Origin of the sequence: Streptomyces olivoverticillatus (assembly GCF_014203555.1) — a bacterium.
GTDB classification, from domain to species: Bacteria; Actinomycetota; Actinomycetes; order Streptomycetales; family Streptomycetaceae; genus Streptomyces; species Streptomyces olivoverticillatus.
Genome location: NZ_JACHJH010000007.1, coordinates 115,344 through 170,543, shown reverse-complemented (window position 1 = coordinate 170,543; position 55,200 = coordinate 115,344). Strand labels below are relative to the sequence as shown.

The following is a 55,200-nucleotide window of genomic DNA, read 5'->3' as shown; positions in this document are numbered from 1 at the left end:
GGAGTAGATGCTCTCGGTAGGTCGGGGCGGTGCAAGAATTCGAACAACTGTGGGCATCGTGGCGCGGGATGGCTGAGGTCGGAGTTGCCCGTACGCGACCTGTTGTGGATGCGAATTATGCAGCGAGGCGGTGGTCGATGACCAATGCGGAGCTATCCGGGAGGCGGCTGATGATCGCACGGGTGTCCGTACTAGCCTTGCCGTTCGTTTGGACGCGTTCCTGTGTCTGGGGCCGGTTGAGGTCTGTTGGTTTTGTTGTTGAGGCTGCTTCCGGTGGCGCGGGGCAAGCGGTAAGGATGAGTGCGTACAGCCCTGCTGGGGAGAGCGTCGGTCTAGGACGAGAGCAGGTTGGTCGATGGCAATCGTGGCACGAGAGCCTTTGGGTGTGGTTGCGGGGGCGCTGGCTCCCGGCGATCTCGTACCCCGCGATGCGAGCCTGGCGGTTGTTGAAGCCGAGCGGGTGAAGGTCGTCGCGGCTTACCGATTCGAGGCGCGAGAGCGGGAGCGGCGGGCGGCTTCGGGCATGGTTCCGCTGACGCGACCGGATGCCCTGAACCTCTTGATGGCGCTGCCGCTCGGCGAGCCGGTGCCTGCCGGATCACTGAACGGCAGGGAACGCCGAGCGTTGAAGGCTCTGCCGAAGGGGGCGGTGGTTCGACGCGACGGATTGATTACTCGTCTGGCGACCCGGCCGGTCCATGTCGACATGGTGTTGGTGCCTGGACGCAGCTGGGAGTCGGCGATGGAGCAGGCCGAGCGGTTCACACCGTTCACTGCTCGTTCCGTATTGATGGATGGCGTGTTGCGGCGCAAGGACGAGGCGGTGATGCGCGCTGACTTCTACGGCATCGGATTGCTCCACATCCAGGGGGATGCGGTCGAGGTTGTTGTGCCACCCAGCCCCTTCGTGCGCAAGCGCCATACGGTTGCTGGCTGGAAGTTCCTGGAAGACGTCAACCGTCAGCTCCCCTGAGGGGGTGCATCCGGCTACTGAGTGACGGGCAGTGTCGCCCATGCTTTGAGCGGCGCGGGTGCTTGGAACCCGGACTTGGGACTCGCGCCCACTCCGATGCGCTGGTTTTCCAGTGCGTAGCGGTCGACGGCTGCAGCGCATTTATTGCGCCACCACGTCTTACGCTCGGAGCCGGCTCGGTAGCTGGCCATGTCGCTGACCCATGCGCCCCAGGTGTGGACGTTGTGGTTCTCCGCCTCACGCCGCGTTTCACCGTCGGAAAGATAAAAGCTGTCGAGGCTGCGCCCGTCGCACTCCTCGCAGTCGCAGGTTGCCGGATCCGCATTGCCGTAGACCTTGGACAAGAACTCGGCGCCCTTGAAGCACATCAACTGCGGCATCAGGATGTGCGGGTACGTGGGTCCGCCGCCGCGCTTGCCTATCTGGGCCTTCTCTTCGGGCGGTATCGCGTGACGGAGCGAGCTCTGGATGCCGATTCCCGCGCATAGGGCACCGTGCGCTATCACGTCGAGAGCTGCGAGGTCTGTGCGCAATAGCGACATGTGCTCGACCTCGGTGACCAGCCGCCGCAGGTTGGCCGGAATGTCCTTCGCCTGTTCCAGCGGGTCGAACTGGCGGAAGAGGATGACTGCCTTCGGGTGACGGATCTTGGCGCAGACCGCAATCAGTTGGCCGATGTTCTCCCGGTTCAGCCAGGTGACATCGATCGGAAGGGAGACCAGCGTGTCGGCTCGCTCGATCCGGTTGGCTTCCCGCATTACCGCTTTGAGGGCACGGGAGTCCGCCGGCGGTATGTAGCCGGTGGGTGTCAGCGCTGCGGTTGCCCCTCGCGCCTTCTGGAAGTTCAGCGAGGTGTCCACGGCGGCGAACAGTTCGTCGGGAGGTGCCATGAACGGCTCCTCCGCCGTTGCCGTGTACGTGGTGTACACGGCGCTGTCGATCAGTAATGTGCCCTGGTAGCCGACGTCGGCGCGGAGCTGGAAGGCGCGTGCGTCGGCGTTGGCGCCGGTCATGACCACGCCGCTCAGGCCGTCATCGAGGGCCCGGCGAGGTCGGGGAGTGTACTGGGCGTGTTCGTGGAGCAGTACGCGTCCCTGCAGGAGCGGCACCGCTGCCACGGTGTGGTCGAGCGTCTTCACGGCGGGCGGTCGCCGCCTGGGACCGGGGGCGTTGCTCATGAATCACCTCGCAGAAGGGTCCGGCACGTCCTTGTGTCCGGACGGAGAAGAAGCGCACAAGTAGACCTCGTGGAACTCCTCACGACCCAGGCCCGCCAGGTGAGCGGTCTCGGTCGCGCTGAGGTGGTGCTGTCCCTCAAGCCGGGTGACGGCCTGAGCGATATGACGCGGAGTCTCGCGCCGGATGACGACTGGTTCATTGGTGCGGTAGCCGAGCGCGGACAACTCGACCATGAGAGTGCGGTATTGCCATTCGCTGATCACGCCCAGGTCCACGGCCCGCCGGACGAGGGCGGCCATGGAGACCCCCCAGCGGGTTTTGAGATCCATGAGGCGGGCGACGTCGATGCCGGGCTTCAACTCGCCCAGCATGCCCTCGTGCGGCATGAGGAACTCGGCGGCGAACCGGTCGGCTTGGGTCTCCTGAGCGCGTCCCTCGCCCGGTTCGCGGTGCATGATCAGATGGCCCAGCTCGTGAGCGAGGCTGAAGCGCGAACGGTCACCAGGGGCAGTGGAGTTGAGGAGCACCAGCGGCGCCCGGCCGTGCGGCCACTGGCTCACGGCGTCGAGTTCGCTGGTCCCCAGATCGCGGACTACAACCAGGGCGCCGGCGTCTTCGAGCAGCGCGACAAGGTCGTCGATGGGGCCGGCGGGAACGTTCCACTCTTCGCGTACCGTCTCCGCGGCGTCCGCGGGAGTGTCGAAGTCGTTGACCTCAATGGGCCTGAACCGGTGAGGGCGACGGAGGGCTGCCGCCTGGGTCACCGCTTCGACCTGGAGGCGGGTGAGCGCCAGCGTCGCATGGATTCGGCGCAGCGCGGGGGCCCCCAGCGAGGCCCGCTTGCGGTGGTGTATCAGCCCGATGCCCACCCCGGCCGTATCGGCAGCCTGGCACAGCATCTCGGGGGTGAAGTGAAGCGCGGCGGCGAACAGGAGCACCCGATCGGCCCGGACCGGGATCCGTCCGGCTTCGGCCCGGCTTACGTACCCCTGTGTGATGCGGCTGCCCTCCACGTGCGACATCCGCTCGGCAAGCTCGGACTGGGTCCACCCCCGGGAGTCGCGCGCCAGGGTGAGCATGGTGGGATCCGCCAGCAACTCCTTCTGATCACTCACGGTCCACCCCCATCCCTGGCTGGTCTCAACTCCAGTAACGATACACGCTTTTATGCCTCAAAATATTCCGTGCATGATCCGCAGAGTGTCACGCCCTCAGGGATATCACGCGCCACTGACACCCCAACTGCAAGCCTGTTGACCGTTGTTGGGCCGGGGTGAAGGACTCGCCTACACGAGCAGCCCGAGACGGTGGATCGCTGCACAGATCAGGAGGTCGCTCTGTCTAGGAAGGCGGAGCTGCCGCGTTGCATTCGTCGCTGCTGTGCCTCTCGGACGTTCGTCGTCATCAACGAACATCAGTTGCCGCATAGGTGCGGTCGGCGGTCGAGTTTGAGCACGCCGGGTGCGGATGCTGTGGGGGCGGGAGGATCGGTGGGTCCTGTCCCAGATCCAGGGTCCGACTCCTGAGAGTGCGGTACGTGACCTTATGTCTGACTTGTCATCGCTCGATGGGGTGACGTTGAGGCATCATTGCCGGTCAAGCGTTCGTGGTTCGCTGGGTGGTGGGATGAGTGATCGCAAGCCGTACTCGAGTGACGTCTCCGACGAGCAGTAGGCCCTGGTCGAGCCCGTGATCACAGCGTGGAAGTCCGGGCACCGCTCGGTCAGTGGTCACCAGGGCAAGTACGCGATGCGGGAGATCGTGAACGCGGTCCTGTACCAGAACCGCAGCGGCTGCCAGTGGGACCTGCTGCCCCACGACCTGCCTGCCGCCGGTGCGGTGAAGTACTACTTCTACAAGTGGCGCGACGACGGCACCGACCAGACCATTCGTGATCTGCTGCGATGGCAACTGCGGGAGAAGAAGCGGCGATTAGCCGACCCGAGCCTCGTCGTTCTGGACACGCAGAGTATCCATGCCTCCGTCGGCGTGCCGGCCGCCACGACGGGCCGGGATGCCGGGAAGAGGGTGCCGGGCCGCAAGAGATGCCTGGCTGTGGACACGTTGGGCCTGGTCATCGCGGTCGTCGTCCTGGCGGCCTCCGCGCACGAGAACGCCGCGGCGTCAGCCTCGCCGGGACGACCGCGGCCTCAGGCCCGGGCAGCCACCCCGACCTGGTCGGACACATCGGCGCCCATGTCTTGCACGCACTGCTTCCCGAGCGCCGGATGCGGCTGTCCGCCCGCATCGTCAAGTGCGGGACCTCCCGCTACGCCATCTGGAACCGCGACGGACGCCCACGCGACAGCACCCGGATCACCGCCATCGAGATCACCGTGCACCCACCAACCCTGCCAAGCGCGCAGGACTCGAGCCCGACCCTCTCCGGATGCTGGGGCCAGGTCTGCCAGATCCTGGCCGCGAACTCCAACCAAGCCATGCACACCCGGGACGTCGCCCGCCATCTCGGACTCCCCACCGCGGGGCGCCCCCTGAGCAGCCTCACCGCACAGATCTGCTACTGGGCCCGCAACGGCCGACTCATCCGCAACCGCGCCGAGCACCTACAAGATTCCCCTCCCTGACACTTTGACGCCATCACCGAATCCATAACTTCGTGGCATTGGTCGATCATCTGCCGGTGGCAGTAGCCCTCCGGCTGCCCGCCGCGCCCCTCCAGTCAGCCCGGAACCGGCATTGCGTCGCGCACCACCGTCCACTCCGCGTCCGGCATGTCCGTGGGGTACACCGGCCGCCGGTCCGAATGGTCGGCCGCGTTCCCGAACCGGTGGGCGAGACAATCACACGACAGAGAAGGCCAGTTGGACGCGGCCGGCAACGAGACGAAAGACTGCGGCATCAGGGCCTCCGGGGCGGGCCTTGCATCAACAACTCCGCACTGCCTCGGGGGCCCTGTCTTCATGTGCGCGCACGCCGCCGATCATTCGACCGTGTCATCCCAGTCGAACTGACGCCCACCATGATCGACAGAGCAACGGCTTCAGAGATCATGACCCTGCCCTAGTCATTCGTCTGCTGAGGCTGGCTCCTACATACGGATGCTTCGGTGCGGAGGATTGCGGATCGAACTATCCGCTCATCGATCCGGCGCTGTATCGGGACCGGGCCTTCGCCGGCGCGAGTCTGCTCACGGTGTTGCACCACCTGGCCTTCAACGGCACCGTGTTCATCAACTCTCTGCAACTGCAGCAGGTGCGCGGATTGTCCCCGATGCAGGCCGGCCTGAGGCTGCTGCTCGCTCCCGCCGCGCTGGCCTTGGGCCGCATTGCCGCCGGGCGCCTGGCGCCACGCCTCGGGTGCGGCCCGTCCTGCTGACCGCCGCGACCACCTTGACCGCGCCTCGGCATTGCTGGTCCTGCCGACGGCCACGCCGACCAGGTGTTCGCCGAACCCGTCTATCCGCTGCTCGGCGCGAGCCTGGCCAACACGCTGCTCACCGGCATCGCGATGACCGCCATGCTCCGCTCCCGCACGGGCCTGGCCTCCGCAACCGTCGGCACCTCCCGGCAAACCGTCCTCGGCTTCGCCGTGATGGGATCGCTCGCCACCACGCGCGGTGCACGAAGCGGTCAGACCGGGCCGTGTTCGACCCGAAACCGGCATACCCCGCAGCCGGGGTTGCGACGGGTGCCCTGTTACCGGTCACCATCTGGCTCACGCCCCGGCGACCGGCCTCGACCGCACCGGCGAAGTCCTCGGGGCCCGCATAGGGTCGCCGCCTGCCGGCGTCCAAGCAGGAGGGGTCCCGCGTCCCAGTCCCGGCCAAATGGAGAGTACCCTCTATATTAATTGGATCGATCTCTCTAATACCTTCGGAAGGGGTGGGCCATGACCGTGCTGTACTCCGGTGACCGTCGGATTCCGCCAAGGCGTGGGCGGGCGCTGGCGGGGACCGACGCCACCATCGTCGCCGCGGGACGCGCAGCCGCGTGGACGGCGGTCACCGGCTCAGTCGGAGCCCTCCCGTATGTCGCGATGAAGGTCTACTGGGCCTGGGGCGGCACCGCGGGGAAGCCCGCCGGGATGGACCTTGCCGACGAGTTCACCAAGAACGGAGCCCCTCGCTTCCTGGTGTGGATGGAGCGACACGGCCTCGACTTCACCGCGATCGGCATCCTGCTGGCCATCACCTTGCTCGCCGCGCTCGTCCGGCCGTGGGGTCAGGTCTTCCCGCGCTGGGTGCCGGGGCTCCGGGGCCGACGGGTCCCGCGGTGGCTGTTGCTGGCTCCCGGCTGGGCGGTCGCAGCGACCCTCACGCCATATGGAGGTCTCGGCCTTGTCGTCATGGCCACCGGCGGTCTGTCCACGGCGCACCTGGCCGGTCTGTCTCCCACGGTGTTCGTCATCGGGTTCGTCAACTTCTTCGCGATCGGCCTTTCCCTCGGCGTCTGTTCGCTGTCCTACCAGCGTCGGACCCTGACATACGGAGGCCGTACCGCCGACCGGCGCGGACGGCGGACGTGGCTTGCCGTCGGCGAGCCCACTGGTTCGACGACGGTCCCTCCGGCCGATCCCGGCGCCGGACACGACGGAGATCACGAGCGCAAGGCCGCCTTCCGGAGCACTCCGCTCCCGGCTCCCCGATGGGCCGTCCGTGCCGCCCACGCGGCCGCCCTCACCGCCGTGCCCTCGGGCCTGTGGCGGATAGCTCTCGGGTTCGGCCTGCCTGTCGGCTACAGCGATGCCGAACTTCACCGGTCGTTCCAGATCCCGGGCTGGGGCAGTGTCGCCGTCATCGGCCTCAGCGTGGTCTCCGAGGCCCTGGCCCTGCTCACCCTTGGACTGGTCCGGCCGTGGGGCGAGGTCGTACCACGCTGGATACCGTTCATCGGAGGACGACGTGTTCACCCGCTGGCGGCCGTCATTCCCGCCGCGCTCGGCTCACTGGCTCTCATGGCCATCTGGAGCGGCTTCGCGTTGTGGTGGTCCCATGAGCACCACCCGGCGTTCCAGGGACCCTGGGGCGACATCGTCGGAGTCTGCTATCAGCCCCTGGTGCTCTGGGGCCCGCTGCTCGCGGCCGTCACCTTCTCCTATTACCGGCGCCATCGCGCCTGAGTCCTCAAGGCGTGGCCGACGATCGCAGCATTCCTCGTCGGCCTGCACAAATCGCCCATCCGAAACTCCACAACCAACGATGAACCCTGCGAAAGGAGCGTTACTCGCGTGATCAAATGGGCCGGCCGGCTTCTGGCGTTCATCGGCGCCGTACACCTTCTCGTCGGACTGCTGCTCAGCCGGACTTACTTCGGGGATTGGCTGTTCTTTCGGCTTTGGGGCCACTGGTGGGAGGACACCCGCGCGGCCAATGCCTTCTGGGGCAGCCCGGCTGGCTTCGGTCTGCCGTTGTTCGTCATCGGCCTCTTGGTGACGTGGATGGATCGACGCGGCATAACGCCGCCGGTCTTCCTCCCCTGGGTGGTGCTCCCGTGGACTGTCGTCTGTACGGTCAGCGTGGAGCCGTCCCCCGCGCCGCTGGCGACAGCCGCATCCGTTCTGCTCTTGGTGGGAGTCCGTCGATCCGCGCGCCCCGCCGGGTCATGATGCGATGCCGGCGACCATGGTGCGGGCCAGTGCGGTGCACATAGCACCGTCGACTTCGCCGGCCTGGCCGGTGATCAGATTGAACAGTGCACCGCCGAACAGGGTGATCAGGGTTTCCACGTCAGCCCCGCGATGTGGTCAGCCCAAGGGCTTGGTGCTGCTCGTGGGTGAAGTCGACCGCCGAGCTCTTCATGGCGTCGAAGGTCTGCTGCAGGGCGGGGCGGCGGGTGGCTTCCAATGAGAGTTCGTACACCGCCAGGTACCGGTTGCGGTGCTGCTTCGCCGAGATCTCCACCGACATCGCCAGCAGCCCGATCAGGCCCTCGCGGCCGATCGGGCCGGTGATCAGGCCGTGGGCGGCGGCCATGTCCTGCTCGTGCAGTTCCAGTACACGTTCAGCGGCAGCGCCCAGAGAGAGATCTCTCTCTGGGGTCACACGCTGTCCCTCAACGCCCTGATCCCAGCGGTGATCGCGCCTGGCATCCTGTTCACCGGCCTGGCACTGTGGCCGTTCTTCGAGCAGTGGGTCACCGGCGACAAGCGGGAGCACCACCTGCTGGACCGTCCACGCAGCCGCCCGGCCCGCACCGCGATCGGCGTGGCCGGCATCACTTCTACGGCGTCCTGTGGCTCGCCGGCGGCAACGACCTGATCGCGACCCGCTTCCACCTCTCAGTGGAGACCCTGAGCTGGACGCTGCGTGTCCTGGCCTTCGTCGGCCCGGTCATCGCGTTCTGGTGCACCAAGCGCATCGCCCTCGGCCTGCAACATCGCGACCAGGAAAAGGTCCTCCACGGTCGTGAGACCGGCATCATCAAGGTCTCGGTGGGAGGCAAGTTCACTGAGGTCCATGAGCCGCTATCCGCAGGCGAACGGTACCGGCTGACCGCGCATGAGGTGCAGAAGCCGCTGGAACTCCAGCCGGACACCGATGAGAACGGCGCGCCACGGCCCAGGAGTCGGTCGCTGAAGATCCGGGCCAAGCTATCGAGGTGGATGTTCTCGGATCATGTCGACCGCATGGATTCCCAACTCATGCATCCGACCCGGGATCCCGACAGCAGTGAGCACTGAGCGTTCGAAGTCTACGGCTCAGCCCGAAGCCGTCGGGAGTCGTGTCGCCTTTCCCGGACGATCCGGCAGAAGCCGTTCCAGCAGAGAAAGGCAGAACAGGTGATGAGTTCCCACACGCGTCGTGGCAAGGACTCCGAAGTGCATGGGATCTTCCAGAAGATCGCCGGGTACTACGACCGGATGAACTTCGTCATGACGCTCGGCCGTCATGAGAAATGGTGCCGGGAGGTGGCCGTTCTCGTCGCGCCGCCCGGAGGCGGGAAGCTGTTGGATCTGGCGACGGGGACGGGCGCGATCGCTCTGGAGGCCGCTCGCAGGTACCCCGCCGCCACGGTGACCGGCCTTGACTTCTCGGAGGAGATGCTGCGCCGGGCGAAAGCCAAACCCGGGGCCGCCGCGGTGCGCTGGCAGCATGCCGACGCGGCCTGTCTGCCCTTCGAAGACGAGTCCTTCGACGGGATCACCGAGGGCTACCTCCTCAGGAACGTCGAGGACTTGGACCGAGCGCTCAGCGAACAGCGCCGGGTCCTCAAATCCGGCGGCCGCCTCGTGATCCTCGAAACGTGCCCCCCGAGCGGCCCGGTGAAGCCGGTCGTGCAGTGGGGGATGCGTGTCATCGTTCCGCTGCTGGGACAGGTCGTGGCGCGCGACCGCACGTCCTATGCCTATCTCGAATCCAGCACGCGGGACTTCATGTCGCCGCAGCGCATCGCCGAGGTGCTGCACGGGCTCGGTTTCGAGGACATCGGGTGGCGTAAGACGTTCTTCGGCACCAACGTCATCATGTGGGCCACCAAGACGGCGTGACGAACGGCGGCGACAGCGCTCGCATGCGACCGACGCCGCAAGGCCGCACGCCCTACGAAGGGGCGTGCGGCCCGACGGAGGCGCCCTGCTACGACGACTCGGCGGTAGCCATCTCAGTCCTCGAAGTCTGTGCACGTTTCGCGAGCGCCGTGGCCACGGTTTGCGCCAGCCCCGACGCCAGCACCGCTCCGGCCAGCGTCATCATCCCGCCGACCAGGCCCAGGCCGCGCATGTCCTTGCCCTCCGACAACGGCACCTTCAAGGAGGCGCAGACCATCCACCAGAAGCCCCATGAGAAGAGCGCGCCGGTGCCCAGCCAGGCTGCGGCGAGCGTCGTGCGCGCCGGCCGTGCGTCTCGGCTGCCGGCCAGGATCAGCATGGCGACGGTCCCGGTCAGTGGCAGCAGCGCGAACACGTCTTCCATGACCAGCCGTACCTGCCATGTCTGGTCCAGGTCCGGCCGCAGTCTCGTGCCGCCGGCCGCCCAGTACAGGTGGATCCCGGCGGGGAGCAGGCTGAAGGCCGCGACGCCGGTGATCGTGATCTTCTGCACGGCGAACGTCGGGCCCGTGGGCAGATCCCAAAGCTGCAGCCGGAATGCCGGGGCCCAGCGGGAGCGCGCGTAGAGGAAGAACCCGATCGCGAGGCCGATCCCCTGCAGAATGAAGCCGGTGTAGACGATCCCGAACACCCAGCCGGCGATGTCGTCTGCCGGGTCGTGCCGCGGCTCGCCGCCCGCGGTCCCGGTCATCGCCGCCACCAGGCCGGACAGCGGGGCGCCGATGAGGATCGGCCCGATGAATCCGGTGGCGACCCACAGTGGGAACACCAGCAGCCAGGCCGGGATCCGGCGGCCCCAGGGCCTGATGAGCGCGAGCGCCAGCGTCGCGGCGGCGGCGTCCATGCCCAGTGTCGCGAGATTCGCCCCGACCATCGTCGGGTTCTCCATCGCGTCGCCCTTGACGCCGATGTGACTGCCGGCGGCCCAGGCGAGTTTGAGGGCGAGGTAGGGGAACGTTGCCGCGATGGTGCCGTAGCAGGCGATGACGCGCAGGCGACTGATCGGAGGGGCCTGCTCCGTCACGAAGTCCGCATCGGGTCCTGCCGAAGGCTTCATGGGGTGTGAATTCAATTCCTTTGTCATGCTTCTACCATCAGGATCCTTGTGGTCCGGTAGCGTGGTGGAACGGGTCCGTCCGGGGCGCCTGCTTGGCGCGGTGGGCGGCGACGAGCAGGAGGATCTCCGCGGCCAAGTCGAGCGGGGGTGCGAACCCGGCGAGCGCCGTGCCGCCAACCGTCCAGGTCAGCAGGGCCCAGGCGATGAACGGCGGCGGGGCGATGCCGCGGCGGTTCAGCCACATGATTGTCAAGCCGATGATGACGATCGGCGGGCCAAAGCTGTTGTAGGTCAGCCAATATGCGCTTCCGGCCGGGCTCATCGCGGCCAGGTCGGAGCCCCACAGCTTCCCGCTGAACCAGTCGCCGGCGTGGCTCGCGGCGTGCTCGATGGTCAGCGCGAGCACTGTGTGCGCTGTTCCGAATGTCACCAGGAGCCATCCGGCCCAGGTGATCAGCTGCCGGTTCCGGGACGGCCCTGGATCAGCTTTCGCGGTCATGGTGCACCTTCTTGTCCAGGTCGCGGTCGAGCCAGGCTCTCTCCCAGCGCCGGGTCAGGGCTGGGTAGATGACCAGGTAGCGGAAGGGTTTGATGAAGGCCAGATAGAACCGGCCGAGCCGGCCGCCGGGTTTGGTCAGGGCGGCCATCCGGAGTTCGTAGCCGCCGTCGTCGGTCGCGACCCAGCCCAGGTGGCACACGATGTGGGCGGTGGTGTTGGCCATCTCCTCCACGCACTCGTCATGGGTCTGGTACACCGGCGTGAACGGGATGTTCGGATCCTTGTGTCCAGGGCAGCGGCGCAGGTCCTCCGGAAGGCGATCCCGCAGGGACGTCACGGCGGCGTCCAGGCCGGCCTGCGGCTTGTCCCAGCCGAACACCGCGCCGAGTTTCCAGCGCACCGCGAACAGGAACCGGGTCGGCCAGGTCGTCTTCCCGGGCCGGTTGCTGGCCTCCAGCGCGGCCAGCATCACGGGGAAGTCGTCCGGTCCGGCGCCGGGAGTGCGGAACGACCAGACGTCCTCGATCCGGAAATCCGGTGCGATCTCGTGGATGAGCCAGGGACGCGAGGTGTGGGCCTCGATGGGCATTCTCATATCGCATCACCCCTGCGGCGAGATGGAGAGTCGGATGGGTGGACCACCATGTTTGAGACCTCCTTGGTCAAGGCTGAACGGCCGCCGGGGCGTCGTGCTGTCCGGTCGGCGCCGGGCGGGTGTCGCGCTCCCACTGGCGCTGCCAGCGGCGCTCCCAGGAGCGCATGAGGGCGGGGCAGACGACCTGGTGCCTGAAAGGCCTGATGGCGGCCATGTAGGCGGTCCCGAGACGGCCGTTCGGTTTCACCAGGACGGCCATCTGGCCGCGCCAGCCGCCCTGCTCGTCGGGGACCCAGCCCAGGTGCACCACTCCGTGCATGGTCCGGTTGGCGATCTCTGCGGCACGTTCATTGCCCGACTGGTAGAGGAAGGTGAACGGCGACCGACCGTCGCCGGGGTGGATGGCGGCCGCTTCAGGCAGCGTCGGAGGCAGGCGGTGGCGCAGGGACCGCACCCGGGTGTCGAGTCCGCCCCGGTCCCGGTCCAGGCCCAAAGCGGCGCCGAGCTTCCAGCGCAGCTGCCACAGCATGCGCGCGACCGGCGGGGCGTCCTGCTGGAAGTCGCCGTCCTGAAGGACCGACACCAGAGTCGTGAAGCCGTCCGGGCCGCCGGGGGTCGGCAGGGCCCAGACATCCTCCAACCGGAAGTCGGGAGCGATCTGGTGGATCAGCCAGGGCTGTGTCTCGTGGGCCGTGTTCGGCAGGCGCATGGATGCACTCCGATCGACATGCATGGTGCTGCTCATCGGGGTTCTCGTGAGGGTGGACCCGCTGTGGCCGCGCTCCGCACGCTCCGCCACTCGGTCACGTCGAAGCGCGGTCCGGTCACGGCGCGGGTGCCGCCGGCGCCGTCATGTCACCCGCGGCCGGGGCCGGATGAGATTCCGGCTCCACCACCGGCGGCTTCGCCCCGGGCGGCCGTCTGCGAGGTCAGGCGACGCAGCATCCGGACATGTGCCGTCATCTTGCGGTGATCGCCGTCGTCCGGCCGGAAGGCGTGAAGCGCCCGGTTCAGGCAATCCTCGATCAGAGTGTCGTGCAACCAGCGGAAGACCAGCGGCCAGGCGAACCGGGCGGTTCCGTGCAATCGCATCGCGATGACGTGGCGGAGCACGGTGCTGCCCGGTTCGTCGGACTCGACGGTGAACTCGTGGAACCCCTCGAAGCCGCGCGGGGCACTGAAGCGGAACCTCACCCACTGACCGGGCACGTATGCCGCGACGGTGTAGCCGATGGGGCCGTGACCGCCCCGCGAACCGACGCGCAGCCCTTGGTCGAACCTCATCCTCGGCCAGGCCGGATACGGCCACAGCGGGTCGTCGTCGCCGGCCAAGGCATCGATCAAGGCACCGACCTGCTCGGGTGTCGCCGGAATCCAGCGCTCGTGGACGTTCAGCACTGCCATGGTGCAGCCCTCCCCGGATATTAGAGAAACCTCTCCACTTGAAATGGAGAATACTCTCTATTTCAGAGCTGGGCCATCCGGCTGTGAGGACCCTGCCGGATGGCGAGGCAGAGAAGCCGATGCCGCCGACGCGGTTCCGGCCCGGCCGAGCCCCTGTCCTGCCTGGTCAGTCCTGGGCGAACAGGGTCGCTGCGACGTGGTGGGTGTCGGCGTACTCCGTCACCGAGGTGATCTTCCCGTCCCGGACGGTGAAGACTCCGGCGCACTTGTTGTCATAAACCGCGCCGTTGGCAGCGGTGGCCGAGATCCACTCCGCGAGCACCTGTTCGCCGTCCGCGAAGGCGTTGATGAGTTCGATGACGACCGGCGCGGTGGGGTCCAGGTGGCGGCCCATGCTGCCGAGGAAGTCGTTGACGATGGCCTCGCGGCCTTCCCACAACCGGGAGATCGGCAGGCTGCCCGGGTACAGCCAGGTGGCGTCCTCGGCGAAGCTGTCGATGACGACCTGCGCGTCGCGGTCGCGGACGGCCTCGGCGTAGCGGACGACGACTGCCTTGGGGTCCAAGATGGTGCTCATTCCCTGCTCCTTCGTGATGATCGTCTCAGCTGGGCGAATCGTTCGACGGGGATTCGGCCGAGCTTGTCGTCAGGACTGGGCGGCCTGCGCCACCGTGAGGACCGCGTTGCCCCGGATGCCCCGGCCGGGGCCAGTCTGGTGGGTATGCAGGGCGAGTGGGCCGGGGAGCCGGTCGGACCCGATGTGTGGGAGACCTGCCGGGAGTTGATCCCGCCGGGCAGCGTCTTCGCGTTCCTGGCCGAGCACCGTGAAGTGCTGTTCCCGCCGGGGATGTTCGCCGATATGTATCCCTCGTCCAACGGGCGGCCGTCCATGCCGCCGCAGGTGCTGGCCGCTGCCGTGGTGCTGCAGAGCCTGCACGGGCTGTCGGACTTCGAGACGGTCCTGGAACTGCGCTGTGACCTGCGGTGGAAGGCCGCGTGCGGGCTGGGTCTGCTCGATACGGCTTTCGATCCGTCGCTGCTGACCTACTTCCGGCGCCGCCTGCAGCGTTCGCCGGCCCCGGACCGGCTGTTCGGCAAGGTCAGGGAGGTCGTGGCGGCCACCGGTGTACTCAAGGGGAAGCGCCGGCGGGCGCTGGACTCGACGGTCTTCGAGGATGCGGTGGCCACCCAGGACACCGTCACCCAGCTGGTCTCTGCCATCCGGGCCGTGGCCCGCGAGGTCCCCGGCGCGCGTGAGGTCGTCGCCAAGTACTGCACCGCCCACGACTACACCACTCCGGGCAAGCCGAAGATCGCCTGGAACGACGAGGCGGCCCGCGCCGCTCTGGTCGACGCGCTGGTCACCGATGCCTTCAAGGTGCTCGGGCAGCTGCCCGAGCAGCCCCTGGGCGAGCAGGCCGCGAACGCGGTTGTCCCCGTACTCGTCTGATCCACTTGTACGCGGACAGCGGTCGGCATCCTGGCGCTGGTCGCGGGTCAAGACATCGAGCCCGCCGACGATTCCGACGGCAGCGACGGACGGTGGCGGATCGCCCGCCGCACCGCCCACGATCGGATCATCTCCACCGTCGACCCTGAATCCCGGCACATCCACAAGAACCGCACCCACCACCAGGACGGCTTCAAAGGGCACGTCTCCTTCGAGCCGGAGGCGGGCCTGTTCACAGCTGTCGCCCTGACCTGCGGATACGGCGCGGACAACCATGAGGCCACGGTCGCACAGGAGTTACTGGCCGCCGAGGAGACCGGGCTGACGGTTCTGGGCGACGCCGCCTACGGCACCGGCGACCTCCGTGTCCTGCTGGCCGGGCAGGGCGACACCGCGGTCATCAAACCCGCCGCGAAACGCCAGGCCATCACCGACGGCTTCACCATCGACGACTTCCACATCGACCCCGCCGCCGGCACGGCCACCTGCCCGGCCGGACACACCGTCAACCTCGGCCGGCCACAGCCAGGCGGCGTCCGCACCGCCCAGTTCAAGAAGGGCTGCCCCACCTGCCCGCTGCGGGAACGCTGCACCACTTCCAAGACCAAACGGCTCCTCAACATCCACCCCCACTACGCCGAACTGGCGGCCGCCCGCCAGGCTGCCACCCATCCCGTCTGGCAGGCCGGGTACCGCCGCTGGCGGCCCCCGGTCGAGCGCGCCATCGCCTGGCTGGTCGCACACGGCAACCGCAGACTCCGCTACCGGGGCGTCATCAAGAACGAGCTTTGGCTCCACCACCGGGCCGCCGCTCTCAACCTCCGCCGACTGATCAACCTCGGGCTCACCCGCACCGCAAACAGCTGGACGATCAACGCCGCCACCGCCTGAAGCCAGGGTGCACCCACCTCGAAAACCACCACTGACCAGGCAAGGTTTTCAGTGATCTTCTAGGCCAGCAGGTCCACTGCGCAGCGCTCGGCGAGTTCTTCGGCGTGCGGGGGCAGCGGCCGACCCGCGCGCAGATATCGTCGGACCACTGCCAGCGGCAGTTCGATGACTGCCAGCATGACCCGGTCGACTTCGAGCTCGGCGGTGGCCCCCCCGCGCTCGGCGAGTTCTGCCACCGCCTCCAGCACCCGCTTGTTGCCGTCGTCGGCGCGCCGTGCGTACTCCTCCGGCCATTCGTCGCGGCCGAAGGATTGCGGCCCGTGCAAGAGCACCGCGGCCTCCCGTGGGTTCTGCCGACTCCAGGCGACGACGTGTCGGGCCGCGGCGGCCCCGGCCCGCAGCGGATCCCCGTCGGATTGCAGCGCGGCGAAGTATCCGGTTTGGAAGTGTTCGACGGTCCGCAGCCACAACTCGGCCAGCAGGGCGAGCCGCTGCGGGAACCGGTGGTAGATGGAGCCGTTGGGCACGCCGCTGGCGCGGGCGATCGCCGACATCGTCACCGCCGCCGGGCCCGCGTCGGCCGCGATCCGCACGGCGGTGTCCAGCAGCTGGGTCTCGTCGTAGCGAGGTGGTCGGGCCATGAAATAGAGAGTACGCTCCACATTGCGGTGGAGCGAGCCGTGGTCGACTCGTTTCGTGGCCCGATCCTCACGATGGGTTGAAACGCCGGTCCGGTCGAGGTGGTCGCCGCGGCCGACGGCAAGGTGTGCCCGCGTCGGGCGGCTGCGTGAGTTGCTGGACGAGAACATCGGCGCCGAGGTCGGGCAGTTGCGGGACCCACCCTCATTCCCGGGGCGTAGTGTCGGAGAGTGCTGATCATCATCCTGCCTGCGGCGGTGGCGGCTCTCGCGGTCGTCACGTATCTCGTAACCGCCCTATCCGTTCCGGCCGTCTTCCGCGCGAAGGTCCGCAAGGTGTTCGATCTGGTGACCATTGCCGTGGCCGTGGTCTCGCTCGGCGCGACGAGCCTGCTGGTAGGCGGCGTGGTAAGCGGCGTGCAGGGGACGGCTGGCGGCAGCTACGGAACCCTCGAGGTCTTACTCCTCCTGTCTCTTGCAGTGCCGACGGTCCGGACCGCGTCCGTCCCCGTCGCCATCCTGGGCGGGGCGCTGGCGCATCTGGCCATCACCACTTGGGTGCTGCGAGACTGGTCGCACGACACGGTGCGGGGCATCGTCGGCGGCTGTCTGTTCTGGTCGATCGTGGCGACCTGCGGCGTGGTCGGCTCGGTGTATCTCAGGGCCCTGGACATGCGGCGCCGCACCTCGGTCGAGAGCGCGCGACGGCAGCAGCGGCTGGAGCTGGCCGGCGACCTCCACGACTTCGTCGCGCATGACGTGAGCGAGATCGTGGCGCTTGCGCAGGCCGCGCGGTTTGTCGCCAGGCAGAATCCGCAGGCGGCGCTGGACACGCTGGCGCGGATCGAGGAGGCTGGGCAGCGCGCGCTGCGCTCGATGGATCAGACCGTGCACATGCTGCGTACCGACGAAGACGACGACGGCGGGCGTCACGCCGTGCAGGGTCTGGGCGAGTTGCCCGAGCTGGTGGAAAGGTTCGCCGGCTCGTCCTCGGCCCGGGTGCATCTGGAGATCGCCGCGGGGGCCGACGCCGCGCGGCGGGAGGTGGTGGCGACGGTGTGCCGCGTGGTGGTGGAGGCGCTGACCAACGTGCGGCGGCACGCTCCCGACGCAAGTGAGGTCCGGGTGAAGGTAGCGAGGACGGCGGACGCACTGACCGTCGAAGTCGTCGACGACGGCACCGAGCGGCGGGCGTTGAGCGGGCGTGCCGAGCGACGCGGCGGCCTCGGTCTGCCGGGGCTGGCCGAGCGGGTCGAATCGCTCGGCGGGACGCTGCGGGCCGGGGCCCGGGACGGGGGTGGCTGGCGGCTCACGGCCGAGCTGCCGGTCGGTGACGCGGATGGCGAGTGGGCAGCGGCATGACGGAGGCGACGGGTACAGCTGGAATGCCGGTCTCCGGGGGAGCGGTGCCGATCCGCATTCTGGTGGCCGACGACCAGGAGAACATCCGGGCCGCCTTCCGCATGGTCCTCGACGCACAGCCGGACATGTGCGTGGTCGGTGAGGCCGCTGACGGCCCGGCCGCGGTGGAGCTGGCCCGTCGCCTCAAGCCGGACGTCGTACTGGCCGACATCCGCATGCCCCGCCTCGACGGCCTCGAAGTCACCCGCCTGCTCGCCGGCCCGGACGTCGCAGAACCGGCGCGCGTGATCGTGGTGACGACGTTCGACCTCGACGAGTACGTTCACGTGGCCCTGCGCCACGGCGCGTCCGGATTCCTCCTCAAGCGCTCCGGCCCGACGCTGCTGATCGAAGCCGTTCGCGCCGCCATGGCCGGCGACACGTTGATCAGCCCCCAGGTCACGATGCGGCTGCTGCAGCATTTCGCGCAGACCGATCAGGGTGGGCGGCGAGGAGCTGTGGTGTCGCTGACCGAAAGGGAGCGGGAGATCGTCCGGCTTCTGGCCGAGGGCGGCACGAACGCGGAGATCGGCGCGGAGTTGTTCATCTCGGCGGGCACGGTGAAGAACCACGTGGCGACGATCCAGCAGAAAGTCGGGGCGCGGAATCGGGTCGGGATCGCGGGTTGGGCGTTCCGGAACGGGGTGTGCGGCGCGGGCCCTGTCGAGTGATCCGCAGTCATCGGGCAGCTCGTGACGGAAACTGCCAGTGCCGAACGGAACCTCCCGGAACCGGATCCCACCGCCAGCCGGTGCCGAACGGCATATACCGTGGTCAAGGCTGTCGCCCCGAAGCTTGAAGCATGACAACGACCCGGCCTGTGACACCCTCGCGGAACCGCACGACGGCCCCGATCCCGCAGCTGGAGCGCCCGAAGCACAGTTACGTCCCCGGGACTCCCCGCTGGGCACGACTCGCCGCTCACGCGGTGGCCCTGGTGGTGCTGCCGTCGAGCCTGTGGCGGCTGCTGATGACCGCCGGCATGGCCGGCGTGGGACATTCAGAGAATCCGAGCTACCACTCGCAGCCGTCCGACTACATCTACGTCCTGCTGCTCTCGATCGTCAGCGAGGGAATCGCGCTTCTGACCCTCGGCCTGGTCAAGCCATGGGGCGAAGTCGTCCCCCGATGGCTCCCCGTCATCGGTGGACGGCGCGTCCCGGTCAAGGCCGCGGTCATCCCCGCCCTGGCCGGATCGGCGCTGCTCGCGCTGCTCGCCGCCTGGTTCTTCCTCAACCCGATCTTCTTCCACGTCCACTTCACCCCGGCCATCGGCGACAAGGGCACCCCGCACTCACACCTTGAGGTCAGTGGATGGTCGAAGGTGCTGTTCGCGGTCTGCTACCTCCCGTTGCTGGCTTGGCCCGTGCTCGTCACGGCATGTGCTCTGGCGTATCGGCGGCGCCGCAGCGCGACCCGGTAGGACGTGGCGCCAAGGTGACGGCTCGCTGACCACGTCGCCCCGACATGACCGTCCGACTTACAGTGGAGCCCATGACCCCAGTCGTGGCGGATCCGGACACCGGCAAGAAGGTCAGCACCAAGGCCGAGTCCGCCTGGCCCTGGTGCGCCGCGCCCGGAAGGTCTACCGGGAGCTCGGCGGGGTCTACCCGTACGCGAAGCGCGAACTGGATTTCGAGACCCCGTTCCAGCTTCTGATCGCGGTCATCTTCTCGGCCCAGGCCACCGACGTCGGCGTGAACAAGGTGTCCCCGGCACTGTTCGCCAAGATGACCTCAACGACCACGACCGGTACACGCTGACACAACTTTCTCTGCCCGACGCCCGATGCTGATGGACGATGGGGTGGCCGGACGGTGGTGAACCGCAACGTGGCCAACGGGCGCGAGGCGGTGGGCGTGATCAGTGATCCGTCGGTGGGCATGCCGGTAGCGCTTGAGGCCGCCTATGGTGGGGCTCCAGGACCGGGAAGTTGAAGAACAACAGGGCAGACGCGGCCCCTGGCCCACACTGCCCCGGAAGTTGCAGACGACTGACACCGTGCCCGGGACGGAGGAACGCCGCACCGATCAGGAGGGCGCTCCGCAGAGGAACGGGCCCGCTGTAATACACGTCATTGCCGCGTCTCTCTTGCACACATTCCCTGCCATCAACGAACGCCAGTTATCGCGTAGTTTCGGTTAGCGGTCGAGTTTGAGTACACAGGGTTCGTGTGTCGGGAGGGGCGGGAGGATGGGTGGGTGCTGTCCTGGGTCTGGGGTCTGACTCATGATTTTTCTGACCAAGGTGTCTCTGTCACACAGTGTCGGCCGTTGGCTGGGGATGGTGCGTTGCTGGTACCGGGCTGGCGGGGCGTGTCCCGATAGGGGCCTGCCGATTGTTGTGGCGTCCTCACGATTCTGACCGTCTGACGCGGCCCGGTACCGGCAACGCGACGCGTCATAGGACTGGGAAGGGATCGGGTATGGCGACTTCGACCGTGTCCAGTACGTTGCCTGCTTCGAAGTCCCGCCGTCATCGTCCGGCGGGGGAGGTGGTGCTGGGAGTGGACACGCACCGCGATGCGCATGTGGCTGCGGTGCTCTCCTTGACGGGGGCGGTGTTGGCTACCAGCGAGTTCCCGGCCAGCGCGGTTGGATACCGGGATCTGCTGAAGTGGGCCAGGACGTCGGGAGCCGTACGGCGGGCCGGGGTGGAGGGAACCGGCTCCTATGGGGCGTCCCTGACCCGCTATCTGCTGGCCCAGGGTGTGGATGTGTTTGACGTGAACTGGATGGACCGGGCTGATCGCCGTCGGCGGGGCAAATCGGATCCGCTCGATGCCCAGAACGCGGCGCGAGCCGTATTGAGCGGGCGGGCCTGTGCTCGTGCCAAATCTGGCGACGGGCCGGTGCAGATCGCCAGGATGTACAAGCTCACGAAGGTGTCGGCCGTCAAAGCCCGTACCCAGGCCATCAACCAGCTCAAGTCCGTCCTCGTCACGGCTGACCCTGCCTTGCGGGAAGCACTGGCCGGACTGGGTAATGCCGAACTCTTCCGTACCTGCGCGCGGTTCGCCGGCGCGAGCGGTCACGAGGAAGGCGGAGAGGAGTCGGTGCTGCAGGCGACTCGGATCACGCTGGGTCTGCTGGCTCACCGGATCGGCCAGCTCTCCGAGCAGATCCGCGATGTGGACGCTCGCCTGGCCCGCCTAGTGGAACGCCATGCCCCGCAGCTGCTCGACGTGATGGGCATTGGTCCGGACACCGCGGTCACGTTGCTGATCACGGTGGGGGACAACCCGGAACGCCTGGACAGTGAGGCGTCGTTCGCCGCACTGTGCGGGGTCAGTCCTGTGGAGCGTTCCTCGGGACGTCGGCAGGTCCGTCGCCTCAACCGTGGTGGTGACCGTCAGGCCAACGCCGCGCTCCATCGCATCGTGTTCACCCGACTGCGGGTCGACCCACGTACCCAGGACTACTACGAGCGCCGGATCAAGGAGGGCAAGACCCGTCGCGAAATCATCCGCTGCCTCAAACGCTACGCGGCCCGAGAGGTCTTCCACCTGGTCAGATAGCTACAGCCGGGACCCCGCTCATAGGGGCTGTCATGACAGATGAGAGGGTCTGGCGGGTGAGTGAGACACCGGCGAACACCCTCCAATACCGCTCTGACGGGCCAGAAGACGCCCCAGTCCTGGTCCTGGGGCCCGCGCTGGGTACCACATGGCACATGTGGGACCGCCAGATACCGGAGCTGACCCGCCACTGGCGCGTCGTCCGCTTCGACCTGCCCGGCCACGGGGGCGCGCCCGCACAGCCCGCCGTCGGCGTCGCCGAACTCACCGACCGGCTGCTGGCCACCCTGGACCGCCTGGGCGTCGACCGCTTCGGCTACGCCGGGTGCTCAGTCAGCGGTGCGATCGGCATCGACATCGCCCTACGGCATCCGCAGCGGCTGGCCTCGCTGGCCCTGGTCGGCTCCGCCGCCCACCACGAGGGGCGGGGGCCGGGCGCCGCCGAGATCCGCACCGGCGGCCTGGAGCCCGTGGCCCGCTCCGCGCCCGAGCGCTGGTTCACCCCCGTCTTCGCCGGCGCCCAGCCCGCCATCGTGGACTGGGCCGTCCAGATGGTCCGCACCACGGACCTGCACTGCTACGCCGCCGCCTGCGAGGCGCTGGCCGCGTTCGACGTTCGGGAGGAGCTGGAGCGCGCAGCCGTGCCCACTCTGGTCGTGGTCGGTGCCGACGACGAGGTGGCGCCGCCCGCCGATGCCCGGGTGCTGGTCGCAGGCATTCCGGACGCCCGGCTCGCCGTCGTGCCGGCCGCCCGCCACCTCACTCCGGTCGAGCAGCCCGTCGCCGTCACGGACCTGCTCGTACGCCACTTCACCAGCGCCTGGCAGCGCACGCCCCAGCCCGTCGCCGCCGCCCCGATCCCGCCGATCGCCCCCGCGGGCGTCTTCGGCCCGGCCCCCGAGCCCATCCCCCCGGCCGCGGAGCCCACCACCCCCGCCACCGGAACCCCCGCCGCCGGCACCCCGGCCCCGGCGCCCGCGGCCCCCAGCCCATTCATCCCGGCCCAGACGCCGACGCCCGCCGCCCCGGCCACCCCCGCCGCCGGCACGCCCGCACCCGCGGCCCCCAACCCGTTCACCCCGGCCGCCCCCGCGCCCGACGCGTACGAGCAAGGTGCCCGCATCCGCCAGGAGGTGCTCGGCGACGCGGAAACCGGCACCGACGCCGGCCCGGCGGACGCGGCCCGCAAGGACGGCTTCACCGCCGGCTTCGACGACTTCGTCACCCGCATCGCCTGGGGCGAGACCTGGAGCCGCCCCGGGCTCGACCGGCGTACCCGCGCCCTGGTCACGCTGACCGCCCTCACCGTCGGCGGTCACCTGGACGACCTGGCGACGCACACCCGCGGCGCCCTGCGCAACGGCGTCACCCCCGAGGAGATCGGGGAAGTGCTGATGCACTCCGCCCTCTACTGCGGGCTGCCGGCCGCGGGCGCGGCCTTCGCGGTGGCGCGGCGCGTCGTCGAGGAGGAGCGCGGCACCCAGGGGTAGCGGCCGGGCCGGGGCCGAAGGGCCGTAGCAAGATGGGCCCATGAAGCTGACCAAGCACAGCCACGCCTGCGTCCGGCTCGAAAAGGACGGCCGGACCCTCGTCATCGACCCGGGGGTCTTCAGCGAGGAGGACTCCGCGGTCGGCGCGGACGCCGTCCTCGTCACCCACGAGCACCCCGACCACTTCGACGTGGGGCGGCTGCGGGCCGCCCTGGAGGCGAATCCGGCCGCCGAGCTGTGGACCCTGCGCAGCGTCGCCCAGCAGGTCTCGGCGGCCTTCCCGGGCCGGGTGCACACCGTCGGCGAAGGCGACGCCTTCACCGCCGCGGGCTTCGACATCCAGGTGCACGGCCAGCTGCACGCCGTGATCCACCCGGACATCGAACGGATCACCAACGTCGGCTACCTCGTGGACGGCTCCGTCTTCCATCCCGGCGACGCGCTGACGCTGCCCGGCCGGCCGGTCGACACCCTGATGGTTCCGGTGATGGCCCCCTGGAACAAGGTCTCCGAGGTCATCGACTACGTACGGGAGGTGGGGCCACGGCGTGCGATCGACATCCACGACGCGCTCCTCACCGACCTGGCCCGGCCCGTCTACGACCGGATGCTCGGCCCCGGCGGCCCGGGCGTGGGCGGCGCGGACCACTCCCGGCTGGCGGCGGGCCAGAGCATCGATCTCTGACGGAGTCCGGCTGTCGGACCCGGCCGTTAGGGTGGCTTCATGCGCATCGCCACCTGGAACGTGAACTCGATCACCGCCCGCCTGCCCAGGCTGCTCGCCTGGCTGGAGAGCAGCGGCACCGACGTCCTGTGCCTCCAGGAGGCCAAGTGCGCCGAGGACGCGTTCCCGTTCGAGGAGCTGCGCGCGCTCGGCTACGAGGCCGCGGTCAACGCCACCGGCCGGTGGAACGGCGTGGCGGTGCTCTCGCGCGTCGGCCTGGAGAACGTGGTCGTGGGCCTGCCCGGCGGCCCGGACTACGACGGCGGGCAGGAGCCCCGTGCGATCTCCGCGACCTGCGGCGGCGTCCGCGTCTGGTCGGTCTACGTGCCCAACGGCCGCGAGGTCGGCCACGACCACTACGCCTACAAGCTGCACTGGCTGGAGGCGCTGCGCGACGCGGTCACCGCCGACGCCACGGGCGAGCTGCCCTTCGCCGTCCTGGGGGACTACAACGTGGCCCCCACCGACGAGGACGTCTACGACCCGGCCGTCTTCGAGGGCTCCACCCACGTCACCCCCGCCGAGCGCGCCGCCCTGGCCGCGCTGCGCGACGCGGGCCTGTCCGACATCGTGCCGCGCCCGCTCAAGTACGACCACCCGTACACCTACTGGGACTACCGCCAGCTGTGCTTCCCGAAGAACCGGGGCATGCGCATCGACCTGGTCTACGGCAACGAGTCTTTTGCCAAGGCCAAGCGGGACGCCTACGTCGACCGCGACGAGCGCAAGGGCAAGGGCGCCTCGGACCACGCGCCGGTCGTCGTCGACCTGGACGTGTGAGACCGGGGCGCCCCCGGGGCCCCGTGGTCAGACCAGCTTGCGCAGGTCGACGGTGTCGCTGAACACCTTCATTCCGGCGTCGTTGGGGTGCAGGTGGTCGCCGCCGTCGAAGCGCGGCAGCATCCGCTCGGGGTGCTGGGGGTCGCGGATGGCGGCGTCGAAGTCGAACACGGCATCGTAGAGGCCGCCGTTGGCCCTGATGTGCCGGTTGACGGCCATGCGCTGGGCGTCGGCCTCGGCGGTGCAGTCGTGGAAGCCGCCGCACGGCGCGATGGTCGCCGCGATGACGCGCAGCCCCCGCTCGTGCGCCCGGACCGCGATCGACCGCATGACCGCGATGATCTGTGTGGCCTTGGTGCCCGCGCGCACGTCGTTGACGCCCTCGAAGACGATGAGCGTACGGACCGACGTCTGGGCCAGCACATCGCGCTCCAGCCGGTGGCCCGCGCTGACCCCGCTCATCACGGAGCTGGTGCCGGCGCCCGGGTAGCGGTCGGCCGCCACCTGGTTCCCGGAGATGCCGTGGTTGAGCACGCCGAGCTCCGGCACGGTGTGCTGGGCGCGCAGCCTCCGGGCCAGCAGGTCCGGCCAGCGGCCGTTGGCCCCGGGCGTCGACCGTTCGCCGTCGGTGATCGAGTCGCCGAGGGTCACCACGGATCCGGGCCCGCCGCCGACGTCCACCCCGGTCAGCAGCGGCCAGCCGTCGAGCCGCTGCCCGTAGACGGTGCCGTCCACGTCGCCCGTGCGGTCCCCGCGGCCGTCGGCGGTCAGGTACGAGACCTGGTTGCTGTAGCTGTGCACGGGCACCGCCCGCACGGTCCCCGGCAGGTGGATGCTCACCAGCAGATTGGTGTCCGGCGGCACCCGGAAGCCCAGCGGGTCGCTCGACTCCTGGGCGCCGGCGGGGATTTCGGTGTCCTCCCGGCCGCCGAAGGACAGCGGCACGGGCCGTGCGGCCGCCGCCGCGCCCTTGCCCTGGAGCGCCACGGTCACGCGCCCGATCCGCACCGGCCGCTGCGCGAAGGTGTTCTCCAGCCGCAGCCGGGTGCGCGGACCGCCCGCGCTGCTGTGCACGATCAGCCGCAGCGTCCGGTCGGTCCACGCCACGGGGGAGTACCCGGACGTGGACGCGGCCCAGCTGCCGGTCCACCCGTTCGTGGGAGCGCGCAGGGCCATGGAGAAGACGTGAAGGCGGGCGCCCGCGGCCGGCGTCCTCGGCAGCACGACGGAGGTGATCTCCCGGCCGCGCGCGACCGGCACGGTCACGGCGTAGAGGCGGGTGGTCTCGTCCAGGGTGCCGTCGGGGGTGTTGCGGTGCGGCAGGCCGACGGCCTTGGTGGTGAGCGGTCCGCGCCGCCAGTCGGGGGCGGTGAGGGCGTACGTGCTGCTGGAGCCGTCTCGGTAGCGGACGGTGCCGCTGCCGCTCGCCTCGCCGCCCGTACCGGCCACCAGGAAGGTGAGCGCGTCGCCGCGCCCGGTGAGCTCCACCTGCTGGCCGGCGGCCCGTACGTTGTCGGGCCTGCCGGGCGCGGAGCGGGGCCAGCGCAGCCGGGAGGCGTCGATCACCAGGCGCTGCCCCGGCTCCCAGCCCGCGTCCGCGAGGTCCTGGGCGGAGAGCGAGCCGCCCGCCCCGTCGAAGTCCGCGGCTTCCGGGTCCGCCTCGTCGCTGACCGCCGCATTGTCGAAGAGCCGCTCCAAGGGGAGCGGCTCTTTGCGTGCGCCGGCGTCGGCGAGGGCGGGCGCGCCGGAGAAGACGACGGCGCACGCGGCGGCGAAGGCGACGGGCCCCGCCCCGGTCCACCGTCTGTGACGTCCGGCGACGAGCGCCTTGGGTTTCGATGTGCCGAGCATGCGCGTCATGCCTCCCAGCGTTCCCCGCTCCGAGTATGGCGGCATGAAGCTAAGGAGACATTCGGGGAACGTCAAGGAGGCCGACCGGCCACGTCGGGTGCAGCGCGCCTGTGGTGGGGCCATCCGTGCGAGTGAGATCCTGGCCGGTATGAACATTCCCTTCTTGGACAGCTGGCGCAAGCGGCACGGTCAGGCGCCCGGGGCGGCGGCGCTGCCGGAGGCGGCGGAGCGGGACCCGGAGGGCCTGGCCGAGCTGCTGGCGGAGTGCGAACTGCTGCGTGCGCACGCGCAGTCGGCCGGTGTCGCGCTCGATGACTCGCCGTCGTCCCTGGAGGCGCTCGACCAACTGCAGCCGCGCTGGCGGGAGGACCCGGAGCTGGTGCCCTGGCTCGGTAACGACGCGGGGCTGTACCTGGGCACGGTCATCGTCCGCACGGTGGCGGGCGCGGGCTGGTGGATCTGGCCCGACGGCCAGCCCGTCGTCCGGCTCGTCAACGGCCGGGAGATCGACGTGGTGGAGGCGGGCCGGGAGTGGGCGGCCGACGGCGCCCCGGAGCTGTCCCAGCTGTACGGGGAGATCGCCGAGAACTGAGTGAGCCGCCGGCGCCCGGCGACTCAGCTGGTGAAGGGGATGGTGTATTCGAGCCGCCAGCGGTCGGCGCGGACGACGATGTCGGAGGTCTCCACGGCCCGGTCGTCGCCGTCGAAGTGGGTGCGCTCGACGACGGTGACGCACTGGCCGGCCGCACAGCCCAGCGCCTCGGCCTCGGGGGTGGTGGCGGGCCGGGACCCGACGAGCTCCTGTGCCCGTACGACGCGGATGCCGATGGCGGCCAGCCGGCCGCGCACCCCGCGGCGGGCATAGGGCCCGCGCTCGGGGAGGGCGACGTCGGTGCCCTCGGTGATCGTCAGCGGCTCCCAGCTGGTGGCCAGCTGCACGGGGTGCCGGTTGGCCAGGTACTCGTACTGGGTGCACAGCACGGGCTCGCCGGGGCCGATGCCCAGCCGCCGGGCGACGGGCGCGCTGGCGGGCAGCTCGCTGGAGGACGCCTCCCAGGTCAGGGCGGTCTCGCGGGCGCCGCTCCCGTCGGGCGGGCCGTGCTCGCCGTGCCGGACGTGCCGCGGCCCGTACGCCCGGCCGAACTCCTGCCCCTGGCGCGCCCCGTATCCCCGGATCTCCGCGGCGAAGGGCGAGTCCACGGCACCGGTCGAGCGCAGCAGCGTGCCCAGCGGCGCCCGGTCGGTCACGAACACCCCCCGCCCGAACTGCCCCTGCGCATAACCGGCGGCCTTCAGGACGCGGACCGCGCGGTCGACGGTCTGGTCGCTGGCCTCGTAGGTGCGTTTGAGCTCGGAGCGGGAGGGGATGCGCTCGCCCACGGCGAGCGCGCCCTCGTCGATGCGCCGCCGAAGGTCGTCGGCGATGCGCAGATACACGGGCCTGCTGTCGCCCACACCGGTCTCCCTTCCCCCGGGCGTCCCCGGGTTCCCCCATCCGGACCCCACAGGCTAGGTACCCAGGCTCGGTCTGTGTACCTAGGGCAAATGGCGGGCAAAGCGGTGTGGATTTGGCCTAATCCTCCTATCTGCGCGTGTCAGCAGGGAAGTCCCGTATGGATGCGGATAGTTTGCGGCGACTGCGAGACAGCTGAGAGTGGGTAGGGCTGGCATGGCCGTCGATCCTCTGATCGAACTGCGGGACGTCAACAAGCACTACGGGCAACTGCACGTGCTGCAGGACATCAACCTCACCGTCGACCGGGGCGAGGTGGTGGTGGTCATCGGCCCCTCCGGCTCCGGCAAGTCCACGCTCTGCCGGGCCATCAACCGCCTCGAACCCATCGGGTCCGGCACCATCTTCCTCGACGGGCAGCCGCTGCCCGAGGAGGGCCGGGCGCTCGCCCGGCTGCGCGCCGACGTCGGCATGGTCTTCCAGTCCTTCAACCTCTTCGCGCACAAGACGGTGCTCGAGAACGTCTCGCTGGCCCCGCTCAAGGTCCGGGGGCGCGGCAAGGAGGAGGCCGAGCGGCGCTCGCGCGAGCTGCTGGAGCGGGTCGGCCTGCTCGGCCACGCCGACAAGTACCCCGCCCAGCTCTCCGGCGGCCAGCAGCAGCGCGTCGCCATCGCCCGCGCCCTGGCCATGGACCCCAAGGCGCTGCTGTTCGACGAGCCCACCTCCGCCCTGGACCCGGAGATGATCAACGAGGTGCTGGAGGTCATGCGGCAGCTCGCCCGGGACGGGATGACGATGCTCGTCGTCACCCACGAGATGGGCTTCGCCCGCTCCGCCGCCAACCGCGTCGTCTTCATGGCGGACGGCCGCATCGTGGAGGACCGCACCCCCGAGGAGTTCTTCACCGATCCCCACAGCGCCCGGGCCAAGGACTTCCTCTCCAAGATCCTCAAGCACTGAGCGGGGTGTCTGCGCACATGAGGACTCCGCACACGAGGACGTCGCACACGAGGGCTTCCCGCCGCACCCTCGCCGCCGTGGCGCTCGCCGGTCTCGCCCTGCTCGCCGCCGCCTGCGGCAAGGAGGGCAGCCCGCCCGTCAAGGGACCCAAGCCCGGCAGCCTGCCCGTCTACCAGGTGGCGAACGGCTTCCAGCTGCCCGACTCGCCGGTCTGGCGGGCCGCGAAGAGCCGCGGGCACCTGGTCGTCGGCGCCAAGGAGGACCAGCCCTACCTCGGCGAGAAGGACCCGGCCACCGGCACCTACTCCGGCTTCGACATCGAGATCGCCAAGATGATGTCCGCCTCGCTCGGCTTCGACCCCGGCACGATCGCCTTCCGCACCATCGCCTCGGCCAACCGCGAAACCGCCCTGCAGAACGGCCAGATCGACTACTACGTCGGCACCTACACCATCAACGACCGGCGCAAGAAGCAGGTCGGCTTCGCGGGCCCGTACTACATCGCCGGACAGTCGCTGCTGATCCGCAAGGACGAAAAGGGCATCAACGGCCCCCAGGACCTGACCGGAAAGAAGGTCTGCTCCGCGGCCGGCTCCACCCCGCTGCAGCGCATCCAGCACGACTACCCGCGCGCCAAGGCCGTCGCCTACGACACGTATTCGATCTGCGTGGACAACCTCCTCACCCTCCAGGTGGACGCCGTCACCACCGACGACACCATCCTCATGGGGTACTCGGCCAAGGTCCCCGACGAACTGAAGGTCACCGGAAAGCCCTTCTCCCAGGAGCCGTACGGCATCGGCATGCCCCGCAGCGACACCGCGCTGCGCCTCGCCCTCGACAACGCCATCGAAGCCCACGAGAAGAACGGCGACTGGAAGAAGGCCTACGACGCGACCCTCGGCCTGTCCGGGGTGCCCGCCCCGCAGCCGCCCGCCGTCGACCGCTACGGGAGCTGACCGCGATGAACGTCCTCATCGACAACCTCTCCCTCTACGCCGAGGGCCTGCTCGGTACCGTCGAGCTCACCGTCTACTCCTCGCTGCTCGCCCTCGCCCTCGGCTTCGTGATGGCCTCCTTCCGCGTCGCCCCCGTGGCCTCGCTGCGCGCCTTCGGCACGGCGTGGGTGACGGTGCTCCGCAACACCCCGCTCACCCTGCTCTTCTTCGCGGTGCTGCTCGGGCTGCCGCGCTTCGGCATCGTCCTGCCCTTCCAGCTCTTCGCAGTCCTCGCCCTGGGCTGCTACACCTCGGCCTTCATCTGCGAGGCCCTGCGCGCGGGCATCAACACCGTGCCCACCGGCCAGGGGGAGGCGGCCCGCAGCCTCGGCATGACCTTCCGGCAGACCCTCGGCCTCGTCGTCCTGCCGCAGGCCTTCCGCTCCGTCATCCCGCCGATCGGCTCCACGCTCATCGCGCTCGCCAAGAACTCGGCGATCGCCGGGTCGTTCAGCGTCACCGAGCTGCTCGGCACGTACAAGACGCTCAACGAGCTGGGCTACAACATCGTCTGGACGTTCGTCTGGATCGCCGTCGGCTACCTGATCGTGACCCTGTCCATCAGCGCGATCTTCAACGTGCTGGAGAAGCGCTGGGGAGTCGCCCGATGACCGCCGGTACCGCCCTCTACGACATCCCCGGCCCGCTCGCCCGGCGCCGCCACCGCCTCTACGGGATCATCGCCACCGCCGTCATCCTGGTCATCCTCGCCGGGGTGGTCTACCTCCTCTTCGACACCCACCAGTTCACGGCCGCCAAGTGGACGCCCTTCGAGTACAAGGGCATCCAGGAGATGCTCCTGCGCGGCCTCGGCAACACGCTCAAGGCCTTCGTCTTCGCCGCCGTGTTCTCCCTCGTCCTCGGCGGGATCCTCGCCTGCGGGCGGCTGTCCGCCCACCGGCCGGTGCGCTGGGCGGCCACGCTGGTGGTGGAGTTCTTCCGGGCGATGCCCGTGCTGGTGATGATCTTCTTCGTCTTCGTCGCCCTCAAGGTGCAGCCGCTGCCCGCCCTCGTCACCGGGCTCACCCTCTACAACGGCTCCGTGCTCGCCGAGGTCTTCCGCTCGGGCGTGAACTCGGTCGAGCGCGGGCAGCGGGAGGCGGCTCTCGCGCTGGGCATGATCAAAACCCAGGTGATGACGTACGTCCTCGTGCCGCAGGCGGTGCGGGCGATGATGCCCACCATCATCAGCCAGCTCGTGGTGGCCCTGAAGGACACCTCGCTCGGCTTCCTCATCACCTACGAGGAGTTCCTGCACGCGGGCAAGCTGATCGCCAGCAACCTCGACTACGACCTGCCCTTCATCCCCGTCGTGATGATCATTTCGCCGATCTACATCGGGATGTGCATGCTGCTGTCGTGGTTCGCCACCTGGATGGCCAAGCGGCAGCGGCGCAGCCCGAAGACCGAGGCCGTCGAGGTCGCCGCGGCCGAGCCCGGCACCCTGATGCCGGGCGCCGGGCCGCACCCCTAGGACTTCACCGGTACCGACAGCTCGGGCGAGGCGAACGTCAGGCGTGCGCCGGCCGGGTTGTGCGCGATGTACAGCGGGTCCACGGTGTCGAGGACCAGCGCGAGGCGGTGGCCCGCCGGGACGTCGTACGCGGTCGAGAAGAGCCCCAGGTCCACCCCGAAGGCCTTGCCCGGCGTCCGGCCGTGGAAGGTGTACGGCGCGTGGCTCACCAGCTTGCCCACGCCCAGCGGGCCCACGTCGTAGAGGTAGGCCACGACGGTGCCGCTCTCCTTGTCGCCGGTCAGCGTGGTGTGCAGCCTGACGTTGCCCCGTATGTGCTGTGCCTCGGCGTAGGGGCCGGTCTGCCAGACGGCGGCGAAGGCGCGGGGCAGCAGCGGTACGGAGACCATCGGCGGCAGTTTGAAGAACTGGTCCAGGGTGCTGGAGAGCAGGGCGACGCCGCCGTCGGCGCCCGAGTCGATGCCCGCGCGGATGGTTCTGGTGCCGTCGAAGGCCACGGTGCGGCGGGTGCGTTCCACGTCCGCCCAGCTGCGGTACGTGTCGTAGCCGCCGTCCGAGCGGGACTTCAGCTGTACGGGCGGCTCGCGGTCGATGCCGTTGTCGGCGCCCCGGAGGTAGTGGTCGAACCAGCGGCGGGTGCTGGTCCAGGTGTCGTTGGGCAGTCCGAGGAGCCCGGTGGCCTCGGCCGTGGCGTGGTCGCCGGGGCGCAGCTCCAGGCGTTTGGGGCCGGTGAGCCGCTCGTAGAACTTCGCGTACTGGTTCGGCGGGAAGATCGAGTCGCCCCAGGCGTTGCCCAGCAGCACGGCGGCGCCGCCCGCGTTGATGTCGTCGAGGTGGGTGAGGGGCGAGCGCTTGGCGCCCCACGCGGTCATCTCCGGAATTTTGCCGAGGTCGGAGCCGAGGAAGGACTTCAGGATGTTCTGGAGTTCGTCGCTGGGGCGCCCGGTGGCCGCGCCCAGGCCGCCGAGCACCGCGGCTGCCTGGGCGTGCTGGGTCTGTTCGCCGTAGATGGACTCGAGGAGGTCGGCCCAGCCGCTCAGCGCGGCCACCGCCTTGACGCGCCGGTCGTGTCCGGCCGTGAGCAGGCTGATGCCCGCGCCGTACGACACGCCTGCCATGCCGATGTGCTCCGGGTCCGCGGGGGTGTGGGCGAGGGCCCAGTCGATGACCTTGGAGGCGTCGGCGACGTCCGGAGGGCCGGCGGTCTCGATCTTCCCGCCGGAGAGCCAGAAGCCGCGCGCGGTGTAACTGACCACGATGTAGCCGGAGTCGGCCAGCTTCTTCGCCTGTGCGAGGTACTCGAACTGCGGCATGGACCAGCTGGCGGGCAGCACCACGAGCGGATAGCGGCGTGAGCCGTCGGCACCCGCGGGGGCGACGACGTTGCCCTTGAGGGTGATGCCGCCGGAGCCGGGGATGTCGGTGAAGCGGACGCCCGCCGCGGCCGGTTGGCGCGCCGTCGCCGCCGCCGGGGTGGTGCCGGCGACGGCATGGGCGGGTGCGGGGGCTGCGACGGCGAGCAGCGCGGCGGTGGCGGCCCCCGCGGCCGCGGAGCGCAGGACCTGACGAGAGCGTCGTCGCACGGGTCACTCCTGACGTCGGTGCCGCGGGTGGGCGGCGGCACGCCGATGCAAAGTGACCCGACGGTAACCTCGGTTGTTTACCGACGGTAATACCGCGGCATGTTACGCATGGGTAACAATTGGCGGATGGGTCCCGGGTGGTTGCGCTGCCCCGGGCTCCGTTGCGTCCGGAACCGTTACGCCGCGCCGAGCCACAGGTCGGGGCCGAAGACCTCGTAGTGGATGTCGGCGGCGGCCACGCCCGCGTCGAGCAGCTGGGCGCGGGCCGCGCGGAGGAAGGGCAGGGGGCCGCACAGGTAGGCGGTGGTGCCCGCGGGGATGTCGAGGCGGGAGAGGTCGGCCAGGCCGGTGCGGTCCGCGGGCCAGGCGCCTTCGGGGCGCTCGTACCAGACGTGCGCGACCGCGTCGGGGAGCTTGGCGGTGAGCTGGTCGAGGTCGGCGCGGAAGGCGTGGTCGGACTCGCTGCGGTCGGCGTGTGCGGCGATGACTCGGCGGGCGGAGCCGGTGTCGGCGAGGTGGCCGAGCATCGCGATCATCGGGGTGCAGCCGATGCCAGCGGAGGCGAGCAGCACGGGGTGGTCGCCGTCGTCGAGGGCGACGTCGCCGAAGGGGTGGCTGATGTCCAGGGTGTGGCCGACGTCGAGGTGGTCGTGGAGGTGGTTCGACACCTCGCCCGCCGGGTCGCCCGCGACCCGCTTCACGGAGAACTGGAGGGCGTCGTCCAGTCGGCCCGAGAGGCTGTACTGGCGGATCTGCCGGGCGCCGTCGGGCAGGGTCACCTGGACCGACACGTACTGGCCGGGCCGGAAGTCGGGAGCCTGCCCGCCTCCGTCCGGGCGGACGACGAAGGTGGCCACGTCGGCCGTCTCCTGGCGGCGCTCGACGACGGTGCAGGAGCGCCAGGTCGCGCCGTGCAGGGCGCCCGCCTGCTCGTACAGCCGCGCCTCCAGGGCGATCAAGGCATTGGCCATCAGCCAGTAGACCTCGTCCCAGGCCGCCGCGACCTCGGGGGTGACCGCGTCGCCGAGGACTTCGGTGATGGCCGCGAAGAGGTGCAGGTGGACGACCTTGTACTGCTCGCGGCTGATGCCGAGCGAGGCGTGCTTGTGGGCGATGCGCGAGAGCATCGCGTCGGGCCGGACGTCCGGGTGTTCGACGAGCGCGGTGGCGAAGGCGGCTATGGCGCCCGCGAGCGCCTGCTGCTGCTCGCCGTTGGCCTGGTTGCCGCGGTTGAACAGGTCGCGCAGCAGCTGCGGGTGGGCGGCGAACAGTTTGTCGTAGAAGAGCGTGGTGATCTCGCCGACGGCGCCGCCGACCGCAGGAAGGGTGGCGCGGACGGTCTCGGTGGACTTCGGGGACAGCATCGACGGCTCCTCGCGGGGGTCCAAAATATGCATCTGAGATTCGTATTTTAAGTGGTGCGAACAGACCCCCGGGGGAGGGGGAAATGTCAACTTCCGGGCGGTGTGCTCAGGGTCAGCAGGACCGGTCCGGTGGGCGGACCGGCCAGGTCTTCGACGGTGAGCGGGTCGAGTGCGGCGAAGAACGCCTCCTGTGCCTCGCGCAAGGCGCCGCGCAGCCGGCACGCCGAGCGCAGTGGGCAGGGCGGTTCGTCCTCGCAGCCGACGACGTCGCCCGTGCCTTCGAGCTCCCTGACGAGGCGGCCTACCGACCCCCTGCGCCCGGCGGGTGTGAGGGCGAGTCCGCCGCCGCGGCCCCGGCGGGCCTCGACGACCCCCAGATGCTGGAGGCGGCTGACGACCTTGGCTGCGTGCGTGTACGGCACGCCGACGGTGCCGGCCACCTCGCGGGTGGTCGGTGCCGGGGCCTCCTCGTCGGCCACGGCCAGGCGCATGGCGATGCGCAGGGCGATGTCGGTGCTCTTGGTCAGTCGCACGGTGTCACCGTACCTAATTGGATTCTTGAAATCCAATTTGATCGTGCCCGGTCCGCGGCTTTTGGCCACGGATTCCACCGGGCCGGGGTCACCGATGAGATTGACAGACAGTCACCGCGCGACGAACCTGACCTCTTAATTGATCGTCGAAACATCGGAGGCAGTAGTGGCACAGGTGCGCGAACGCGGTGGGCGGTACGGAGCGGCGCTGGCGGCGCTCGGTGCGGCCGGAGCCCTGGCGGCCGCTGCCGCCGCCCCCGCGACGGCCGCCACGGCCCCGCAGACCGGTGGCGAGCGGTACGTCTCCCTGGGCGACTCCTACACCTCGGGCCCCGGGATCCCCACCCAGACAGGCGGCGACTGCGCTCGCTCCAGCGTCAACTACCCCTCGCTGACCGCCGAGGCCCGCAGCGTGAAGTCGTTCAAGGACGTCAGCTGCAGCGGCGCCACGACGGACAACATGTGGCACGCCCAGGGCGCCAACGGCCCGCAGCTGGACGCCCTCGACAAGCGCACCACGCTGGTCACCCTCGGCATCGGCGGCAACGACATCGGCTTCTCCGGCATCATCGGCACCTGCGCCCAGCTCTCCGCCACCGAGCCGGGCGGCGCCCCCTGCCGCGACAAGTTCACGGCGGGCGGCACCGACCAGCTCACCAACCGCATCGCCGACGCCGCGCCCAAGGTGGCGAGCGTCCTCAAGGCCATCCACGAGCGTGCCCCGCACGCCCGTGTGGTGCTCGTCGGCTACCCGACGATCATGCCGGACGACGGCACCGGCTGCTTCCCCACCGTGCCGATCGCCGCGGGTGACTCCGCCTACCTGCGCGACACCGAGAAGCAGCTCAACGCCATGCTGAAGAAGCAGGCCCGCGCCGCGCACGTCCGCTATGCCGACAGCTACGCCACGACCGTCGGCCACGACGTCTGCAAGCCCGTCACGGACCGCTGGGTCGAGGGTGCCCAGCCCGAGAACCCGGCTGCGCCCTTCCACCCCAACGCCAAGGGCGAGCAGGCCATGGCTCGTTCGGTGGACAGCGCGCTCAAGGGCCGTTAGGCCCTCCTGCCTACGGGCGCCGCACCGGCGGTGCGGCGCCCTGTCGGCGGCCGGGCCGTCCGAGTAGGCTCCGGGCCCCGCTCGCCTGTCAAGGAGGCAGTGATGGCCCTACCCAGACCGAACGCCCGTCGACGCCTGCCCGTCATCGCCGCCACGGCCTCGCTCCTCGCGGGAGCGTTCGCCGCCCCCGCCGCGGCGGCCGGTCCGGCGCACCCGTCCCTGCGCACCCCGGAGAAGAAGGCCGTCGCCACCGGCTACGGCGGCGCGGTGGCCAGCGTCGACGCCGACGCCTCGGCCGCCGGCATCGAGGTGCTGCGCAAGGGCGGCAACGCCGTGGACGCCGCGGTGGCCACCGCGGCCGCGCTGGGCGTCTCCGAGCCCTACTCGGGCGGCATCGGAGGCGGCGGTTACTTCGTCTACTACGACGCCAAGACCCACAAGGTCTCCACCATCGACGGCCGCGAGCAGGCCCCGCTGAGCGCCACCAAGAACCTCTTCCTGGAGCACGGCAAGCCGATCGCCTTCCCCGACGCGGTCACCAGCGGTCTGAGCGTGGGCACCCCCGGCGTGCCCGCCACCTGGGGCGCGGCCCTGCACTCCTGGGGCAGCCGCCCGCTGGGCGAGGTGCTGAGGCCCGCCGAGCGCCTGGCCCGCGACGGCTTCACCGTCGATGCCACCTTCCGCCAGCAGACCGCCGACAACGAGGCCCGCTTCAAGGACTTCCCGGCCACCGCCAAGCTCTTCCTGCCCGGCGGCAAGCTCCCGGCCGTGGGCAGCACGCTGAAGAACCCCGACCTTGCGCGCACCTACGAACTGCTGGGCAAGGAAGGCGTGAACGCGCTCTACAAGGGCGCACTGGCGCGCGACATCGTACGGACCGTCCGCAAGCCGCCGCTGGCCTCCGGCTCCCGGCGCGTGGCGCGCCCCGGTGACCTGACCGAGAAGGACCTGAGCGCCTACAGCGTCAAGCGGCAGGCCCCGACCCGGGTCTCCTACCGAGGCCTGGACGTCTACGGCATCGCGCCGTCGTCGAGCGGCGGAACGTCGGTCGGCGAGGCGCTCAACATCCTCAAGAAGAGCGACCTCTCCAAGCTCGACCGCGCGGACTACCTGCACCGCTACATCGAGGCCAGCCGGATCGCCTTCGCCGACCGCAACCGCTGGGTCGGCGACCCGGCCTTCGAGCACGTGCCCACGGACGGGCTGCTCTCGCAGAAGTTCGCCGACTCGCGCGCCTGCCTGATCAGGGGCAGCAGCGCGCTGAAGAGCCCGCTGGCTCCCGGCGACCCGATGCACCCCTCCTCCTGCGCCTCGCACAAGAGGGCGGCCCCCACGCCGTACGAGGGTGAGAACACCACCCACCTGACGGTCGCCGACAAGTGGGGCAACGTGGTGGCGTACACCCTGACCATCGAGCAGACCGGCGGCAGCGGCATCACCGTGCCCGGCCGTGGGTTCCTGCTCAACAACGAGCTGACCGACTTCTCCTTCACCCCGGTCACCGCGGGCGTGCACGACCCGAACCTGCCGGGGCCGGGCAAGCGCCCGCGCTCGTCCATCTCGCCGACGATCGTGATGAAGAACGGCAAGCTCGACTTCGCCCTCGGCTCGCCCGGCGGGGCGACGATCATCACGACCGTGCTGCAGACCTTCCTCAACCACGTCGACCGCCACATGCCGCTGGGCGAAGCGATCGCCTCGCCGCGCGTGAGCCAGCGCAACGCGGCGCAGACGGAGATGGAAGCGGCGCTGTGGAACAGCTCCGTCAAGCGCCAACTGGAGTCGAAGGGACAGGACTTCAAGCAGGTGCCCGACATCGGGGCGGCCACGGGTGTCGAGCGGCTGCCGAACGGGAAGTGGCTCGCCGCGGCCGAGAAGACCCGGCGTGGCGGCGGCTCGGCCATGGTGGTGCGGGAAGGCAAGTGAGCCCCTCCGGGCGCGGGGCCCAGCGGGCTCCCGCGCCCGGAGTGCCGACCGCATGAGTTTTCCACAGGCGGCGTGATGGTCTTGCCACGCGCTGTGACGGGACCTACGGTCGCTTCCACACGCGGATCTACGCGTGTCGGCAGCCGTCCGAGGTGACTACCGCCTGGCTGAGGCCCTGGCATAGGAGCAGCTCATGGCCAATGTTGTCCGCGCCGCACTGGTCCAGGCGACCTGGACCGGCGACACCGAGTCGATGATCGTCAAGCACGAGGAGCACGCTCGCGCGGCCGCCGCGCAGGGCGCGAAGGTGATCGGCTTCCAGGAAGTCTTCAACTCCCCCTACTTCTGCCAGGTGCAGGAGAGCGAGCACTACCGCTGGGCCGAGCCGGTCCCCGACGGGCCGACCGTCCGCCGGATGAGCGACCTGGCGCGCGAGACGGGCATGGTGATCGTCGTGCCGGTCTTCGAGATCGAGCAGTCCGGCTTCTACTACAACACCGCCGCCGTGATCGACGCCGACGGCAGCTATCTGGGGAAGTACCGCAAGCACCACATCCCCCAGGTGAAGGGCTTCTGGGAGAAGTACTACTTCAAACCGGGCAACCTCGGCTGGCCCGTCTTCGACACGGCCGTCGGCAAGGTCGGGGTCTACATCTGCTACGACCGGCACTTCCCCGAAGGCTGGCGCGCCCTCGGCCTGGCCGGCGCCCAGCTCGTCTACAACCCCTCGGCCACCTCCCGCGGCCTGTCCGCCCACCTCTGGCAGCTCGAACAGCCCGCTGCCGCCGTCGCCAACGAGTACTTCGTCGCCGCCATCAACCGCGTCGGCCAGGAGGAGTACGGGGACAACGACTTCTACGGCACCTCCTACTTCGTCGACCCGCGCGGGCAGTTCGTCGGGGGCACCGCCAGTGACACCAAGGAGGAACTGCTCGTCCGCGACCTAGACTTCGGCCTCATCGAAGAGGTCCGGCAGCAGTGGGCGTTCTACCGGGACCGCAGGCCCGACGCCTACGAAGGCCTGGTGCAGCCGTGACCGCCCGGCCGGCGCCGCTCCACGCCCGCCACCGGGCCGTCATGCCCGACTGGCTCGCCCTCTACTACCGCGAGCCGCTGGAGCTCACCCACGGCGAGGGCCGCCATGTGTGGGACGCCCAGGGCCGGCGCTACCTCGACTTCTTCGGCGGCATCCTCACCACGATGACCGCCCACGCCCTGCCCGAGGTCACCAAGGCCGTCGCCGAGCAGGCCGGGCGCATCCTGCACACCTCCACGCTCTACCTCGACCGGCACATGGTCGAACTGGCCGAGCGCATCGCCGCCCTGTCCGGCATCCCCGACGCCCGCGTCTTCTTCACCACCTCCGGCACCGAGGCCAATGACGCCGCCCTGCTGCTGGCCACCACCTTCCGGCGGTCCAACCAGATCCTGGCCATGCGCAACGGCTACCACGGCCGCTCCTTCTCGGCGATCGGCGTCACCGGCAACTCCTCCTGGTCGCCCACCAGCCTCTCCCCGCTCCAGACGCTCTACGTGCACGGCGCGGTCCGCACCCGGGGACCGTACGCCCACCTGTCCGACCGGGAGTTCACCGAGGCCTGCGTCGCCGACCTGGAAGACGTGCTCGGCCAGGCCCACGGCAACGTCGCCGCCCTCATCGCCGAGCCGGTCCAGGGCGTCGGCGGCTTCACGGCCCCGCCCGACGGCCTCTACGCCGCCTTCCGCGACGTCCTCGCCCGGCACGGCATCCTGTGGATCAGCGACGAGGTGCAGACGGGCTGGGGCCGCACCGGCGACCACTTCTGGGGCTGGCAGGCCCACGCCGAAGCCGGCCCGCCCGACCTGCTCACCTTCGCCAAGGGCATCGGCAACGGCATGTCGGTCGGCGGCGTCGTCGCCCGCGCCGACGTCATGAACTGCCTCGACGCCAACTCCATCTCCACTTTCGGCGGCAGCCCCGTCACCATGGCGGCCGGCCTCGCCAACCTGACCTACCTGCTGGAGCACGACCTCCAGGGCAACGCCCGCCGCGTCGGCGGCCTGCTCATCGAGCGGCTGCGGGCCATCGCCGCGGGCCTGCCCGTCGTCCGCGAAGTCCGCGGCCGCGGACTGATGATTGGCATCGAGCTGGCCGCCCCCGACGGCTCGCCCGCCCCCCAGGCCGCCGCGCTCGCCCTCGAAGCCGCGCGCGACAAGGGCCTGCTCATCGGCAAGGGCGGCCGCGAGGGCCACGCCCTGCGCATCGCCCCACCCCTGACGCTCACCGTCGCCGAAGCCGAAGAAGGCGCCGACATCCTGGAGGAGACGCTGCGTCACGTGCAGGACGCCTTCGGCGGAAAGGACCGGTCATGAGCGACAGAACGCTCGTCCGCGGCGGGCTCGTCATCACCGCCGCCGAAGAGATGCAGGCGGACGTCCTCATCGAGGACGGCAAGATCGCGGCGCTGGCCGCCCCCGGCAGCTCCTGCGCCCGCGGCTGGACCGCCGAGCACACCATCGACGCCACCGGCAAATACGTGATCCCCGGCGGCGTCGATGCCCACACCCACTTCGAGCTCCCCTTCGGCGGCACCGCCTCCTCCGACACCTTCGAGACCGGCACCCGCGCCGCAGCTTGGGGCGGCACCACCACCGTGGTCGACTTCGCCGTCCAGCCCCGCGGCGGCGCGCTGCGCCAAGGGCTCGACGCGTGGCACGCCAAGGCCGAGGGCAAGTGCGCCGTCGACTACGGCTTCCACATGATCGTCTCCGATGTGCACGAGGGCACGCTCAAGGAGATGGACCTGCTGGTGGAGGAGGGCGTGACCTCCTTCAAGCTCTTCATGGCCTACCCCGGCGTCTTCTACAGCGACGACGGACAGATCCTGCGGGCCATGCAGCGCGCCTCCGGCAACGGCGGCCTGATCATGATGCACGCCGAGAACGGCATCGCCATCGACGTCCTGATCGAACAGGCCCTCGCCGCCGGGCGCACCGACCCCCTCCACCACGGCGAGGTCCGCAAGGCCCTGCTGGAAGCCGAGGCCACCCACCGCGCCATCCAGCTCGCCCGCGTCGCGGGCAGCCCCCTCTACGTCGTGCACGTCTCGGCCCGAGAAGCCGTCGCCGAGCTCGTCTCGGCCCGGGACCAGGGGCTGCCGGTCTTCGGCGAGACCTGCCCGCAGTATCTGTTCCTGTCCACCGACAACCTGGCCGAGCCCGACTTCGAAGGCGCGAAATACGTCTGCTCCACACCACTGCGCCCCCGGGAACACCAGGCGGCACTCTGGCGCGCCCTGCGCACCGACGACCTCCAGGTCGTCTCCACCGACCACTGCCCGTTCTGCTTCTCCGGGCAGAAGGAGCTGGGCCGCGGCGACTTCTCGAAGATCCCCAACGGGCTGCCGGGCGTCGAGAACCGCATGGACCTGCTCCACCAGGCCGTCGTCGACGGCCACATCTCCCGGCGGCGCTGGATCGAGATCGCCTGCGCCGCGCCCGCCCGGATGTTCGGCCTCGCTCCCCACAAGGGCACCATCGCCCCCGGCGCCGACGCCGACATCGTCGTCTACGACCCGCACGCCCAGCAGACCCTCTCGGCCGAGACCCACCACATGAACGTCGACTACTCGGCCTACGAGGGCAAGAGGATCACCGGCCAGGTCGAAACCGTCCTCTCGCGGGGCGAAACCGTCATCGACCGCAGACGGTTCACCGGGCGGGCGGGGCACGGACGCCACGTCCCCCGCTCCACCTGTCAGTACCTCGCGTAATCCGGTAAGGAGCACACCGCACGTGGACTTCGGCCTCGTCCTGCAGACCGACCCGCCCGCCACCGCCGTCGTGGAGCTCATGCGCCGCGCCGAGCGGTGCGGCTTCCGCTACGGCTGGACCTTCGACTCCGCCGTGCTGTGGCAGGAGCCGTTCGTCATCTACAGCCGCATCCTGGAGCACACCGAGCACCTCGTCGTGGGCCCCATGGTCACCAACCCCTCGACCCGCACCCCCGAGGTCACCGCCTCCACCTTCGCCACCCTCAACGACATGTACGGCAACCGCACGGTGTGCGGCATCGGCCGCGGCGACTCCGCGATGCGGGTGGCCGGGCGCAAGCCCAACACCCTCGCCAGGCTCAGCGAGTCGATGCGGATCATCCGCGACCTGGCGGAGGGCCGCGAGACGGATATCGGCGGCACGGTGGTGAAGCTGCCCTGGGTGCACGACGGCCGGCTTCCCGTGTGGATGGCGGCCTATGGGCCGAAGGCGCTGGCGATGGCCGGCCGCGAGGCCGACGGCTTCATCCTCCAGCTCGCCGACCCCGATCTGACCCGGTGGATGGTCAAGGCCGTCCGCGACGCCGCGGCCGAAGCAGGCCGAGACCCCGCCTCGCTCACCATCTGCGTCGCCGCCCCCGCCTATGTCACCGACGACGTGGCCCACGCGCGGGAGCAGTGCCGCTGGTTCGGCGGCATGGTCGGCAACCACGTAGCCGACCTGGTCGCCCGCTACGGGCAGGGCACCGGAGCCGTACCCCGGGCCCTCACCGCGTACATCGAGGCGCGCCAGGGCTACGACTACAGCCACCACGGGCGCGCCGGGAACCCCTCCACCGACTTCGTCCCCGACGAGATCGTCGACCGCTTCTGCCTGATCGGCCCTGTGGCCGCGCACCGGGAGCGGCTGGAGCACCTCAGAGAGCTGGGCGTCGACCAATTCGCGCTCTACGCCATGCACGACGCGAGGGAGGCGACGATCGACGCCTACGGACAGCACCTCATCCCGGCGTTGCGCTGACCCGGGGCGGGCGGCGCGCCGCTACGGCACCCGCGCCGTCCACTCCGGGGAGGCGAACTTTGCCGCCGCCAGCTCCTCGGCCCGGACCATCTCCTCGGGGGTGACGGCCCCCTCCGTCAGCCCGTAGCGCGCCCGGAAGGACTCGATCATCTTCTCGATGACCGCGGCCCGCGAAAGCCCCGTCTGCCGCCGCAGCGGGTCGACGCGCTTCTTGGCGCTCTTCGTCCCCTTGTCCGACAGCTTCTCCTTGCCGATGCGCAGCACTTCGAGCATCTTGTCGGCGTCGATGTCGTAGGCCATGGTCACGTGGTGCAGCACCGCCCCGCCCCCGCTCACCACCCGCTTCTGCGCGGCACCCGCGATCTTGCCGGCCTCGGTGGCGATGTCGTTCAGCGGCTGGTACCACGCCTTGACGCCCATGCCCTCCAGCGCGCCCAGCACCCAGTCGTCCAGGTAGGCGTAGCTGTCGGCGAAGGAGAGCCCCTGCACCAGCGCATCGGGGACACACAGGGAGTAGGTGATGGTGTTCCCCGGCTCGATGTACATGGCGCCGCCGCCGGAGATCCGCCGGACGACGGTCATCCCGTGCCGGGCGGCGCCCTCCGGGTCGACCTCGTTGCGCAGCGACTGGAAGCTGCCGATCACCACCGCCGGGGAGCCCCACTCCCAAACCCGCAGGGTCGGCGGCCGCCGACCGGCGGCGACCTCGGCCGTCAGCACCTCGTCCAGCGCCATGTGCAGGGCGGGCGACTGCGGTCCGTCGTGGACCAGCTGCCAGTCGTAGTCCGTCCAGTCCGACGCCCGGGCCAGCGCCCGGCGCACCGCGACGCCCACCGCCTCGGAGCCGAAGCCGAACATCACCGTGCCCTCGGGCAGCGCCGTGTCGATGCGCGCGGCGAGCTGCGGGGCGGGGGTGTCGGCCGGAGCGCCCTCCAGGGCGCGGTTGATGTCGAGGAGCGCCTCGTCGGGTTCGAGGAAGAAGTCCCCGGCCACCCGGACATCGCGCAGCACCCCGTCCACGACGTCCAGGTCGACGACGACGAGCTTGCCGCCCGGCACCTTGTATTCACCGTGCACGGCGCATCCTCCAGCATGAGTTCCTCGGCCGGCCGCCCGCTCGGCCGGTGAATCAACCGTAACGCTGTGCCCGCGGGCTCCATGTTCATGCCCGGGACACCGTGCGGCAAAGGCCCCTTCACCGATTGTCGGAGCGCCGTGGTTCGATGGTCATATGATCGAGAAGTTTCTCGCAGGCGACCTGTCCGACGTCGAGGAAGCGGTGCGCAAGGCGGCCGCCGCCGAAATCATGCCGCGCTTCCGGCAGCTCGCGGCCTACGAGATCGTCCAGAAGAACGGCCCGCACGATCTGGTGACCGTCGCCGACCGCCTGGCCGAGGAGCACCTGACGGCCTCCCTCACCACACTGCTGCCCGGCTCGGTCGTGGTCGGCGAGGAAGCCGTGCACGCCGACCCGTCGGTGCTCGGCGCGGTGCGCGGCAACGACCCGGTGTGGATCGTCGACCCGGTCGACGGCACCCGGCAGTTCGTGCACGGCGACCCCGGCTTCGCCACCCTGGTCTGCCTGGCCCACCGCGGCGAGCTGCTCGCGTCGTGGACGTACGCCCCCGCCCTGGACCAGATGGCGATAGCCCGGCGCGGCGGGGGAGCGCAGCTCAACGGCTCGCCGCTGCACTGCGGTTCCCCCGAGCCCGGCCGCGACCTCGAAGTGGCCACCTCCCACTTCGACTTCACCGACGACGAGCAGAAGCGCGTGCTGGCCACCCTGCTGACGGACGGCGTGGCGCCGCGCCCGTGCGGCTCGGCGGGGCTGGAGTATCTGCACGTGGCCCAGGGCGCGCTGGACGCCCTGGCCTTCTCCTGGGAGAACCCCTGGGACCACGCGGCGGGCCTGCTGCTCGTCGCCGAGGCGGGCGGCGCGAGCGCCACGGTGGCGAACGAACCGTTCCGGATCGCCGGGGGCAACGCGCTGCCGTTCGCCGCGGCGCGGGACGCGGCGACCCTGCGGCATATTCTGGACCTGCTGGCGTCCGCCGGCCGACCCTGACCCGCAAATCGAGGGGAGCCCGACCGGTGACCACCATGCTGGACGCGGTCGTCGTGGGCGCCGGGCCCAACGGCCTGACCGCCGCCGTCGAACTGGCCCGCCGCGGCCTGTCCGTCGAGGTGTACGAGGCGGCCGACGCCATCGGCGGCGGCGCCCGCACCGAGGAGCTCACCCTCCCCGGCTTCCGCCACGACCCCTGCTCCGCGGTGCACCCCCTCGCCGTGCGCTCGCCCGCCTTCTCCCGGATGCCGCTCGGCCGGTACGGCCTGGAGTGGATCCACCCCGAGCTGCCGATGGCCCACCCCTTCCCCGACGGCACGGCCGCCGTCCTCTCCCGGCGGGTCGGCGAGAGCGCCTCCTCGCTGGGGCGGCGCGACGCGGGCACGTACCGGCGGCTGATGGCGCCCTTCCACGGCCAGTGGGACACCCTCGCCGCCGACTTCCTGCGCACCCAGTGGGACGGGCTGCCGCGCGACCTCGCGGGCTACGCCCGCTTCGGCCTGCTCGCCGCCCAGCCGGCGAGCATGCTGGTGCGCCGCTTCCACGACGAGAAGGCCCGCGGGCTGTTCGCCGGGCTCGCCGCTCACGGCATCGCCCCGCTCACCGGCATCGGGACCGGCGGCATGGCGATGATGTTCGCCATCGCCGCCCACGAATGCGGCTGGCCGGTGCCCCGCGGCGGCTCGCAGTCGATCGCCGACGCGCTCGGCTCGTACCTGCGCGCCCTCGGCGGCACGATCCACACCGGCTTCGAGGTCAAGCACCTGGACGACCTGCCGCCCGCCCGCGCCTTCGTCTTCGACACCTCGCCCACCGCCCTCGCCCGCATCGCCGGACTCGGCAACGCCTACCGTCGCTTCCGCTTCGGCCCCAGCGCCTTCAAGGTCGACTACGCGCTGAGCGGCCCGGTGCCCTGGCGCGCCGAGGCCGCCCGGCGCGCCGGCACGGTCCACGTCGGCCCCACCTACGGCGAGATCCGCGACGCCCTGGGCGCGGCCGTCGACGGACGGGACCCTTCCGTCCCCTTCCTCATCACCGCCCAGCCCAGCATCGTGGACCCCACCCGGGCACCCGAGGGCAAGCACACCTTCTGGGTGTACGGGCACGTGCCCAACGGCTGGGAGGGCGATGCCACCGAGTTGATCGAGCGTCAGATCGAGCGGTTCGCACCGGGGTTCCGCGATCTCGTCCTCGCCCGTGCCATTGCCGGCCCCGCCGTGCTCGCCGCCCGCAACGCCAACTACGTCGGAGGCGACATCGCCACGGGTTCCGTCGCGGGCCTGCGGCTGCTGATCCGCCCCAAGCTCGCCCGGGTCCCGTACGCGACGGCGCACCCCGCGGTCTTCCTGTGCTCCTCGGCGACCCCGCCGGGACCGGGCGTCCACGGCATGTCGGGCCACCACGCGGCCCGCGCGGTGTGGCGGCGGCTCACGCGGGGGTCCTAGGGCGTGTCCTGGGGCCCCGACGCCCATGTCGGATTTCCGCGAGCCCCGACGCCCCGCACCGCCGATCCTTGAAGCATGCACACCGACTTCGACCGCTGTGTTCGGGCCGTGCGGTCCAAGGACGCCCGCTTCGACGGCTGGTTCTTCACCGCCGTGCTCACCACACGCATCTACTGCCGCCCCAGCTGCCCGGTGGTGCCGCCGAAGGACGAGAACATGACGTTCTATCCGAGCGCGGCCGCCGCCCAGCAGGCCGGATTCCGGGCCTGCAAACGCTGCCGACCCGACGCCAGCCCCGGCTCCCCGCAGTGGAACGAACGCGCCGACCTCGTCGCCCGCGCCATGCGGCTCATCGCCGACGGAACCGTCGACCGCGAGGGCGTACCGGGCCTGGCCGCCCGCCTCGGCTACAGCACCCGGCAGATCGAACGCCAACTGCTCGCCGAACTCGGCGCCGGCCCCCTCGCCCTCGCCCGAGCCCAGCGCGCCCAGACCGCCCGCATCCTCATCGAGACCAGCGCCCTGCCCATGGCCGACATCGCCTTCGCCGCGGGCTTCTCCTCCATCCGCACCTTCAACGAGACCGTGCGCGAAGTCTTCGCGCTCGCCCCCACCGACCTGCGCACCCGCGCACTGCGAGGCCAAGCACCGGCCCCCTCCGGCCTGTTGACGCTACGGCTGCCCTTCCGTGCACCCTTGTGCCCGGACAACCTCTTCGGCCTCCTCGCCGCCACCGCCGTCCCCGGCGTGGAGGAGTGGCGCGACGGCGCCTACCACCGCACCCTGCGCCTGCCCTACGGACACGGGACCGTCGCCCTCGCCCCCCGCCCCGACCACGTCGAATGCCGCCTCGCCCTGTCCGACCAGCGCGACCTGGCGGGCGCCATCAGCCGCTGCCGCCGTCTGCTCGACCTGGACGCGGACCCGGAGGCCGTCGACGCCCAGCTGCGCACCGACCCCTCCCTCGCCCCGCTCGTCGACAAGGCGCCCGGGCGCCGGGTGCCGCGCACCGTGGACGCCGAGGAGTTCGCGGTGCGGGCCGTGCTGGGCCAGCAGGTGTCCACCGCCGCGGCCCGGACGCTGACCGCCCGGCTGGTGGCCGCGCACGGCGAGCCCGTCGAGGCGGCGGGCGGCGGCCTCACCCACCTCTTCCCCACGGCCGCGTCACTGGCCGCCCTCGACCCGGAGGCGCTCGCGATGCCGGCCGGGCGCCGGGCCGCGGTGGTGCACACGGTCGAGGCGCTCGCCTCCGGCGAACTCTCCCTCGGCATCGGCAGCGACTGGGCCGAGGCCCGCGAGCAGCTCGCCGCCCTTCCCGGCATCGGCCCCTGGACCGCCGAACTGATCGCCATGCGCGCCCTCGGCGACCCCGATGCCTTCCTCCCCACCGACCTCGGTGTGCACAGGGCCGCGGCCCGGGTGGGCCTGCCCGCCACGCCCGCCGCGCTGGTCCGGCACGCCGCCGCCTGGCGGCCCTGGCGGGCCTACGCCGTGCAGTACCTGTGGTCGGCCGACGATCGGAGCCCCCTCGTATGTCTGTAGTGCACACCGTCATCGACAGCCCCTACGGCCCCCTCACCCTGGTGGCCACGGACGGCGTCCTCTCCGGCCTCTACATGACCGGCCAGCGGCACCGGCCGCCCGAGGAATCCTTCGGCGACCGCGACGAAGGCCCGTTCACCGAGGCCGAGCGCCAGCTCGCCGCGTACTTCGCGGGCGAACTGACCGGCTTCGACCTGCCGCTGCGGCTGAAGGGCACCCCCTTCCAGCAGCGGGTGTGGGCCGGCCTGCAACGGATTCCGTACGGGCAGACGCTTTCGTACGGCGAGCTCGCCGAGCGGATCGGGGCGCCGCCGGGGGCGTCCCGGGCCGTGGGCCTGGCCAACGGGAAGAATCCGGTCGGCATCATCGTGCCGTGCCACCGCGTGATCGGCGCCTCCGGCGGCCTCACCGGCTATGGCGGGGGACTGGACCGCAAGCGGCGGCTGCTGGCCTTCGAGAGCAGCGGGTCCGGGCTGTTCCAGACGTTGTTCTAGCTGTCGCGCCCCGCGGTCGTCCGCAGCCAGGCGAGCACCTGTTCCGCGTGCCGGTCCGGCGGGAAGACCGGATAGAAGACGTGCTCGACGATGCCGTCGCGCACGATCATCGTCAGCCGTCTGAACAGCGGCACGCCCCCGGCCTCGAAGGTCGGCAGCCCGAGCTCCCGCGCCAGCTCCAACCCCGGATCCGACAGCATCGAGAAGGGCAGCCGGAGCCGCTCCACCACCTCCCGCTGATACCCCGTCTCCTGGGTGGACAGGCCGAACACCCGGGCCGCCCCCGCCGCCACCAGCTCCGCGTGGTGGTCGCGGAAGCCGCACGCCTGCGTCGTGCACCCGCGCGCCCCGGGGATCGCGTCCCACCCCTGGGGAAGGTCCGCGTCCGGCCTGCCGGTCAGGGGATAGACGTACAGCACCGTGCGTCCCGGCCCCAGGGCGTCCAGCCGTACGGACTCGCCTGCCGTGCCGGGCAGTTCGACGGGCGGCAGCGCCCGGCCGGGCAGGTGGTCGGCGCCACCGTCGTCCTCCGGGACGGGCAGGCCGGCGGGCAGTTGGTACGGGTCGTGCACGGGATCTCCTTCGGGTTGCGGGGCGCTGCTTCCCCGGTAGGCGGCGTGGCGCAGGTGCGCCGCCAAGGCGGCGCGCCGTGCCGTGAGTTCGGCGATGCGGCGGTCCAGTTCGCCGATGGCCTCGTGGTAACCGGCCAGCGAGGCCGGGCAGTCGTCGGCGTACGGCATCCCGGCGGCGAGGCACTCCAGGAACGGCCGGGTGCGTTCGGCGGGGATGCCCAGGCGCCCGAGCGCCTTGACCTCCCGCAGGAGACGGACGTCGTGCTCGTCGTAGTCCCGGTAGCCGTTGGCCAGCCGGCCGGGTGCGATGAGCCCCAGCGACTCGTAGTACCGCACCGCCTTCGCCGTCACGCCCGCGGCCCGGGCCGCCTCGCCGATCCTCATCCGCCCACCTCCGTCTGCTGTCACCGGACGCTAAACCCTGCCCCCGGGGTCAAGGTCAACCAGTTCTTGACCTCCAGGTCAAAAACACCCTACGATCTTCCATATGGGCAGACCGAAGCAGTTCGACCCGGAGGTCGCCGTCGACCAGGCGATGGGTGTCTTCTGGCGCAAGGGGTACGCCGCGACCACCCCCCAGGACCTCGTCGACGAGATCGGCATCGGCAAGGGCAGTCTCTACCACGCCTTCGGCAGCAAGCACGCGCTGTTCGAGCGGGCGCTGGAGCGCTACCGGGACACCCAGGCCTACGCACTGGTCGAGCTGCTCGGCCGGCCGGGTCCCGTGCTGCCGCGGCTTCGGGCGGCGCTGGAGGCGCTGGTCGAGATGGACCTCGACGACCCCGTGCGCAAGGGCTGCTTCGCCGTGAACACCGCCACCGAGCTGGCCGGTGTGGACGCGAGGTCCACCGAGCTCGTCCGGGCGATGTTCGCGCGCACCGAGGGCGCCCTCCGGGCCGCCCTGGAGGCGGGGCAGCGCGCGGGCGAGATCGACGCCTCGCGCGACGCCCGTGCGATGGCGAGCATGCTGCTCGCGACCGTCATCGGCATGCGGGTCATGGCCAAGACCGCCGACGGCCCCGACCAGCTCAACCGTGTGGTGAACGCGGCACTGTCCGTGCTCTGACGCCCCCGGCCCGGCCCGCCGCCCCTCCGCGGCGGGCCGGGCCTCCCCATGCACTTGTTCTGTACCTGAAGGTAAAGAAAGAGGGAATACGCCATGGATCTCCACCTCGCAGGCAAGACCGCACTCGTCACCGGCGCGAGCCGCGGCATCGGGCTCGCCGTCGTCCGCCGGCTCGCCGCCGAGGGCGTCCGCACCGTCGGCGTCGCCCGTACGATCACCGACGAGCTGACGGCGAGCGGCGCGGTGACCGTCTCGGCCGACCTCGCCACCGCCGAGGGCACGGCCCACGCCGTCGAGCGCGCCCGCGCCGCCCTCGGCCGCATCGACCTGCTGGTCAACGGCGTCGGCCTCGGCGACACCTTCGCCTCCGAAGGCTTCCTCGGCACGGACGACGCCGTCTGGCAGGCCTCGATCGACATCAACCTCTACAGCGCTGTGCGCATCACCCGCGCGGCCCTCCCGGACCTGCTGGAGACGGGCGGATCCATCGTCAACATCTCCTCCATGGGGGCGCGGGTACCGAGCTCCGGGCCGGTCGACTACACCGTGGCCAAGGCGGCGCTGACCGCCCTCGGCAAGGCGCTCGCCGAGGAGTTCGGGCCGCGCGGCGTGCGCGTCAACACGGTGGCGCCCGGACCGGTGCGCACCGCCGTGTGGGAGGCGGAGGACGGCTTCGGCGCCCATCTGGCCGAGGCCTCGGGCGTGGACCTGCCGACCTTCCTGGCCCAAGTGCCCCAGGCCATCGGCATGACCACCGGCCGGATGACCGAACCCGCCGAGGTCGCGGCCCTGGTGGCCTTCCTCCTGTCGGACCACGCCCGCAGCATCACCGGCGCCGAACTGCGCATCGACGGCGGCGCGGTCAAGACGGTCTAGCCACGGCCTAACCCCGGCCCTCACCCCTGCCGTCGTCCTTGCCGCGGCCGCGCGCGCTCTCGGCCACCCGGCGCAGCCGCGGATGCCGGACCGGGCCCTGCTCGGTGACCGCCTCGCCGACCATCGTGCGCAGCGCGTCCCCCAGCCCGTGCATCCCGTGGTGGCGCGCCGGGCCCGCACCGGGGTCCGTGCGCAGCTCGGTGAGCAGCGACCAGCACAGCGCGAGCATCACCAGCACGAACGGCAGCGCCACCAGGATCGTCGCCGACTGCAGCGACTTCAGCCCCCCGGCCACCAGCAGCACGGCCGCGACCGCGGCCATCAGCACGCCCCAGAGCACCACCAGCCAGGTGCGGGGATGCAGGGCGCCACGGCTGGAGAGCGAGCCCATGACCAGGGACGCGGAGTCGGCGCTGGTGATGAAGTACGTCATCACCAGCGCCATCGCGATCCACGAGCTGAGCGTGGCCAGCGGCAGGGTGTCCAGCAGGGCGAACAGGGACGCCTCAGCGCCCTCCTTGACGGTGCCCGCCATGTCGGCCGCGCCGGTCATGTCCAGCCGCAGCGCGCTGCCGCCCATCACGCAGAACCACACCACCGTGGCTCCGCTGGGCACCAGCAGGACGCCGATGAGGAACTCGCGGATCGTCCGGCCGTGGGAGATCCGGGCGATGAACGTGCCGACGAAGGGGGCCCAGGACAGCCACCACGCCCAGTAGAAGATGGTCCAGGCGCCCAGCCACGTGGAGTCCGTGAAGGCGCCGGTGCGCGTCGCGAGCGTCAGCAGGTCGTGGAGGTAGCCGCCCGCGGCCGCCGGGATGGTGTTGAGGACGAAGACCGTCGGGCCGAGCAGGAAGACGAACAGCATCAGACAGGCGGCGAGCACGATGTTGAGCGTGCTCAGCCACTTGACGCCCTTGTGCAGCCCGGAGAAGGCGGAGAGCACGAAGGCGGCCGACAGCGAGCAGATGACGGTCAGCTCCAGGGTCGTGGTGTCCCGCACGCCCGTCGTGATGTTCAGTCCCTTGGACACCTGCAGGGCGCCCAGGCCCAGGCTGGTCGCCGTGCCGAAGACCGTGGCGAAGACGGCGAGGAGGTCGATGCAGCGCCCCGGCCAGCCGGCCGCCCGCTCCTCGCCGAGCAGGGGGACGAACGCCGAGCTGAGCCGGTTGCCGCGGCCCTTGCGGAAACCGGCGTAGGCGAGCGCCAGCCCCGCCATGCCGTAGATCGCCCAGGGGTGCAGGGTCCAGTGGAAGAAGGAGTACTCGAGGGCGGTGCGGGCCGCCGCGGGGGAGCCCGCGGTCACCCCGCTGCCCGGCGGCGGGTCCACGAAGTGCTGGAGCGGCTCCCCGACCCCGTAGAACATCAGGCCGATGCCCATGCCCGCGCTGAACATCATCGCGATCCAGGCGAGGTTGCCGAACTCCGGCTGGTCGTCGTCGGCGCCGAGCCGGATCCGGCCGAACCTGCTGACCGCGATGACCACGCACAGCACGAGGAACACATCGGCGGCGATGACGAACAGCCACGCGAAGTTCGACAGCACCCAGCTCAGGGCCGCCGTCGACACCTGATCGAAGGAGTGCTTGCCCAGCGCCGCCCAGGCGACCACGGCCAGCACGGCGGCGCAGCCGATGACGACCAGGGGCAGGTCCGGGGGCTCGTCCGGCGCGTATGCGGGACGACGCTCGGCGCTCTCGGGCCTCTCGGTGCTCATGACGCCCCACTATGGCCGGGAAGGGCGTGATTGTTCGGGCTGGCACGCCGCCCGGAGGCATGGGCAGCCGCACAGTCCCCGGGTAGGGTCGCCGCGGCGCGACGGCAGAGGCAAGGGGATGCATGGTGGCAGAAGCTACGCGCGTGCTGATCGCCGCGGACAAGTTCAAGGGGTCGTTGACGGCCGTCGAGGTCGCCGAGCATGTCGCCGCCGGGCTGCGGCGGGTCGTACCGGAAGTCGAGGCCGTCTCGCTGCCCGTCGCGGACGGGGGCGACGGGACCGTCGACGCGGCGGTGGCGGCGGGCTACGAGCGGTGCGAGGTGCGGGTCGCCGGGCCGGTGGGGGAGCCCGTCGCCGCCGCCTTCGCGCTGGAGCGCGGCAAGCGCACCGCCGTCGTGGAGATGGCGGAGGCGTCCGGGCTCCGACGGCTGCCCCAGGGCGTACGAGCGCCCCTGACGGCCACCACGTACGGCACGGGCGAGCTCGTCCGCGCCGCGCTGGACGCCGGGGCGCGGACGATCGTGCTGGGCGTGGGCGGCAGCGCCACCACGGACGGCGGGGCGGGCATGCTCGGCGCCCTCGGGGCGCGGTTCCTGGACGGGCGCGGGCGGCCCGTGGGGCCCGGCGGCGGGGGCCTGGCCGAGGTGGACTCCGCCGACCTCTCCGGGCTCGATCCGCGGATCGCCGCGACGCGGGTCGTGCTCGCGAGCGATGTCGACAATCCGCTCACGGGGCCGCGCGGCGCGGCCGCGGTCTACGGGCCGCAGAAGGGCGCCGGCGCGGCGGACGTGGCCCTCCTGGACGCGGCCCTCGCCCGCTACGCGCGCGTGCTGGACCGTACGGACCTGGCGGCCGCGCCGGGGGCCGGGGCGGCGGGCGGAGTCGGGTTCGGCGCGCTCGCCGGGCTCGGCGCGGCGTTCCGGCCGGGCATCGAGGTCATCCTCGACGTGCTCGGCTTTGCCGAGGCGGTGCGGGGCTGCCGGCTGGTGATCACGGGCGAGGGGTCGCTGGACGCGCAGAGCCTGCACGGCAAGGCGCCGGTGGGGGTGGCGCGGGTCGCTGGCGCGTACGGGGTGCTCACGGTTGCCGTCTGCGGTCGGCTGACGCTTGCGCCTTCGGCGCTGGCGCGTGTGGGCATCTCGCGGGCGTACGCGCTTGCCGAGCTGGAACCCGATCCGGAGCGGTGTATGGCCCATGCCGGGCCCTTGCTGGAGCGGACTGCCGAATTGATCGCGCGGGACGTCTTGGGCTGACGTCAGAGCCTTTCCCACCCGCCCACCCGTTACCCGGCAACGCAGGGCGGGCATGCAAAGGGCCCCGAACGAAAGCGTTCGGGGCCCCTCGTGGTCTGCGTTACGGGAGCTGCGCTGCCCGTGCCTCGCGGCGGTTGTCGCGGAAGGTGTTGACCCGCCGTGCCGTTGCGAAGAGCGGGATCACCGCGCCCAGGACGACCTGCAGGGCGCAGCCCGTCTGCAGGAGCAGCTCGCCGCCCGGCGCGTCGAACGCCCACGCGGCCAGCAGGCCCATGCTGAGCACGATCCAGCTGAGCATCGCCACCGCGAGGCGGCCCCGCGGCTTGGGGTACTCGACCCGGCTCACCATCAGCCACGCCACGCCCACGATCGCGAGCAGCGTCGGCACGAAGGGGAGCTCCAGCAGCACGATGGAGACCACCGTGAGCGCCCCGAAGGGGCTCGGCATGCCCTGGAAGATGCCGTCCCGCATCGGTACGCACGAGAAGCGCGCCAGGCGCAGCACCACGGCCAGCAGCACCACGACCGCGGCCACGGCCGAGACCTTCTGGTGGGCGTCGTCGGCAACCATGCCCCAGACGACCACGAAGTACGCCGGCGCCAGGCCGAAGCTGATCAGGTCCGAGAGGTTGTCCAGCTCCGCGCCCATCGCCGAGCTGCGCAGCTTGCGCGCCACGAGCCCGTCGAAGAGGTCGAACACGGATGCGAGCAGCATCAGTATCACGGCCGAGGCCGCGCTGTGCCGGGCCATGCCGCCGTCCTCGTTGCCCGTCAGGTGCGGGATGAGGACGCCGGTGGTGGTGAAGTACACCGCCATGAAGCCGCAGATCGCGTTGCCCAGGGTGAGGGTGTCCGCTATTGACAGCCGCGTGGACAGCGGCATGTCGTCCGCGTCGTCGGCCTCCGCTTCCGGGACCCAGGCGGCCTGTGTGTCCGGATCAATCACGGTCAAGACGTGTCACCCCTGCCGTGGTGGCCTGGCCGACCTCGACCGCGATCTCGACACCCTCCGGGAGGTAGATGTCGACCCGCGAGCCGAAGCGGATCAGACCGATGCGCTCGCCCTGCTCCACCTTGGTGCCCTGCGGCACGTACGGCACGATGCGCCGGGCCACGGCACCGGCGATCTGCACCATCTCGATGTCGCCGAGCTCGGTGTCGAAGTGCCAGACGACGCGCTCGTTGTTCTCGCTCTCCTTGTTGAAGGCCGGAACGAACCCGCCCGGGATGTGCTCGACCGACGTCACGGTGCCGGCCAGCGGCGCGCGGTTGACGTGGACATTGAGCGGGCTCATGAAGATCGCGACGCGGGTGCGTCCGTCCTTCCAGGGCATGATGCTCTGCACCACACCGTCGGCCGGGGAGATGACGCGGCCCTGGGCGATCTCGCGATCGGGGTCGCGGAAGAACCACAGCATGCCCGCCGCGAGCGCGGTGGCGGGCACGGCCAGCGCCGCCCAGCGGCCGGAGCGTCGGGCCTGGGTGAGGCTGACCGCTGCAGTGGCGACGGTCGGGAGGAGCCACGGCGATGCTCCGCGCGCGAGGCGTACGCCAACGAGGCTGTCGCGTGGTGCAGAGGAAGAGCTGTGGGGCATGGGTGACCTTCGTAGCGGAGGGTGCCGCGTAACGATTGGGGGACGGCGGCTTTCGGGGGATGGTATCGGTTGCGACGGGCAACTGGCTAAGCGCCAGAGCCAGTCCGTGGCCGAACTCCGATGACAGGGTGTGATCTTCTTCTCTGCTCTATGACCGCCATATCTCCCTAAATCGGGCAATTATCCCTGGATTCGGTACTCCTCGAGTAGCCGGCGCCCAATGATCATTTTCTGGATCTCGGCCGTACCTTCACCGATGAGCAGCATCGGGGCCTCCCGGTAGAGACGCTCGATCTCGTACTCCTTGGAGAAGCCGTAGCCGCCGTGGATGCGGAAAGCATCCTCGACGACCTCCTTGCAGTACTCGGAGGCCAGGTACTTGGCCATTCCGGCCTCGAGGTCGTTGCGCTGACCCGAGTCCTTCTTCCGTGCAGCATTCACCATCATCGCATGGGCCGCTTCGACCTTTGTCCCCATTTCGGCCAGCTTGAACTGAATG

Annotated in this window: 56 protein-coding genes and 2 pseudogenes (1 of these 58 cut by a window edge); 36 read left to right on the top strand and 22 right to left on the bottom strand. The window is 70.5% G+C overall.

The genetic code is table 11. The features are described 5' to 3' along the window. Positions 1 to 355 precede the first annotated feature (355 nt). The gene (locus tag FHS39_RS22480; RefSeq protein WP_184351240.1) at positions 356 to 973 is read left to right on the top strand and encodes a hypothetical protein; all 618 of its coding nucleotides are present in this window, start codon (positions 356 to 358) and stop codon (positions 971 to 973) included. A gap of 14 nt (positions 974 to 987) precedes the next feature. Here FHS39_RS22480 and FHS39_RS22475 read toward each other — a convergent pair whose 3' ends face one another. Further along, entirely contained in the window at positions 988 to 2,112 is a 1,125-nt protein-coding gene (locus FHS39_RS22475; RefSeq protein ID WP_343069688.1) for a hypothetical protein, read from the bottom strand. Between the two features lie 42 nt (positions 2,113 to 2,154). After that, on the bottom strand, positions 2,155 to 3,231 hold the full coding sequence (locus FHS39_RS22470) for an XRE family transcriptional regulator (protein ID WP_184351238.1): 1,077 nt from the start codon (positions 3,229 to 3,231) through the stop codon (positions 2,155 to 2,157). A gap of 598 nt (positions 3,232 to 3,829) precedes the next feature. Here FHS39_RS22470 and FHS39_RS25890 point away from each other — a divergent pair. From FHS39_RS25890 to FHS39_RS22445, 5 genes and pseudogenes are all read left to right on the top strand, one after another. Then, positions 3,830 to 4,273, top strand: a pseudogene (locus FHS39_RS25890) (transposase); the annotation flags it as partial. A gap of 80 nt (positions 4,274 to 4,353) precedes the next feature. Then, positions 4,354 to 4,737: a hypothetical protein gene (locus FHS39_RS22460; protein ID WP_184351306.1), complete on the top strand. Its 384-nt coding sequence runs from the start codon at positions 4,354 to 4,356 to the stop codon at positions 4,735 to 4,737. A 568-nt stretch (positions 4,738 to 5,305) separates the two neighbouring features. After that, positions 5,306 to 5,488, top strand: coding sequence for a hypothetical protein (locus tag FHS39_RS22455; protein ID WP_184351237.1), 183 nt, complete (start codon positions 5,306 to 5,308; stop codon positions 5,486 to 5,488). Positions 5,489 to 6,001: 513 nt separating this feature from the next. Continuing rightward, the gene (locus FHS39_RS25555; RefSeq protein ID WP_246470406.1) at positions 6,002 to 7,231 is read left to right on the top strand and encodes a hypothetical protein; all 1,230 of its coding nucleotides are present in this window, start codon (positions 6,002 to 6,004) and stop codon (positions 7,229 to 7,231) included. A 108-nt stretch (positions 7,232 to 7,339) separates the two neighbouring features. After that, positions 7,340 to 7,717 (top strand): DUF6463 family protein, encoded by a 378-nt coding sequence (locus tag FHS39_RS22445; RefSeq protein WP_343069687.1) that lies wholly within the window; start codon positions 7,340 to 7,342, stop codon positions 7,715 to 7,717. On the opposite strand, the gene FHS39_RS25760 is transcribed toward FHS39_RS22445, so the two are convergent. Both FHS39_RS25760 and FHS39_RS22440 read right to left on the bottom strand, forming a co-directional pair. Further along, positions 7,712 to 7,837, bottom strand: a complete 126-nt coding sequence (locus FHS39_RS25760; RefSeq protein ID WP_281396898.1) for a hypothetical protein — start codon at positions 7,835 to 7,837, stop codon at positions 7,712 to 7,714. The two genes, FHS39_RS22445 and FHS39_RS25760, sit on opposite strands and share 6 nt — an antisense overlap. Position 7,838: 1 nt before the next feature. After that, the gene (locus tag FHS39_RS22440; protein WP_184351236.1) at positions 7,839 to 8,084 is read right to left on the bottom strand and encodes a hypothetical protein; all 246 of its coding nucleotides are present in this window, start codon (positions 8,082 to 8,084) and stop codon (positions 7,839 to 7,841) included. Here FHS39_RS22440 and FHS39_RS22435 point away from each other — a divergent pair. The 3 genes from FHS39_RS22435 to FHS39_RS22425 all read left to right on the top strand — a co-directional run bounded on the left by FHS39_RS22435 (position 8,070) and on the right by FHS39_RS22425 (position 9,598). Next, positions 8,070 to 8,369, top strand: a complete 300-nt coding sequence (locus FHS39_RS22435; RefSeq protein ID WP_184351235.1) for a hypothetical protein — start codon at positions 8,070 to 8,072, stop codon at positions 8,367 to 8,369. The genes FHS39_RS22440 and FHS39_RS22435 overlap by 15 nt on opposite strands. Positions 8,370 to 8,392: 23 nt before the next feature. Next, positions 8,393 to 8,791 (top strand): hypothetical protein, encoded by a 399-nt coding sequence (locus FHS39_RS22430; RefSeq protein ID WP_184351234.1) that lies wholly within the window; start codon positions 8,393 to 8,395, stop codon positions 8,789 to 8,791. A gap of 102 nt (positions 8,792 to 8,893) precedes the next feature. Next, a complete protein-coding gene (locus FHS39_RS22425) occupies positions 8,894 to 9,598 on the top strand; it encodes a ubiquinone/menaquinone biosynthesis methyltransferase (protein ID WP_184351233.1) in 705 nt (234 codons plus the stop codon). Between the two features lie 88 nt (positions 9,599 to 9,686). Here the strand turns inward: FHS39_RS22425 and FHS39_RS22420 are convergent, their stop codons facing one another. From FHS39_RS22420 to FHS39_RS22395, 6 genes are all read right to left on the bottom strand, one after another. Next, entirely contained in the window at positions 9,687 to 10,742 is a 1,056-nt protein-coding gene (locus FHS39_RS22420) for a hypothetical protein (protein WP_184351232.1), read from the bottom strand. A gap of 10 nt (positions 10,743 to 10,752) precedes the next feature. Then, the gene (locus tag FHS39_RS22415; RefSeq protein ID WP_221463092.1) at positions 10,753 to 11,214 is read right to left on the bottom strand and encodes a DUF6463 family protein; all 462 of its coding nucleotides are present in this window, start codon (positions 11,212 to 11,214) and stop codon (positions 10,753 to 10,755) included. Continuing rightward, positions 11,198 to 11,809 carry a DUF2867 domain-containing protein gene (locus tag FHS39_RS22410; protein WP_184351231.1) on the bottom strand — a complete coding sequence of 204 codons (612 nt, stop codon included), beginning with the start codon at positions 11,807 to 11,809 and terminating at the stop codon, positions 11,198 to 11,200. Before FHS39_RS22410 ends, FHS39_RS22415 begins: the two co-directional genes overlap by 17 nt. A 67-nt stretch (positions 11,810 to 11,876) precedes the next feature. After that, the gene (locus FHS39_RS22405) at positions 11,877 to 12,518 is read right to left on the bottom strand and encodes a DUF2867 domain-containing protein (RefSeq protein ID WP_184351230.1); all 642 of its coding nucleotides are present in this window, start codon (positions 12,516 to 12,518) and stop codon (positions 11,877 to 11,879) included. Positions 12,519 to 12,664: 146 nt separating this feature from the next. Then, positions 12,665 to 13,213, bottom strand: a complete 549-nt coding sequence (locus FHS39_RS22400; protein ID WP_184351229.1) for an SRPBCC family protein — start codon at positions 13,211 to 13,213, stop codon at positions 12,665 to 12,667. Between the two features lie 166 nt (positions 13,214 to 13,379). After that, positions 13,380 to 13,790 carry a nuclear transport factor 2 family protein gene (locus FHS39_RS22395; RefSeq protein WP_184351228.1) on the bottom strand — a complete coding sequence of 137 codons (411 nt, stop codon included), beginning with the start codon at positions 13,788 to 13,790 and terminating at the stop codon, positions 13,380 to 13,382. 144 nt (positions 13,791 to 13,934) lie between these two features. Between FHS39_RS22395 and FHS39_RS22390 the strand changes: the two are divergent. Further along, positions 13,935 to 15,554, top strand: a pseudogene (locus tag FHS39_RS22390) (IS1182 family transposase). A 59-nt stretch (positions 15,555 to 15,613) separates the two neighbouring features. Here the strand turns inward: FHS39_RS22390 and FHS39_RS22385 are convergent. After that, positions 15,614 to 16,195, bottom strand: a complete 582-nt coding sequence (locus FHS39_RS22385; RefSeq protein ID WP_184351227.1) for a TetR/AcrR family transcriptional regulator — start codon at positions 16,193 to 16,195, stop codon at positions 15,614 to 15,616. A gap of 228 nt (positions 16,196 to 16,423) precedes the next feature. Here FHS39_RS22385 and FHS39_RS22380 point away from each other — a divergent pair, with 228 nt between their 5' ends. The 8 genes from FHS39_RS22380 (at position 16,424) to FHS39_RS22345 (ending at position 24,104) form a co-directional block, all read left to right on the top strand. Beyond that, positions 16,424 to 17,554, top strand: a complete 1,131-nt coding sequence (locus FHS39_RS22380) for an ATP-binding protein (protein WP_184351226.1) — start codon at positions 16,424 to 16,426, stop codon at positions 17,552 to 17,554. Then, entirely contained in the window at positions 17,551 to 18,264 is a 714-nt protein-coding gene (locus tag FHS39_RS22375; RefSeq protein WP_425507807.1) for a response regulator, read from the top strand. The genes FHS39_RS22380 and FHS39_RS22375 overlap by 4 nt, the downstream gene beginning before the upstream one ends. 149 nt (positions 18,265 to 18,413) lie before the next feature. Beyond that, positions 18,414 to 19,016: a hypothetical protein gene (locus FHS39_RS22370; RefSeq protein WP_184351225.1), complete on the top strand. Its 603-nt coding sequence runs from the start codon at positions 18,414 to 18,416 to the stop codon at positions 19,014 to 19,016. Between the two features lie 142 nt (positions 19,017 to 19,158). Then, on the top strand, positions 19,159 to 19,356 hold the full coding sequence (locus FHS39_RS22365; RefSeq protein WP_184351224.1) for an HhH-GDP family DNA glycosylase: 198 nt from the start codon (positions 19,159 to 19,161) through the stop codon (positions 19,354 to 19,356). Positions 19,357 to 20,018: 662 nt separating this feature from the next. Next, entirely contained in the window at positions 20,019 to 21,110 is a 1,092-nt protein-coding gene (locus FHS39_RS22360; RefSeq protein WP_221463091.1) for an IS110 family RNA-guided transposase, read from the top strand. Positions 21,111 to 21,166: 56 nt separating this feature from the next. Beyond that, the gene (pcaDC, locus tag FHS39_RS22355; protein ID WP_343069686.1) at positions 21,167 to 22,600 is read left to right on the top strand and encodes a bifunctional 3-oxoadipate enol-lactonase/4-carboxymuconolactone decarboxylase PcaDC; all 1,434 of its coding nucleotides are present in this window, start codon (positions 21,167 to 21,169) and stop codon (positions 22,598 to 22,600) included. Positions 22,601 to 22,640: 40 nt separating this feature from the next. Beyond that, complete coding sequence (locus FHS39_RS22350) at positions 22,641 to 23,285, top strand: MBL fold metallo-hydrolase (protein WP_184351222.1); 645 nt, start codon at positions 22,641 to 22,643, stop codon at positions 23,283 to 23,285. Positions 23,286 to 23,324: 39 nt separating this feature from the next. Continuing rightward, positions 23,325 to 24,104, top strand: coding sequence for an exodeoxyribonuclease III (locus tag FHS39_RS22345; protein ID WP_184351221.1), 780 nt, complete (start codon positions 23,325 to 23,327; stop codon positions 24,102 to 24,104). A gap of 27 nt (positions 24,105 to 24,131) precedes the next feature. Here the strand turns inward: FHS39_RS22345 and FHS39_RS22340 are convergent, their stop codons facing one another. Then, positions 24,132 to 25,964: an SGNH/GDSL hydrolase family protein gene (locus FHS39_RS22340; protein WP_246470404.1), complete on the bottom strand. Its 1,833-nt coding sequence runs from the start codon at positions 25,962 to 25,964 to the stop codon at positions 24,132 to 24,134. Between the two features lie 139 nt (positions 25,965 to 26,103). Here FHS39_RS22340 and FHS39_RS22335 point away from each other — a divergent pair, with 139 nt between their 5' ends. Then, positions 26,104 to 26,547 (top strand): DUF6278 family protein, encoded by a 444-nt coding sequence (locus FHS39_RS22335; RefSeq protein ID WP_045932559.1) that lies wholly within the window; start codon positions 26,104 to 26,106, stop codon positions 26,545 to 26,547. 23 nt (positions 26,548 to 26,570) lie between these two features. Here FHS39_RS22335 and FHS39_RS22330 read toward each other — a convergent pair whose 3' ends face one another. Then, positions 26,571 to 27,410 carry a UTRA domain-containing protein gene (locus FHS39_RS22330; RefSeq protein WP_184351220.1) on the bottom strand — a complete coding sequence of 280 codons (840 nt, stop codon included), beginning with the start codon at positions 27,408 to 27,410 and terminating at the stop codon, positions 26,571 to 26,573. Between the two features lie 214 nt (positions 27,411 to 27,624). Here FHS39_RS22330 and FHS39_RS22325 point away from each other — a divergent pair, with 214 nt between their 5' ends. Genes FHS39_RS22325 through FHS39_RS22310 form a run of 4 tightly spaced genes read left to right on the top strand, consistent with a single transcriptional unit; the run spans position 27,625 to position 30,840 of the window. Beyond that, on the top strand, positions 27,625 to 28,368 hold the full coding sequence (locus FHS39_RS22325) for an amino acid ABC transporter ATP-binding protein (protein WP_045932561.1): 744 nt from the start codon (positions 27,625 to 27,627) through the stop codon (positions 28,366 to 28,368). A 17-nt stretch (positions 28,369 to 28,385) separates the two neighbouring features. Continuing rightward, positions 28,386 to 29,327, top strand: coding sequence for a glutamate ABC transporter substrate-binding protein (locus FHS39_RS22320; protein WP_184351219.1), 942 nt, complete (start codon positions 28,386 to 28,388; stop codon positions 29,325 to 29,327). Positions 29,328 to 29,332: 5 nt separating this feature from the next. Next, positions 29,333 to 29,977 (top strand): amino acid ABC transporter permease, encoded by a 645-nt coding sequence (locus tag FHS39_RS22315; RefSeq protein WP_184351218.1) that lies wholly within the window; start codon positions 29,333 to 29,335, stop codon positions 29,975 to 29,977. Next, the gene (locus FHS39_RS22310; protein ID WP_184351217.1) at positions 29,974 to 30,840 is read left to right on the top strand and encodes an amino acid ABC transporter permease; all 867 of its coding nucleotides are present in this window, start codon (positions 29,974 to 29,976) and stop codon (positions 30,838 to 30,840) included. Before FHS39_RS22315 ends, FHS39_RS22310 begins: the two co-directional genes overlap by 4 nt. On the opposite strand, the gene FHS39_RS22305 is transcribed toward FHS39_RS22310, so the two are convergent. The 3 genes from FHS39_RS22305 to FHS39_RS22295 all read right to left on the bottom strand — a co-directional run bounded on the left by FHS39_RS22305 (position 30,837) and on the right by FHS39_RS22295 (position 34,320). Beyond that, positions 30,837 to 32,423, bottom strand: coding sequence for a CocE/NonD family hydrolase (locus tag FHS39_RS22305; protein ID WP_184351216.1), 1,587 nt, complete (start codon positions 32,421 to 32,423; stop codon positions 30,837 to 30,839). The genes FHS39_RS22310 and FHS39_RS22305 overlap by 4 nt on opposite strands. Before the next feature lie 176 nt (positions 32,424 to 32,599). Further along, entirely contained in the window at positions 32,600 to 33,787 is a 1,188-nt protein-coding gene (locus tag FHS39_RS22300) for a globin domain-containing protein (RefSeq protein ID WP_184351215.1), read from the bottom strand. An 86-nt stretch (positions 33,788 to 33,873) separates the two neighbouring features. Beyond that, positions 33,874 to 34,320, bottom strand: a complete 447-nt coding sequence (locus FHS39_RS22295) for an Rrf2 family transcriptional regulator (RefSeq protein ID WP_184351214.1) — start codon at positions 34,318 to 34,320, stop codon at positions 33,874 to 33,876. Between the two features lie 175 nt (positions 34,321 to 34,495). Between FHS39_RS22295 and FHS39_RS22290 the strand changes: the two genes are divergently transcribed. The 6 genes from FHS39_RS22290 (at position 34,496) to FHS39_RS22265 (ending at position 42,076) form a co-directional block, all read left to right on the top strand. After that, complete coding sequence (locus FHS39_RS22290) at positions 34,496 to 35,377, top strand: SGNH/GDSL hydrolase family protein (RefSeq protein ID WP_343069685.1); 882 nt, start codon at positions 34,496 to 34,498, stop codon at positions 35,375 to 35,377. A gap of 102 nt (positions 35,378 to 35,479) precedes the next feature. Then, entirely contained in the window at positions 35,480 to 37,303 is a 1,824-nt protein-coding gene (gene ggt, locus FHS39_RS22285) for a gamma-glutamyltransferase (RefSeq protein ID WP_184351212.1), read from the top strand. Positions 37,304 to 37,496: 193 nt separating this feature from the next. After that, the gene (locus FHS39_RS22280) at positions 37,497 to 38,339 is read left to right on the top strand and encodes a nitrilase-related carbon-nitrogen hydrolase (protein WP_184351211.1); all 843 of its coding nucleotides are present in this window, start codon (positions 37,497 to 37,499) and stop codon (positions 38,337 to 38,339) included. Positions 38,340 to 38,380: 41 nt separating this feature from the next. Further along, positions 38,381 to 39,655: an aspartate aminotransferase family protein gene (locus FHS39_RS22275; RefSeq protein ID WP_184351289.1), complete on the top strand. Its 1,275-nt coding sequence runs from the start codon at positions 38,381 to 38,383 to the stop codon at positions 39,653 to 39,655. After that, a complete protein-coding gene (gene hydA / locus FHS39_RS22270) occupies positions 39,652 to 41,055 on the top strand; it encodes a dihydropyrimidinase (RefSeq protein ID WP_184351210.1) in 1,404 nt (467 codons plus the stop codon). The genes FHS39_RS22275 and hydA overlap by 4 nt, the downstream gene beginning before the upstream one ends. Before the next feature lie 22 nt (positions 41,056 to 41,077). Beyond that, complete coding sequence (locus tag FHS39_RS22265) at positions 41,078 to 42,076, top strand: TIGR03842 family LLM class F420-dependent oxidoreductase (RefSeq protein ID WP_184351209.1); 999 nt, start codon at positions 41,078 to 41,080, stop codon at positions 42,074 to 42,076. Positions 42,077 to 42,097: 21 nt separating this feature from the next. On the opposite strand, the gene lplAB is transcribed toward FHS39_RS22265, so the two are convergent. Continuing rightward, positions 42,098 to 43,153: a lipoate-protein ligase LplAB gene (gene lplAB, locus FHS39_RS22260; RefSeq protein WP_184351208.1), complete on the bottom strand. Its 1,056-nt coding sequence runs from the start codon at positions 43,151 to 43,153 to the stop codon at positions 42,098 to 42,100. 154 nt (positions 43,154 to 43,307) lie between these two features. Here lplAB and FHS39_RS22255 point away from each other — a divergent pair, with 154 nt between their 5' ends. The 4 genes from FHS39_RS22255 to FHS39_RS22240 all read left to right on the top strand — a co-directional run bounded on the left by FHS39_RS22255 (position 43,308) and on the right by FHS39_RS22240 (position 47,622). Further along, positions 43,308 to 44,141, top strand: a complete 834-nt coding sequence (locus tag FHS39_RS22255; protein ID WP_184351207.1) for an inositol monophosphatase family protein — start codon at positions 43,308 to 43,310, stop codon at positions 44,139 to 44,141. A 26-nt stretch (positions 44,142 to 44,167) separates the two neighbouring features. Continuing rightward, the gene (locus FHS39_RS22250; RefSeq protein ID WP_343069684.1) at positions 44,168 to 45,586 is read left to right on the top strand and encodes a phytoene desaturase family protein; all 1,419 of its coding nucleotides are present in this window, start codon (positions 44,168 to 44,170) and stop codon (positions 45,584 to 45,586) included. A gap of 75 nt (positions 45,587 to 45,661) precedes the next feature. Next, on the top strand, positions 45,662 to 47,128 hold the full coding sequence (locus FHS39_RS22245; RefSeq protein WP_184351206.1) for a DNA-3-methyladenine glycosylase 2: 1,467 nt from the start codon (positions 45,662 to 45,664) through the stop codon (positions 47,126 to 47,128). After that, complete coding sequence (locus tag FHS39_RS22240; RefSeq protein ID WP_184351205.1) at positions 47,119 to 47,622, top strand: methylated-DNA--[protein]-cysteine S-methyltransferase; 504 nt, start codon at positions 47,119 to 47,121, stop codon at positions 47,620 to 47,622. Before FHS39_RS22245 ends, FHS39_RS22240 begins: the two co-directional genes overlap by 10 nt. Here the strand turns inward: FHS39_RS22240 and FHS39_RS22235 are convergent. Continuing rightward, complete coding sequence (locus FHS39_RS22235) at positions 47,619 to 48,578, bottom strand: MerR family transcriptional regulator (protein WP_184351204.1); 960 nt, start codon at positions 48,576 to 48,578, stop codon at positions 47,619 to 47,621. The genes FHS39_RS22240 and FHS39_RS22235 overlap by 4 nt on opposite strands. 103 nt (positions 48,579 to 48,681) lie before the next feature. Here FHS39_RS22235 and FHS39_RS22230 point away from each other — a divergent pair, with 103 nt between their 5' ends. After that, positions 48,682 to 49,260 carry a TetR/AcrR family transcriptional regulator gene (locus FHS39_RS22230; RefSeq protein WP_184351203.1) on the top strand — a complete coding sequence of 193 codons (579 nt, stop codon included), beginning with the start codon at positions 48,682 to 48,684 and terminating at the stop codon, positions 49,258 to 49,260. Positions 49,261 to 49,353: 93 nt separating this feature from the next. Then, positions 49,354 to 50,136 (top strand): SDR family oxidoreductase, encoded by a 783-nt coding sequence (locus FHS39_RS22225; protein ID WP_184351202.1) that lies wholly within the window; start codon positions 49,354 to 49,356, stop codon positions 50,134 to 50,136. A gap of 7 nt (positions 50,137 to 50,143) precedes the next feature. Here the strand turns inward: FHS39_RS22225 and FHS39_RS22220 are convergent, their stop codons facing one another. Next, positions 50,144 to 51,853 carry a BCCT family transporter gene (locus FHS39_RS22220; protein WP_184351201.1) on the bottom strand — a complete coding sequence of 570 codons (1,710 nt, stop codon included), beginning with the start codon at positions 51,851 to 51,853 and terminating at the stop codon, positions 50,144 to 50,146. A gap of 122 nt (positions 51,854 to 51,975) precedes the next feature. On the opposite strand from FHS39_RS22220, the gene FHS39_RS22215 reads away from it, so the two are divergent. Then, on the top strand, positions 51,976 to 53,106 hold the full coding sequence (locus FHS39_RS22215; protein ID WP_184351200.1) for a glycerate kinase: 1,131 nt from the start codon (positions 51,976 to 51,978) through the stop codon (positions 53,104 to 53,106). 100 nt (positions 53,107 to 53,206) lie between these two features. On the opposite strand, the gene pssA is transcribed toward FHS39_RS22215, so the two are convergent. The 3 genes from pssA to FHS39_RS22200 form a co-directional block, all read right to left on the bottom strand. Further along, positions 53,207 to 54,058 carry a CDP-diacylglycerol--serine O-phosphatidyltransferase gene (pssA, locus tag FHS39_RS22210; protein WP_184351199.1) on the bottom strand — a complete coding sequence of 284 codons (852 nt, stop codon included), beginning with the start codon at positions 54,056 to 54,058 and terminating at the stop codon, positions 53,207 to 53,209. Beyond that, positions 54,045 to 54,701 (bottom strand): phosphatidylserine decarboxylase, encoded by a 657-nt coding sequence (locus FHS39_RS22205; protein ID WP_045932583.1) that lies wholly within the window; start codon positions 54,699 to 54,701, stop codon positions 54,045 to 54,047. Before FHS39_RS22205 ends, pssA begins: the two co-directional genes overlap by 14 nt. Positions 54,702 to 54,881: 180 nt before the next feature. Next, positions 54,882 to 55,200 carry the final stretch of an acyl-CoA dehydrogenase family protein gene (locus FHS39_RS22200; protein ID WP_184351198.1) on the bottom strand. The gene runs 887 nt beyond the window's last position, so 319 of the gene's 1,206 nt are visible here — the last part of the coding sequence; its start codon lies off the right edge, out of view; the stop codon is at positions 54,882 to 54,884.

Bases quoted from the DNA above. Each gene is read 5' to 3' on its own strand.
- FHS39_RS22255 (WP_184351207.1), top strand. From the start codon at position 43,308: ATGATCGAGAAGTTTCTCGCAGGCGACCTGTCCGACGTCGAGGAAGCG.
- FHS39_RS22420 (WP_184351232.1), bottom strand. From the start codon at position 10,742: ATGACAAAGGAATTGAATTCACACCCCATGAAGCCTTCGGCAGGACCC.
- FHS39_RS22280 (WP_184351211.1), top strand. From the start codon at position 37,497: ATGGCCAATGTTGTCCGCGCCGCACTGGTCCAGGCGACCTGGACCGGC.
- FHS39_RS22245 (WP_184351206.1), top strand. From the start codon at position 45,662: ATGCACACCGACTTCGACCGCTGTGTTCGGGCCGTGCGGTCCAAGGAC.
- FHS39_RS22215 (WP_184351200.1), top strand. From the start codon at position 51,976: ATGGTGGCAGAAGCTACGCGCGTGCTGATCGCCGCGGACAAGTTCAAG.
- FHS39_RS22325 (WP_045932561.1), top strand. From the start codon at position 27,625: ATGGCCGTCGATCCTCTGATCGAACTGCGGGACGTCAACAAGCACTAC.
- FHS39_RS22340 (WP_246470404.1), bottom strand. From the start codon at position 25,964: ATGACGCGCATGCTCGGCACATCGAAACCCAAGGCGCTCGTCGCCGGA.
- FHS39_RS22440 (WP_184351236.1), bottom strand. From the start codon at position 8,084: ATGGCCGCCGCCCACGGCCTGATCACCGGCCCGATCGGCCGCGAGGGC.
- FHS39_RS22300 (WP_184351215.1), bottom strand. From the start codon at position 33,787: ATGCTGTCCCCGAAGTCCACCGAGACCGTCCGCGCCACCCTTCCTGCG.
- FHS39_RS22395 (WP_184351228.1), bottom strand. From the start codon at position 13,790: ATGAGCACCATCTTGGACCCCAAGGCAGTCGTCGTCCGCTACGCCGAG.
- FHS39_RS22320 (WP_184351219.1), top strand. From the start codon at position 28,386: ATGAGGACTCCGCACACGAGGACGTCGCACACGAGGGCTTCCCGCCGC.
- hydA (WP_184351210.1), top strand. From the start codon at position 39,652: ATGAGCGACAGAACGCTCGTCCGCGGCGGGCTCGTCATCACCGCCGCC.
- FHS39_RS22350 (WP_184351222.1), top strand. From the start codon at position 22,641: ATGAAGCTGACCAAGCACAGCCACGCCTGCGTCCGGCTCGAAAAGGAC.
- FHS39_RS22235 (WP_184351204.1), bottom strand. From the start codon at position 48,578: ATGAGGATCGGCGAGGCGGCCCGGGCCGCGGGCGTGACGGCGAAGGCG.
- FHS39_RS22470 (WP_184351238.1), bottom strand. From the start codon at position 3,231: ATGCTCACCCTGGCGCGCGACTCCCGGGGGTGGACCCAGTCCGAGCTT.
- FHS39_RS22410 (WP_184351231.1), bottom strand. From the start codon at position 11,809: ATGAGAATGCCCATCGAGGCCCACACCTCGCGTCCCTGGCTCATCCAC.
- FHS39_RS22315 (WP_184351218.1), top strand. From the start codon at position 29,333: ATGAACGTCCTCATCGACAACCTCTCCCTCTACGCCGAGGGCCTGCTC.
- FHS39_RS22240 (WP_184351205.1), top strand. From the start codon at position 47,119: ATGTCTGTAGTGCACACCGTCATCGACAGCCCCTACGGCCCCCTCACC.
- FHS39_RS22230 (WP_184351203.1), top strand. From the start codon at position 48,682: ATGGGCAGACCGAAGCAGTTCGACCCGGAGGTCGCCGTCGACCAGGCG.
- FHS39_RS22385 (WP_184351227.1), bottom strand. From the start codon at position 16,195: ATGGCCCGACCACCTCGCTACGACGAGACCCAGCTGCTGGACACCGCC.
- FHS39_RS22375 (WP_425507807.1), top strand. From the start codon at position 17,551: ATGACGGAGGCGACGGGTACAGCTGGAATGCCGGTCTCCGGGGGAGCG.
- FHS39_RS22360 (WP_221463091.1), top strand. From the start codon at position 20,019: ATGGCGACTTCGACCGTGTCCAGTACGTTGCCTGCTTCGAAGTCCCGC.
- FHS39_RS22225 (WP_184351202.1), top strand. From the start codon at position 49,354: ATGGATCTCCACCTCGCAGGCAAGACCGCACTCGTCACCGGCGCGAGC.
- FHS39_RS22310 (WP_184351217.1), top strand. From the start codon at position 29,974: ATGACCGCCGGTACCGCCCTCTACGACATCCCCGGCCCGCTCGCCCGG.
- FHS39_RS22345 (WP_184351221.1), top strand. From the start codon at position 23,325: ATGCGCATCGCCACCTGGAACGTGAACTCGATCACCGCCCGCCTGCCC.
- FHS39_RS22335 (WP_045932559.1), top strand. From the start codon at position 26,104: ATGAACATTCCCTTCTTGGACAGCTGGCGCAAGCGGCACGGTCAGGCG.
- FHS39_RS22205 (WP_045932583.1), bottom strand. From the start codon at position 54,701: ATGCCCCACAGCTCTTCCTCTGCACCACGCGACAGCCTCGTTGGCGTA.
- FHS39_RS22405 (WP_184351230.1), bottom strand. From the start codon at position 12,518: ATGCGCCTGCCGAACACGGCCCACGAGACACAGCCCTGGCTGATCCAC.
- FHS39_RS22425 (WP_184351233.1), top strand. From the start codon at position 8,894: ATGAGTTCCCACACGCGTCGTGGCAAGGACTCCGAAGTGCATGGGATC.
- ggt (WP_184351212.1), top strand. From the start codon at position 35,480: ATGGCCCTACCCAGACCGAACGCCCGTCGACGCCTGCCCGTCATCGCC.
- FHS39_RS22415 (WP_221463092.1), bottom strand. From the start codon at position 11,214: ATGACCGCGAAAGCTGATCCAGGGCCGTCCCGGAACCGGCAGCTGATC.
- FHS39_RS22480 (WP_184351240.1), top strand. From the start codon at position 356: ATGGCAATCGTGGCACGAGAGCCTTTGGGTGTGGTTGCGGGGGCGCTG.
- FHS39_RS25555 (WP_246470406.1), top strand. From the start codon at position 6,002: ATGACCGTGCTGTACTCCGGTGACCGTCGGATTCCGCCAAGGCGTGGG.
- FHS39_RS22220 (WP_184351201.1), bottom strand. From the start codon at position 51,853: ATGAGCACCGAGAGGCCCGAGAGCGCCGAGCGTCGTCCCGCATACGCG.
- FHS39_RS22400 (WP_184351229.1), bottom strand. From the start codon at position 13,213: ATGGCAGTGCTGAACGTCCACGAGCGCTGGATTCCGGCGACACCCGAG.
- FHS39_RS22275 (WP_184351289.1), top strand. From the start codon at position 38,381: ATGCCCGACTGGCTCGCCCTCTACTACCGCGAGCCGCTGGAGCTCACC.